Origin of the sequence: Streptomyces sp. ST2-7A, from assembly GCF_021390475.1 — a bacterium.
Taxonomy (GTDB): Bacteria; Actinomycetota; Actinomycetes; order Streptomycetales; family Streptomycetaceae; genus Streptomyces.
Genome location: NZ_JAJUWS010000027.1, coordinates 1 through 57,260 on the forward strand (window position 1 = coordinate 1; position 57,260 = coordinate 57,260).

The 57,260-nt window shown below is 72.3% G+C and carries 51 protein-coding genes, 1 tRNA gene and 3 pseudogenes (1 of these 55 running past the window's edge); 19 read left to right on the top strand and 36 right to left on the bottom strand.

What is annotated here, in order from left to right:
- Positions 1-206: 206 nt before the first annotated feature.
- Both LZF96_RS16865 and LZF96_RS16870 read left to right on the top strand, forming a co-directional pair.
- Positions 207-662 carry a hypothetical protein gene (locus tag LZF96_RS16865; protein WP_233872747.1) on the top strand — a complete coding sequence of 152 codons (456 nt, stop codon included), beginning with the start codon at positions 207-209 and terminating at the stop codon, positions 660-662.
- A gap of 236 nt (positions 663-898) precedes the next feature.
- Entirely contained in the window at positions 899-2,746 is a 1,848-nt protein-coding gene (locus LZF96_RS16870; RefSeq protein WP_233872750.1) for a glycoside hydrolase family 18 chitinase, read from the top strand.
- A 261-nt stretch (positions 2,747-3,007) separates the two neighbouring features.
- Here the strand turns inward: LZF96_RS16870 and LZF96_RS16875 are convergent, their stop codons facing one another.
- Positions 3,008-3,655, bottom strand: coding sequence for a GNAT family N-acetyltransferase (locus LZF96_RS16875; protein WP_233872753.1), 648 nt, complete (start codon positions 3,653-3,655; stop codon positions 3,008-3,010).
- 221 nt (positions 3,656-3,876) lie between these two features.
- On the opposite strand from LZF96_RS16875, the pseudogene LZF96_RS16880 reads away from it, so the two are divergent.
- A pseudogene (locus LZF96_RS16880) lies at positions 3,877-4,119 on the top strand (helix-turn-helix domain-containing protein); the annotation flags it as partial.
- Positions 4,120-4,378: 259 nt separating this feature from the next.
- Here LZF96_RS16880 and LZF96_RS16885 read toward each other — a convergent pair.
- Positions 4,379-5,125: a methyltransferase domain-containing protein gene (locus tag LZF96_RS16885; protein ID WP_233872756.1), complete on the bottom strand. Its 747-nt coding sequence runs from the start codon at positions 5,123-5,125 to the stop codon at positions 4,379-4,381.
- Positions 5,126-5,403: 278 nt separating this feature from the next.
- On the opposite strand from LZF96_RS16885, the gene LZF96_RS16890 reads away from it, so the two are divergent.
- Positions 5,404-5,733, top strand: a complete 330-nt coding sequence (locus LZF96_RS16890) for a hypothetical protein (RefSeq protein WP_233872759.1) — start codon at positions 5,404-5,406, stop codon at positions 5,731-5,733.
- Between the two features lie 38 nt (positions 5,734-5,771).
- Here LZF96_RS16890 and LZF96_RS26625 read toward each other — a convergent pair whose 3' ends face one another.
- The gene (locus tag LZF96_RS26625) at positions 5,772-6,734 is read right to left on the bottom strand and encodes a helix-turn-helix transcriptional regulator (protein WP_267941013.1); all 963 of its coding nucleotides are present in this window, start codon (positions 6,732-6,734) and stop codon (positions 5,772-5,774) included.
- Positions 6,735-6,880: 146 nt separating this feature from the next.
- On the opposite strand from LZF96_RS26625, the gene LZF96_RS16900 reads away from it, so the two are divergent.
- From LZF96_RS16900 to tgmC, 4 genes are all read left to right on the top strand, one after another.
- The gene (locus LZF96_RS16900; protein ID WP_233872762.1) at positions 6,881-7,129 is read left to right on the top strand and encodes a hypothetical protein; all 249 of its coding nucleotides are present in this window, start codon (positions 6,881-6,883) and stop codon (positions 7,127-7,129) included.
- Between the two features lie 360 nt (positions 7,130-7,489).
- A complete protein-coding gene (gene tgmA / locus LZF96_RS16905) occupies positions 7,490-7,714 on the top strand; it encodes a putative ATP-grasp-modified RiPP (RefSeq protein WP_233872938.1) in 225 nt (74 codons plus the stop codon).
- Positions 7,711-8,682 (top strand): ATP-grasp ribosomal peptide maturase, encoded by a 972-nt coding sequence (gene tgmB, locus LZF96_RS16910; protein ID WP_233872765.1) that lies wholly within the window; start codon positions 7,711-7,713, stop codon positions 8,680-8,682. The genes tgmA and tgmB overlap by 4 nt, the downstream gene beginning before the upstream one ends.
- Positions 8,679-9,938 carry an ATP-grasp peptide maturase system methyltransferase gene (tgmC, locus tag LZF96_RS16915; protein ID WP_233872768.1) on the top strand — a complete coding sequence of 420 codons (1,260 nt, stop codon included), beginning with the start codon at positions 8,679-8,681 and terminating at the stop codon, positions 9,936-9,938. The genes tgmB and tgmC overlap by 4 nt, the downstream gene beginning before the upstream one ends.
- Before the next feature lie 107 nt (positions 9,939-10,045).
- Here tgmC and LZF96_RS16920 read toward each other — a convergent pair whose 3' ends face one another.
- The 24 genes and pseudogenes from LZF96_RS16920 to LZF96_RS17035 all read right to left on the bottom strand — a co-directional run bounded on the left by LZF96_RS16920 (position 10,046) and on the right by LZF96_RS17035 (position 37,343).
- Positions 10,046-10,492 (bottom strand): DUF2550 domain-containing protein, encoded by a 447-nt coding sequence (locus LZF96_RS16920; RefSeq protein WP_233872771.1) that lies wholly within the window; start codon positions 10,490-10,492, stop codon positions 10,046-10,048.
- Positions 10,493-10,611: 119 nt separating this feature from the next.
- Positions 10,612-10,998: a F0F1 ATP synthase subunit epsilon gene (locus LZF96_RS16925; protein ID WP_233872774.1), complete on the bottom strand. Its 387-nt coding sequence runs from the start codon at positions 10,996-10,998 to the stop codon at positions 10,612-10,614.
- Between the two features lie 116 nt (positions 10,999-11,114).
- A complete protein-coding gene (atpD, locus tag LZF96_RS16930) occupies positions 11,115-12,554 on the bottom strand; it encodes a F0F1 ATP synthase subunit beta (RefSeq protein WP_233872777.1) in 1,440 nt (479 codons plus the stop codon).
- A 3-nt stretch (positions 12,555-12,557) separates the two neighbouring features.
- On the bottom strand, positions 12,558-13,487 hold the full coding sequence (locus LZF96_RS16935; protein WP_233872780.1) for a F0F1 ATP synthase subunit gamma: 930 nt from the start codon (positions 13,485-13,487) through the stop codon (positions 12,558-12,560).
- A 2-nt stretch (positions 13,488-13,489) separates the two neighbouring features.
- Positions 13,490-15,061, bottom strand: a complete 1,572-nt coding sequence (gene atpA, locus LZF96_RS16940) for a F0F1 ATP synthase subunit alpha (RefSeq protein WP_233872783.1) — start codon at positions 15,059-15,061, stop codon at positions 13,490-13,492.
- 128 nt (positions 15,062-15,189) lie between these two features.
- A complete protein-coding gene (locus tag LZF96_RS16945; RefSeq protein WP_233872786.1) occupies positions 15,190-16,023 on the bottom strand; it encodes a F0F1 ATP synthase subunit delta in 834 nt (277 codons plus the stop codon).
- Entirely contained in the window at positions 16,020-16,565 is a 546-nt protein-coding gene (locus tag LZF96_RS16950) for a F0F1 ATP synthase subunit B (RefSeq protein ID WP_233872941.1), read from the bottom strand. The genes LZF96_RS16945 and LZF96_RS16950 overlap by 4 nt, the downstream gene beginning before the upstream one ends.
- 41 nt (positions 16,566-16,606) lie before the next feature.
- On the bottom strand, positions 16,607-16,840 hold the full coding sequence (atpE, locus tag LZF96_RS16955; RefSeq protein ID WP_143620415.1) for an ATP synthase F0 subunit C: 234 nt from the start codon (positions 16,838-16,840) through the stop codon (positions 16,607-16,609).
- A gap of 153 nt (positions 16,841-16,993) precedes the next feature.
- A complete protein-coding gene (gene atpB, locus LZF96_RS16960) occupies positions 16,994-17,833 on the bottom strand; it encodes a F0F1 ATP synthase subunit A (RefSeq protein WP_233872788.1) in 840 nt (279 codons plus the stop codon).
- Positions 17,834-18,085: 252 nt separating this feature from the next.
- On the bottom strand, positions 18,086-18,541 hold the full coding sequence (locus tag LZF96_RS16965; protein WP_233872791.1) for a hypothetical protein: 456 nt from the start codon (positions 18,539-18,541) through the stop codon (positions 18,086-18,088).
- Positions 18,542-19,454: 913 nt separating this feature from the next.
- A pseudogene (locus LZF96_RS16970) lies at positions 19,455-20,618 on the bottom strand (MraY family glycosyltransferase); the annotation flags it as partial.
- 363 nt (positions 20,619-20,981) lie between these two features.
- Positions 20,982-21,641, bottom strand: a complete 660-nt coding sequence (locus LZF96_RS16975) for a protein-tyrosine-phosphatase (RefSeq protein ID WP_233872944.1) — start codon at positions 21,639-21,641, stop codon at positions 20,982-20,984.
- 122 nt (positions 21,642-21,763) lie between these two features.
- Positions 21,764-22,411 carry an L-threonylcarbamoyladenylate synthase gene (locus LZF96_RS16980; RefSeq protein WP_233872794.1) on the bottom strand — a complete coding sequence of 216 codons (648 nt, stop codon included), beginning with the start codon at positions 22,409-22,411 and terminating at the stop codon, positions 21,764-21,766.
- A gap of 178 nt (positions 22,412-22,589) precedes the next feature.
- Positions 22,590-23,435: a peptide chain release factor N(5)-glutamine methyltransferase gene (gene prmC, locus LZF96_RS16985; RefSeq protein WP_233872947.1), complete on the bottom strand. Its 846-nt coding sequence runs from the start codon at positions 23,433-23,435 to the stop codon at positions 22,590-22,592.
- A gap of 152 nt (positions 23,436-23,587) precedes the next feature.
- A complete protein-coding gene (gene prfA, locus LZF96_RS16990) occupies positions 23,588-24,658 on the bottom strand; it encodes a peptide chain release factor 1 (RefSeq protein WP_233872798.1) in 1,071 nt (356 codons plus the stop codon).
- A 203-nt stretch (positions 24,659-24,861) separates the two neighbouring features.
- Positions 24,862-25,092 (bottom strand): 50S ribosomal protein L31, encoded by a 231-nt coding sequence (rpmE, locus tag LZF96_RS16995; protein ID WP_233872801.1) that lies wholly within the window; start codon positions 25,090-25,092, stop codon positions 24,862-24,864.
- A gap of 167 nt (positions 25,093-25,259) precedes the next feature.
- Positions 25,260-26,624, bottom strand: coding sequence for an LCP family protein (locus LZF96_RS17000; RefSeq protein ID WP_267941015.1), 1,365 nt, complete (start codon positions 26,622-26,624; stop codon positions 25,260-25,262).
- Positions 26,625-26,920: 296 nt separating this feature from the next.
- Positions 26,921-28,984, bottom strand: coding sequence for a transcription termination factor Rho (gene rho / locus LZF96_RS17005; protein WP_233872805.1), 2,064 nt, complete (start codon positions 28,982-28,984; stop codon positions 26,921-26,923).
- Between the two features lie 611 nt (positions 28,985-29,595).
- Positions 29,596-30,522 carry a homoserine kinase gene (gene thrB, locus LZF96_RS17010; protein ID WP_233872953.1) on the bottom strand — a complete coding sequence of 309 codons (927 nt, stop codon included), beginning with the start codon at positions 30,520-30,522 and terminating at the stop codon, positions 29,596-29,598.
- A gap of 846 nt (positions 30,523-31,368) precedes the next feature.
- The gene (thrC, locus tag LZF96_RS17015; protein WP_233872956.1) at positions 31,369-32,472 is read right to left on the bottom strand and encodes a threonine synthase; all 1,104 of its coding nucleotides are present in this window, start codon (positions 32,470-32,472) and stop codon (positions 31,369-31,371) included.
- 17 nt (positions 32,473-32,489) lie between these two features.
- Positions 32,490-33,782, bottom strand: coding sequence for a homoserine dehydrogenase (locus tag LZF96_RS17020; protein WP_233872808.1), 1,293 nt, complete (start codon positions 33,780-33,782; stop codon positions 32,490-32,492).
- Positions 33,783-34,358: 576 nt separating this feature from the next.
- Entirely contained in the window at positions 34,359-35,753 is a 1,395-nt protein-coding gene (lysA, locus tag LZF96_RS17025) for a diaminopimelate decarboxylase (protein ID WP_233872811.1), read from the bottom strand.
- A 301-nt stretch (positions 35,754-36,054) separates the two neighbouring features.
- Positions 36,055-36,912, bottom strand: coding sequence for an arginine--tRNA ligase (locus LZF96_RS17030; protein ID WP_233872814.1), 858 nt, complete (start codon positions 36,910-36,912; stop codon positions 36,055-36,057).
- A 26-nt stretch (positions 36,913-36,938) separates the two neighbouring features.
- Positions 36,939-37,343: a PleD family two-component system response regulator gene (locus LZF96_RS17035; protein ID WP_233872817.1), complete on the bottom strand. Its 405-nt coding sequence runs from the start codon at positions 37,341-37,343 to the stop codon at positions 36,939-36,941.
- 236 nt (positions 37,344-37,579) lie between these two features.
- Here LZF96_RS17035 and LZF96_RS17040 point away from each other — a divergent pair.
- From LZF96_RS17040 to LZF96_RS27080, 6 genes and pseudogenes are all read left to right on the top strand, one after another.
- Positions 37,580-37,651, top strand: a tRNA-Arg gene (locus LZF96_RS17040).
- 283 nt (positions 37,652-37,934) lie between these two features.
- Positions 37,935-39,040, top strand: a pseudogene (locus LZF96_RS17050) (IS3 family transposase); the annotation flags it as partial.
- Positions 39,041-39,173: 133 nt separating this feature from the next.
- Positions 39,174-39,377 carry a hypothetical protein gene (locus LZF96_RS17055; protein ID WP_233872820.1) on the top strand — a complete coding sequence of 68 codons (204 nt, stop codon included), beginning with the start codon at positions 39,174-39,176 and terminating at the stop codon, positions 39,375-39,377.
- Positions 39,378-39,392: 15 nt separating this feature from the next.
- Positions 39,393-39,725, top strand: coding sequence for a transposase family protein (locus LZF96_RS17060; RefSeq protein ID WP_308294224.1), 333 nt, complete (start codon positions 39,393-39,395; stop codon positions 39,723-39,725).
- A gap of 698 nt (positions 39,726-40,423) precedes the next feature.
- The gene (locus LZF96_RS17065; protein WP_233872823.1) at positions 40,424-41,203 is read left to right on the top strand and encodes a hypothetical protein; all 780 of its coding nucleotides are present in this window, start codon (positions 40,424-40,426) and stop codon (positions 41,201-41,203) included.
- 63 nt (positions 41,204-41,266) lie between these two features.
- Positions 41,267-41,872 (top strand): class F sortase, encoded by a 606-nt coding sequence (locus LZF96_RS27080; protein WP_233872826.1) that lies wholly within the window; start codon positions 41,267-41,269, stop codon positions 41,870-41,872.
- Between the two features lie 816 nt (positions 41,873-42,688).
- Here the strand turns inward: LZF96_RS27080 and LZF96_RS17075 are convergent.
- The 3 genes from LZF96_RS17075 to LZF96_RS17085 form a co-directional block, all read right to left on the bottom strand.
- Positions 42,689-42,874 carry a DUF397 domain-containing protein gene (locus LZF96_RS17075; RefSeq protein ID WP_233872828.1) on the bottom strand — a complete coding sequence of 62 codons (186 nt, stop codon included), beginning with the start codon at positions 42,872-42,874 and terminating at the stop codon, positions 42,689-42,691.
- Entirely contained in the window at positions 42,871-43,734 is an 864-nt protein-coding gene (locus LZF96_RS17080; protein WP_233872831.1) for a helix-turn-helix transcriptional regulator, read from the bottom strand. The genes LZF96_RS17075 and LZF96_RS17080 overlap by 4 nt, the downstream gene beginning before the upstream one ends.
- Before the next feature lie 288 nt (positions 43,735-44,022).
- Entirely contained in the window at positions 44,023-45,222 is a 1,200-nt protein-coding gene (locus LZF96_RS17085) for an MFS transporter (protein ID WP_233872834.1), read from the bottom strand.
- Between the two features lie 79 nt (positions 45,223-45,301).
- Between LZF96_RS17085 and LZF96_RS17090 the strand changes: the two genes are divergently transcribed.
- The 3 genes from LZF96_RS17090 (at position 45,302) to LZF96_RS17100 (ending at position 48,885) form a co-directional block, all read left to right on the top strand.
- Positions 45,302-45,931: a TetR/AcrR family transcriptional regulator gene (locus tag LZF96_RS17090; protein WP_233872837.1), complete on the top strand. Its 630-nt coding sequence runs from the start codon at positions 45,302-45,304 to the stop codon at positions 45,929-45,931.
- Positions 45,932-46,136: 205 nt separating this feature from the next.
- Entirely contained in the window at positions 46,137-48,377 is a 2,241-nt protein-coding gene (locus tag LZF96_RS17095; protein ID WP_233872840.1) for an MMPL family transporter, read from the top strand.
- A 118-nt stretch (positions 48,378-48,495) separates the two neighbouring features.
- Positions 48,496-48,885 carry a thiol-disulfide oxidoreductase DCC family protein gene (locus LZF96_RS17100; protein WP_233872843.1) on the top strand — a complete coding sequence of 130 codons (390 nt, stop codon included), beginning with the start codon at positions 48,496-48,498 and terminating at the stop codon, positions 48,883-48,885.
- Between the two features lie 133 nt (positions 48,886-49,018).
- Here the strand turns inward: LZF96_RS17100 and LZF96_RS17105 are convergent, their stop codons facing one another.
- Complete coding sequence (locus tag LZF96_RS17105; RefSeq protein ID WP_233872846.1) at positions 49,019-50,044, bottom strand: GlxA family transcriptional regulator; 1,026 nt, start codon at positions 50,042-50,044, stop codon at positions 49,019-49,021.
- A 71-nt stretch (positions 50,045-50,115) separates the two neighbouring features.
- Between LZF96_RS17105 and LZF96_RS17110 the strand changes: the two genes are divergently transcribed.
- Positions 50,116-51,453, top strand: coding sequence for an APC family permease (locus LZF96_RS17110; RefSeq protein ID WP_233872849.1), 1,338 nt, complete (start codon positions 50,116-50,118; stop codon positions 51,451-51,453).
- A 650-nt stretch (positions 51,454-52,103) separates the two neighbouring features.
- On the opposite strand, the gene LZF96_RS17115 is transcribed toward LZF96_RS17110, so the two are convergent.
- From LZF96_RS17115 to LZF96_RS17130, 5 genes are all read right to left on the bottom strand, one after another.
- On the bottom strand, positions 52,104-52,508 hold the full coding sequence (locus LZF96_RS17115) for a hypothetical protein (protein WP_233872852.1): 405 nt from the start codon (positions 52,506-52,508) through the stop codon (positions 52,104-52,106).
- Between the two features lie 240 nt (positions 52,509-52,748).
- The gene (locus tag LZF96_RS26640) at positions 52,749-52,877 is read right to left on the bottom strand and encodes a hypothetical protein (protein WP_267941017.1); all 129 of its coding nucleotides are present in this window, start codon (positions 52,875-52,877) and stop codon (positions 52,749-52,751) included.
- Between the two features lie 124 nt (positions 52,878-53,001).
- Positions 53,002-53,883 (bottom strand): sulfite exporter TauE/SafE family protein, encoded by an 882-nt coding sequence (locus LZF96_RS17120; RefSeq protein ID WP_233872857.1) that lies wholly within the window; start codon positions 53,881-53,883, stop codon positions 53,002-53,004.
- A 5-nt stretch (positions 53,884-53,888) separates the two neighbouring features.
- A complete protein-coding gene (locus LZF96_RS17125) occupies positions 53,889-54,515 on the bottom strand; it encodes a rhodanese-like domain-containing protein (RefSeq protein ID WP_374203262.1) in 627 nt (208 codons plus the stop codon).
- Positions 54,512-55,945, bottom strand: coding sequence for a rhodanese-like domain-containing protein (locus LZF96_RS17130; RefSeq protein ID WP_233872861.1), 1,434 nt, complete (start codon positions 55,943-55,945; stop codon positions 54,512-54,514). The genes LZF96_RS17125 and LZF96_RS17130 overlap by 4 nt, the downstream gene beginning before the upstream one ends.
- Positions 55,946-56,456: 511 nt before the next feature.
- On the opposite strand from LZF96_RS17130, the gene LZF96_RS17135 reads away from it, so the two are divergent.
- Positions 56,457-57,260, top strand: partial view of an ATP-binding SpoIIE family protein phosphatase gene (locus LZF96_RS17135; RefSeq protein ID WP_233872863.1) — the start only. 1,515 nt of this gene lie beyond the right edge of the window; the window shows 804 of its 2,319 coding nt (coding positions 1-804); the start codon lies at positions 56,457-56,459; its stop codon lies beyond the right edge, outside the window.

Consider the following 57,260-nt stretch of genomic DNA (forward strand, 5'->3'; position numbering starts at 1 on the left):
CCAAGGAGCAGGGCCTGGGCGGCGCCTTCTTCTGGGAGCTGACCGGCGACACCTCCGACGGTGAGTTGATCACCGCCATCCACGAGGGCCTGCGGTAACCGCGTCCCCTCTCCGCACCCCGTGCCCGGGGGCGCCGTCCGGTCCGACCGGAGGCGCCCCCGGGCCCGCGTGTGCCCGTCCCCCGGAGGCGGGGGATGCTGGCGTGCATGGACGACTCGCACCACGAGCACGACGGGCCCGACGAGCAGCACGGCGGACACCGCGCCGGGGACGGCACCGACCCCGACCCGGCGGAGCGGGCCCTGTGGGCGGCGCGCGCCCTGGTCCTGGCCGACCTGGCCTCGGACGCGCTGGACCGCCCCGACGTGGTCTCCCGGCTGGACGAGGCGATGCGGCACCGGCGGTGGTGGGTGGAGCAGTGGCCGCAGGGCGCGCCGTTCGTGGCCGGGTTGCTGGCGCAGGACGTGCAGGACGCGGTGCTGGACTCGGACGGCCGGTGGCCGGCGTGCCCGCTGTGCGTGTCCGGGGAGCCGGGGGAACACGCCCCGCATCCGCTGGAGGTGCGGCCGGAACTGGGCCCGGACCCGCACTGGGTCTGCCCGGAGAAGGGAGTGCCGGTGGCCCCGGTGGGACATCTCGGGCGCCCGTCGGGGCGGGGCTGAACAGGGCAACTCCCGTACCGACACCTTTCCTTCGCTCTTTGGTACAGACCTATTGACCTGTGGTCCAGACCTCTCTACTCTCGGGTCATCTGCGGTGAGCGCACCATGACAATCCACGATCCGTCACAACCCCGTCCAGAACAGTTGTGAACGGTCATGGACCGTGATGGATCGGCGTGCTCGCGGGCGGCGCGGATTCCCCCAGATCTGTCCGACCCCCATCCCCGGGAGTTCCCTTGCGAACAAGGACTTCGGCACGGAACGGCACCACTCGAAGAAACCCCCTCACCCGTCGGCTCGTCGCCCTGCTCACCGCTCTCGCGGTGCCGCTCGGCCTCATGGTGGCGATGGCCGCCCCCGCACAGGCCGCCGGCGCCTCGGCCGCCTTCACCAAGACCTCCGAGTGGGACACCGGGTTCGGCGGCCAGTGGACCGTCACCAACACCGGGACCTCCACCGTCAACGGCTGGACGCTGTCCTGGGACTTCCCCTCCGGGACCGGCGTCGGAGCGCTGTGGAACGGCGTCCTGACCCGGAGCGGCAACACCTACACCGTCACCAACGACAGTTGGAACGGCACCCTGACCCCCGGACAGTCCACCACCGTCGGCTTCTCCGGCAGCGGTAACGGCACCCCCACCAACTGTCGGATCAACGGCGCCTCCTGCGACGGCGGCAACGGCGGACAGCCGGGCGCCCCCGGAGCTCCCGGAGCCCTCGTGCCGGGCGCCGTCACCAACACCTCCATCGCCATCAGCTGGGCCCCGGCCTCCGGTGACGTCACCGAGTACGAGGTGTCGCGCAACGGCTCCGTCGTCGCCACCACCACGGCCCGTAACCACGTCAGCAGCGGCCTGAGCGCCAACACCTCCTACACCTTCACGGTGCGGGCCAAGGGCCCCGGCGGCACCGGCCCGGCGAGCCAGCCGCTGACCGTGCGCACCACCGGCGGGCAGCAGCCCGGCCCCGGCGGGGACCTGGTGAACGTCGGTTACTTCACCGAGTGGGGCATCTACGGCCGCAACTACCACGTGAAGAACATCGTCTCCTCCGGTTCGGCGTCCAAGCTGACCCACATCAACTACGCCTTCGGCAACGTCCAGAACGGCCGCTGCACCATCGGTGACTCCTTCGCCGCCTACGACAAGGCGTACACCGCGGCCGAGAGCGTGGACGGCGTCGCCGACACCTGGGACCAGCCCCTGCGCGGCAACTTCAACCAGCTGAAGAAGCTCAAGGAGATGCACCCGCACATCAAGGTCGTCTGGTCCTTCGGCGGCTGGACCTGGTCCGGCGGCTTCGGTCAGGCCATGCAGAACCCGCAGGCGTTCGCCAAGTCCTGCTACGACCTGGTCAACGACCCGCGCTGGGAAGGCGTCTTCGACGGCATCGACCTGGACTGGGAGTACCCCAACGCCTGTGGTCTGACCTGTGACACCAGCGGCCGGGACTCCTTCCGCCGGATGATGCAGGCCTTCCGCGCCGAGTTCGGCGACCAGCTGGTCACCGCCGCCATCACCGCCGACGCCTCCAGTGGCGGCAAGATCGACGCGGCCGACTACGCGGGCGGCTCGCAGTACGCCGACTACCTGCACGTCATGACGTACGACTTCTTCGGCGCCTGGGCGGCGCAGGGCCCGACCGCCCCGCACTCCCCGCTCAACGCCTACCAGGGCATCCCGCAGGCCGGCTTCAACTCGCACGAGGCGATCCAGAAGCTCAAGGCCCAGGGCGTCCCGGCCCGGAAGCTGACGCTGGGGATCGGCTTCTACGGTCGCGGCTGGACCGGCGTCACGCGGGCCGCCCCCGGCGGTACGGCCACCGGCCCGGCGCCCGGCACCTACGAGCAGGGCATCGAGGACTACAAGGTCCTCAAGCAGACCTGCCCCGCCACCGGCACCATCGCGGGCACCGCCTACGCCCACTGCGGCACCAACTGGTGGAGCTACGACACCCCGCAGACCATCGCCGGGAAGATGAACTACGCCAAGGAGCAGGGCCTGGGCGGCGCGATGTTCTGGGAGCTGAGCGGCGACACCTCCAACGGTGAGCTGATCACCGCCATCGGCAACGGGCTCCGCTGAGAACCCCGGGCTGCCGGGTTCGGCGACTCCGCCCGGCCCCGGCAGCCCGGTTCCAACCCCGCCCCGGTCGGCGCGACCCGGGGCGGGGCCGGTTCCCCGGCCCGGTCCGTCGACCGGGGCGGGACACCCCGACCGCGGTCGGGAGACGGTCCGCCCGCCGTCCCCCGACCGCACCGGCCCCACGGGCCCCGGCGCCGGCCTCCTCGCGTCCCCGAGGGGGCCGGCGTCGTGTCGTCCTCCTCCCGCGCCGGCGAGTCGCGTTCAGGGCGCCATCGAGAACCGCCGGCAGACGTGCACCCGGCGGAACCCCCGCCGCAGCTCCGCCTCCCGCTCGAGGTCCGCGTGGGCGAACACCGTCACCGGTCGCAGACCGGGGGCGGGAGTGCCCACGGCCCGGTCCGGCTCACCGGGATCGACGCGGTGATCCGCGTACACGTGCAGGTAGTGGTCGCTCTCCACGAACCCCTGCGCCCGGTACCAGGCCAGGGTGTCGGGGTCGTCACGGGCCCGGGCGTCGAGCACCGGGATCCCGGCGGTCCGCAGCCGGGCCCGCGCCTCCGCGAGCAACCGCCGCCCGATCCCGCGTCGGCGGTGGTCCGGGTGCACGGCGACGGTGTCGATGGTCGCCAGGGCACCGGCCACGGAGACGTCGAGGATCCCGACGACCTCCTCCCGCTCCTCCCGTTCCTCGCGGCCGGTGCGGGCGGCCGGTGCCACGGCCACCAGCCCGAAGCCGGGCGCCGGCGTCACGGGACGCGCTTGGAGCACGTCGTCGTGGTAGGCGGTGGTCGGAAAGGCGAGCACCCGGCAGCGCAGCCAGGACGGCTCATCGGCCGGTTCGTACCCGCGCGGGACGAGCTCCGGCCGATCGACGCGGATGTGGTGGTCGTACTCGATGTGCGGACTCACGGAGTGAACTCCCCTGAATCGAAACGGTCTTCGGGATCGAGGTCATGCGTTCGCGAGTCGTCACACCCCGGATCCTCCTTCCCCGGCCACCCGTCGCGCACCGGGTTTTCCCCACGCCCGGCGGTGGGTTGACCCTCCCCTCGGGGCAAACCCCAGCATCGGTGGAGCCGGGCGAGGGGCCCGGTACGAGGAGGAGGTGTCGGGTGTCCGGGACGGGTGGGCTGATCATCAGGGCGTTCGCGCGGCTGAGCCGCCTCTCCCCCAAGGCCCTGCGCCTGTACGACGACCTCGGCCTGCTGCCGCCCGCCCGCGTGGACCCGACCAACGGCTACCGGTACTACTCCCCCGACCAGTTGGAACGGGCCCGCCTGATCGCCTGGCTCCGTCGGTTGGGGATGCCGCTCGCCGACATCCGGCGCGTCTGCGCACTGGCCGGGCCGGCGGCGGCCGGGGAGGTCCGGGCACGCGCGGCGTGAGAGCCCCCGGTCGGTGGGGCACCGGGCCGCCCCACCGACCGGACCCGGGGACCACCGAGAACCGTCGCTAACCCTCCGCCCGCTCGGGCGTTCCCTACCCATCGCCGGAGAAGGGTCCGAACGAGGAACTCCGCGCCTCGCCCCCCGCTGTTGCCCACCACCGGATGACCGGGCGACAACCTCGCCCGGTCACCCGGTCGCCCGGTCACCCGGTCCGATCCCGGGGCGGGGACGGACGAGGCGGCCGTCAGCGGCGCATCAGGGCGAAGACGCCCCAGCCGAGGTGTTCCCGCGCGTACCGGGTGTAGCGGATCGGCTCCGAGGACAGCTCGGCCCGCAGTTCGGGGGCGAGTTCGTCGTCCGGGTTCCGGTCCAACCACCGGCGGATGGTGAGCCACTGGGCGGCCTTGTACCGATCCCGGCTGTCGGGGTCGGCGAGCATCATCTCGACGAGGTCCCACCCGAGTTCGGCGAAGTGCCCGATCAGGTCCGGCAGGAGCCGGAAGTCGCTCTCCTCACGGGCCCAACACGCCTCGACGCGGGCACGGTTCGGCGGCCGGCGCAGCCAGTACGGCTCACCGATCAGCAGCACGCCGCCGGGACGCGGGCTGCGGTCCAACAACTCGATCGTGCCGGCGGCCCCGTCGCCGATCCAGGTCGCCCCGAGACAGGCGGCGATGTCCACCGGCTCGTCGGACACGTGGCCGGCGGCGTCGCCGTGGACGAACTCCACCCGGTCGGCGACGCCGAGTTCGGCCGCCCGGGCCCGGGCGGAGGTGGTGAACTCCGTGCTGATGTCCACGCCGGTGCCGGTGACGCCGTGGTCGCGGGCCCGGGTGCAGAGCATCTCGCCCGACCCGCTCGCCAGGTCGAGCACGCGGCTGCCGGGTTCGGGGTTCAGCGCGCGCCCGAGAGCCGCGAGCTTGTCATCGGTGAGCGGGTTGTGGATGCGATGTCCGCTCTCGCGGATGGTGAAGACGCGTGGAAGATCCACTATCGGGTTCCCTTGTGATCCGTGGGGTGGTCGATGGGGCGAGCACACCGCTCGCGCGGGACGACCGGATGGCACCGGTCGTCGTGGGGCGGACCGTCATCGAACTCACCTCATCGGGCGGGGGAACCTCGAACCCGCGCGAAGGTAACCGGCCCCGGTCCCGTCGTCCACCGGGTTTCGGACGGGACGGTGGCGCGGGCGGTCGTCGCCGGGGCCGGTCACGGGAGAGGCACGGTCGGGGGTTGCTTCGGGCACGGCGCGTTGGGCGGGGGCGTCGGATGAGCACCCATCGGAACATGTACCTCGGCCCGATCCACATCGCCTTCACCGTGGTCGGCTGGAGCTTCCCGGTGGTCGCGCTGCTCGTGGCGTGCCTGCTGTACATGATCGGGCTGTTCCTCGGTGTCTTCACCCTCGGCGGCCATCTGGCCGGCCGCAGGCGCGACAAGGACACCGGCACGCCGGACGACGCCGAAAGACCCCTCGGCCTGTCGGCCTTCACCTGGAAGGACGCCACGACGGACGAGCCGGCCGAACCGGATCGGGAACCGGGACAGCTCCCTCTCCCGGAGAAACCCCGCCCGACACCACCCGGCGGCCCTCCGTGAGCCTTCCCCGACCCGCCGACCGTCGGACGGGTCGCTCCTCATCGGGCGCGCTCGGCGCGGGCGAGGGCGGCGCGGTACTCCGTGGTCCATTCCGCACCTCGCTGTTCGACGGGTAGTCCCCGCAGTCCCTCGGACAGCAGATCGGCCGCTGCGGCATGGTCGTCGAGCGAGAGGCTGACCATGCCGATGTTCATCTGAAAGAACTGTGGGCTGTACCAATAGACGATGGGCGGGGGATCCGATACCCGGGTGGACGCCTCCGCCGCCTCCCCCAAAAGCCTCCGCGCCTCCCCCCTCTCCCCCAACCCCGCGTATCCCCCGGCCGCCTGGAGCGTGTCGAAAACCCGCTGGGTCGGGTGGGCGCCGGGGGCGTGGAGAGCGGCATGGGAGGCACGGAGAACACCACGGTGGTTGCCTCGTTGGCGGGCCACGTACCCCCGGAAGCTGACCGCCACGGCGGCGACGGCGCACTCCCCCGCCTCGTCCGACAACTCCTCCGCCACCGACAACAACTCCAGCGCCCGGGCGTCGCGCCACACCGCGGCGTGCAGCCAGCCCGCGTACTGGTGCCACTCGGCCACCACGGTCAGCAGGGCCTTCCGGTGCGGACCCCGCGACTCCTTCGCCAACTCCCCCACCTGCTCCAACTGCGCACACACCGCGGGGATCAGGGGGCGTGGGCCGATCGCGTCCTCCAGCCGTCGCTGCGCCGTCAGCACGCCGGCCAGCGTCTCGACCGTTCGACCGTCCACCCTTCCCGGGCGGGCCAGGACCCCGTCCACCCGGGCCTCGTCGTCCTCCTCCATCCCCACGGCCCGGAGCGCTCCGTCCGCGCCCACGAGACCGTCCAGGGCGTCGAGCAATCGCGGGGAGGGCCGCTGTTTTCCGTTGAGCACCCGGGAGAGGTACGCCGGGTCGTAGTTCAACTCCCTGGCCGCCGCGCGCAGGGAATATCCGCTGTCCCGCAGGGCCCGGCGGGCGATGGGAGCGAAGTCGCTCATGGTGAACCCCTGTGGATTGACCGGAAATTCCATCGTAGTCAACACCGGTCATCTCCCGCGTGATCACGGCGGAAAACCACCATGACGGGGTGGGGTCGCCGCAGAGCGATCCCGTTCGAACCATCGGATCATCACAAGGGGAGATCGTGGAGAACCACCCATCCGACCCGACCGTATTCGTTCCCGGAAAGGGTGAGCTCGTGGTGGACACCCGGCAGCGCATTCCGGGTCGGGTGGTGGACATGTGGAACGGCGGGGCGTGGTTGCGGCCGGTCGCCGGGGGCCGTGAGTGGGAAGCCCGGGTCGAGCACCTCCGGCGCCCGGACACGACCGAGGCCATCCGCGCACGCATGGCCGAACTCGACCACCACAGCCGCGCCGGGAGGCTTCGGTGACCGAGCCCCGGGGGCGCCACCGGCCCACGGGGCGCACGGACAGAACCCATCACGAACGGCCCGGACCGGCGCACCGAAAAACTTTCACCCGCTTCGCGTGAACCCGTTTCGCCACGTGAATCACCCACCGGACCCCAACATATGCCATACGAATATCAGAGTTTCCCCGGACGGGTGAAGTTCGCCGCCCCGCCGGGAAGGATGCGATCGGAAAGCATCCATCACCGAGGCGGAGATCACCGGGGGACAGCCCGGCATCGAACCATATTCGACGCCGGGAACCTCCACCGGAGACCGCCTCGAAACATGAAGGGGTTTTCGATGAGGGAGGGGACCGTGTTTCCCTGGGGGCTGACCCGTATGGAATCATATCCGGCTGTCATCCGGGTCACCGGAAGAGCCGTGATGCTCGACCCCGAGTCCCAGACAACCGTGTACCACGACGCCACCGGAAAGATCATCGACATGGGAACCCACGGAACCGGTACGGGCCAGGAAACGAAAACGCGTACCAGTGGGGACGGCCAGGGGCCCAACAACCTGGATCAGGGCAGTGACCAGGAAAACGATCAGGACCAGCCTTGATCGACTCCCGTCCCGTGCTGGTGAACACCCGGTTGGACGACCCCACGGCCGACCACGTCATCGGGGAGCTGCACCGGCGGGGGGTTCCCGTCGTCCGCCTCGACACGGGTCGTCCCGACGGGGTGACCATGACGGTCGGGGCGGGAGCCGGAACCGGATGGCGGGGAACTCTTCGGACCCCCACCCGCCGGGTGGATCCGCGCGAGGTCAGGGCGGTGTACCACCGCCGCCCTTCCCCCACCGTTCCCGCTTCCCCCACCGATGACCCGATCGGGCATCAACGGGAGTTCGCCGCCGCCCAGGTCAGGCACGGCCTGGGCGGTCTCCTGATGGCGCTTCCCGGCTGCCTGCACGTGAACCATCCCCACCTCAACGCGGCGGCGGAGTACAAACCCCTCCAACTGTCCACCGCCGTCGCCTCCGGGTTCACCGTGCCCCCCACCCTGATCACCAACGAACCGGAAGCCGCCAGGGACTTCATCCGGGCACATCATCCGGTGGTGTACAAACCCCTCCGTCACACCGACTATCGGAAAAACGGAGAGCTACGCACCATCTGGGTTCGCCCCGTGGTGGTCGAGGAGATCGACCCCTCCCTTCGCGCCTGCCCCCACCTGTTCCAGAAGCAGGTCCCCAAGGTCGCCGACGCGAGGGTGGCGGTGGTGGGCGGTGACTTCTTCGCGACCCGGATCACCCTCGACGGCGAGCACCCCGACTGGCGCATGGACTATTCACTCGTCTCCTTCTCCCCCATCGAGGCGCCCGCCGCCGTGCGGAGGAGCGCGGAGCTCTACCTGAAGACCTTCGGCCTCGTTTTCGGAGCCTTCGACTTCGCCATCGACAGGGACGGAACCTGGCACTTCCTCGAGTGCAATCCGAACGGCCAGTGGGCCTTCGTCGATCCCACCACCACGAGGGAGATCGCCGTCGCCCTCGCCGACACACTGGAAAAGGGCGTTTCCCCATGACCGAGCGGCATTCCCCGACCGTCGCCCCACCGCTCACCCCCGACACCGACCCCGGCGGCGACCTCGCCGCACGGCTGCGGGCGGAGTTGGCGGACGAGTTGCACCGGCGGGGGGATCTGCGCTCACCGGAGTGGCGGGAGGCCGTTCTGCGGGTCCCCCGTCACCTCTTCGTCCCCACCTTCTTCCAACGGACGGACGGCCCCGGCCCCACCACCTGGACCCCCCGGACCGGGGAGCTCGGGGAGAAGGAGCCGACCTCCCGGTTGGAGACCGTCTACTCCAACACCACCCTGGTGACCCGCCTCGACGGCGACCGCCGCCCGCAGGACGTGGAGGGGCCGGTGACGGGTACCCCCGCCTCGTCCTCCACCCTGCCCGGCCTGGTGGTTCGGATGTTGGAGGAGTCCGGCGCCCGGACCGGGGACCGGGTGCTGGAGATCGGCACCGGCACCGGCTATTCCACCGCCCTGCTGTGCGAGCGGTGCGGGGACGGCTCGATCACCTCGGTGGAGTACGACGCCGGGGCCGCCCGCTCGGCACGGGACTCGCTGACGACCCTCGGTCGGCACCCGACCCTGGTGGTCGGTGACGGCCTGCTGGGCCATCCGGGCACCGCTCCCCACGACCGTCTCATCGCCACCTGTTCGGTGCGGCACATCCCCCCGCCCTGGCTCGATCAGGTGCGCCCCGGCGGCACCCTGCTGGTCCCGCTCTCCGGCCGGCTGCCCGCCTACGGCCTGGTCCGCCTGACCCGGGGAGAACGAGCGGGCGAGGCGAGAGGCGAGTTCCTGCCCGGCTGTGTCTCCTTCATGGGCGCGGCGGGCCACGGGGCCCCCGCTGTCGGCGGCCTCCCGAACCCGCCCACCCGCGAGGACGCCACCGAGCGGGCCACCGACCACGGTCCGGCCGTGCTGGAGGACTGGACCACGGCCTTCCTGGTCCAACTGGCCGTTCCGACCGCCCGTCTCCTCGGCATCCGGGCGGAGGGCGGAGCGTTCGTGGAACACCTGGTGGATCACACGACCGGTTCGTCCGCGACCCTCCTGCCCGACACGGGAAGCGGGTACCGGGTGCGGCAGACGGGCCCGGTGCGGCTGTGGGACGCCGTCGAGGAGACGCTGGAGCGGTGGGAGCGGGCGGGGAGCCCGGATCAGTCGCGGTTCGGGATGACGGTCACCGATCACCGGCAGTGGGTGTGGGCGGGGAGCCCGGACGGTCCCCGGTGGGAGCTGCCGACGGACGCGCCGACCCGCTGAGCCGACCGGGAAGCCCACGCCCATCCGCCCCCGGGGAACCACCCCGGGAAACACCTCGGGAAACACCTCGGCCGGGGACGCGAACGGCCCCGGCCGGGAGGTGATGATCAGGCGACATTCACCCGACGACCCGGCGGGGCCGCTTCGAGCCAGGCGAGGAAGCCGGTGAGGGCGTCCTCGCTCATGCCCAGTTCGAGGTCGGAGCCATTGTGCCGACAGGTCAGCACCATGGCCCCGGGCAACAGGGCCAACTCCTCGTCGCCCTGTGGGTGCCGCCGCTCGCGTACCTCGATGAGGTCGCGCTCCAGCGACAGACGTGGTTTCGGCAGATAGGAGAAGACGCGGAACCACTCGATGCGGTCGCCGTTGTAGCGGGCGACGCCGTACACCCAGTTCTTGCCGGACGACTGGCCCGCCACCGGCGGTGTCCACCGGCCGGAACAGTCGAAGGTGCCCCCGGCGCGCTGGATGACCCGGCGCCGGACACCGAAGCCCACCAGTCCGAGCGCCACCGCCGCCAGGACGGCACCGCACACGATCAGAGCGAGGACCATCCCGATCGACCTCCCCGCATCGTCGTTTCGCCTCGTGCCGGACCCGCGCCGGCGGTGTCACGCCCACCCTCCCGGGCGGGTCGCCGTGGACGACGCGCCGGGCGGGGAGGCGTGGTGTCTCAGCGCGTGCCCGCCGCGACGGCCGCCAATCGGATGTGCGCCCGACGCTCGGCCGAGGCGTCGGCATCCGCCTTGGCCTGGTCCAGGGCACGCTCCGCTCGTTCGACATCGATCTCGTCGGCGAGCTCCGCGATCTCCGCCAGCAGCGACAGCCTACCGTCCGCGTAGGAGAGGAAGCCTCCGTGCACCGCCGCGACGACCGTGCCCTCACCGGTCTCGCCGGTGGTGCGGATGGTGACGGGCCCGGTCTCCAGGACCGACAGCACCGGCTGGTGGTTGGGCATGATGCCGATGTCGCCGGTGACGGTGCGGGCGACGACCAGGGAGGCCTCGCCGGACCAGACCCTGCGGTCAGCGGCGACCAGCTCCACCTGCAACTTGGCCACGATGGCCCCTTCCGAGTGTTCTGGTGAGGAGTCCGGGGACCGGACGGGGTGGGGGGCGGGGCGGAACGGGGGCGGACCGTCCGGTCCGCCCCCGCCCGCTCGCCCGGGGGCCGGCGTCAGGAGACGCCGAGCTCCTTGGCCTTGGCCTTGAGGTCGTCCAGGCCACCGCACATGAAGAACGCCTGCTCGGGGAAGTGGTCGTACTCACCGTCGGCGATCGAGTTGAACGCCGTGATCGACTCGTCCAGCGAGACGTCCGAGCCGTCCATGCCGGTGAACTGCTTCGCCGCGTGGGTGTTCTGCGACAGGAAGCGCTCGATGCGACGGGCGCGGTGAACGGTGAGCTTGTCCTCCTCACCGAGCTCGTCGATACCGAGGATGGCGATGATGTCCTGGAGGTCCTTGTACTTCTGCAGGATCCCCTTGACGCGGGTGGCGCACTCGTAGTGCTCCTGCGTGATGAAGCGCGGGTCCAGGATGCGGGAGGTGGAGTCCAGCGGGTCCACCGCCGGGTAGATGCCCTTCTCCGAGATCGGCCGCGAGAGCACCGTGGTGGCGTCCAGGTGGGCGAAGGTGGTCGCCGGCGCCGGGTCGGTCAGGTCGTCCGCGGGAACGTAGATCGCCTGCATGGAGGTGATCGAGTGACCGCGGGTCGAGGTGATCCGCTCCTGGAGCTGACCCATCTCGTCCGCCAGGTTCGGCTGGTAGCCCACCGCGGAGGGCATGCGGCCCAGCAGGGTGGAGACCTCGGAGCCGGCCTGGGTGAAGCGGAAGATGTTGTCGATGAAGAACAGCACGTCCTGCTTCTGCACATCGCGGAAGTACTCCGCCATGGTCAGACCGGCCAGGGCGACGCGCAGCCGGGTCCCCGGCGGCTCGTCCATCTGGCCGAAGACGAGGGCGGTCTGCGGGAGCACGCCCGAGTCCGCCATCTCCTCGATCAGGTCGTTGCCCTCACGGGTGCGCTCGCCCACGCCCGCGAAGACCGACACACCCTCGTGCAGCTTCGCCACACGCATGATCATTTCCTGGATGAGGACCGTCTTGCCCACACCCGCGCCGCCGAAGAGGCCGATCTTGCCGCCCTTGACGTAGGGGGTCAGCAGGTCGACGACCTTCAGGCCGGTCTCGAACATCTCGGTCTTGGACTCGAGCTGGTCGAAGTCGGGGGCCTTGCGGTGGATCGGCCAGCGCTCGGTGACCTCCGACTCGGCCTCGGGCTCGTTGAGGATGCGCCCCAGGGTGTTGAACACCCGGCCCTTGGTGACGTCGCCGACCGGCACGGTGATGCCCTCACCGGTGTTGGTCACCGGGGCCTGGCGGACCAGACCGTCGGTGGGCTCCATCGCGATGGAACGGACCAGGCCCTCGCCGAGGTGCTGGGCCACCTCGAGGGTCAGGATCTTGGTGGCGCCCGGCTCGGCCGGGTCCATCACATCGACCTTGAGCGCGTTGTAGATCTCGGGCATCGCGTCGACGGGGAACTCCACGTCGACGACCGGGCCGATGACCCGCGCGACGCGGCCCGTCGCCGTCGTCTCAGCAGTAGTGGTCATGAGTTACCTGTCACTCCCCGCGGTCGCGTCGGCCAGAGCGCTGGCACCGCCGACGATCTCGCTGATTTCCTGGGTGATGTCGGCCTGGCGGGCCGCGTTGGCAAGCCGCGTGAGCGACTTGATGAGGTCTTCCGCGTTGTCGGTGGCCGACTTCATGGCCCGCCGTCGGGCGGCGTGCTCGGAGGCCGCCGCCTGGAGGAGCGCGTTGTAGACGCGGCTCTCCACGTAGCGCGGCAGGAGCGCGTCCAGGACCCGCTCGGCACTCGGCTCGAAGTCGTACAACGGGCGCGCCTCGTTGCCCTTGACGAACACCTCGGCGGAAGCCTCCGCCGTGTGCTCGAAGGACAGCGGCAGCATCCGCCGGTCCACCGGGGTCTGCGTCATCATCGAGACGAACTCGGTGAAGACGATGTGCAGTTCATCCACCCCGCCGTCCGCCGTCGACTTCTCGATCGAGGCGATCAGCGGTTCGGCCACGGCCTTGGCGTCGGCGTAGGTCGGGCTGTCGGTGAAGCCGGTCCACGACCGCTGCACCGTGCGCTCGCGGAAGGCGTAGTAGGCCACGCCCTTGCGACCGACGATGTAGCTGTCGACCTGCTTGCCCTCGGAGACGAGCCGGGCCGTGAGGCTGTCGGCCGCCTTGATGGCGTTGCTGGAGTAGCCGCCGGCCAGGCCGCGGTCGCTGGTGATCAGCAGGACCGCGACACGCACCGGACGCTCCACCTCGGTGGTGAGCGCGTGCTTCACCTCGGAGGTCTGCGCCACCGCCGTGACGGCGGCGGTCAGCTCGTCGGCGTAGGGGGTGGAGGCCTCCACCTTGCGCTGGGCCTTGATGATGCGCGAGGCGGCGATCATCTCCATCGCCTTGGTGATCTTCTTGGTCGCAGTGACGGATTTGATCCGCCGCTTGTAGACCCGGATCTGGGCTCCCATGCTCAGCCCTCGCCCAGAAGCTTGCCGTCCGCGGTCTCGAACTGCTGCTTGAAGTCGTTCACCGCGACACCGATGGCGGAGACGGTGTCCTTGGACATCTTCCCGCCCTCGCGGATGGAGGTCATCAGGTCCTTCTTCTCGCGGCCGAGCCAGTCCAGCAGCTCGCGCTCGAAGCGGCGGATCTCGTTGACCGGGATGTCGTCCATCAGGCCGTTGGTGCCGGACCAGACGGAGACGACCTGGTTCTCGGTGGAGAAGGGGTTGTACTGCTCCTGCTTGAGCAGCTCCACCATCCGCTTGCCGCGCTCCAGCGCCGCCTTGGAGGCCGCGTCCAGGTCGGAACCGAAGGCGGCGAACGCCTCCAGCTCGCGGTACTGGGCGAGGTCCACCCGCAGCGAACCGGTGATCTGCTTCATCGCCGGGTGCTGGGCGGAGCCACCCACCCGGGAGACGGAGATACCGACGTTCAGCGCCGGGCGGACGCCCGAGTTGAACAGGTCCGACTCCAGGAAGCACTGACCGTCGGTGATCGAGATCACGTTGGTCGGGATGAACGCGGAGACGTCGTTGGCCTTGGTCTCGACGATCGGCAGACCGGTCATGGACCCGGCGCCCATCTCGTCGGAGAGCTTGGCGCAGCGCTCCAGCAGGCGGGAGTGCAGGTAGAAGACGTCGCCCGGGTAGGCCTCGCGGCCCGGCGGACGGCGCAGCAGCAGGGACACGGCGCGGTAGGCGTCGGCCTGCTTGGACAGGTCGTCGAAGATGATCAGGACGTGCTTGCCCTGGTACATCCAGTGCTGACCGATGGCCGAGCCGGTGTAGGGGGCCAGGTACTTGAAGCCGGCCGGGTCGGAGGCGGGAGCGGCGACGATCGTCGTGTACTCCAGCGCGCCGTTCTCCTCCAGGGCGGCCCGCACCGAGGCGATGGTGGAGCCCTTCTGGCCGATGGCGACGTAGATGCAGCGCACCTGCTTGTTCACGTCACCGGAGCGCCAGTTGTCGCGCTGGTTGATGATCGTGTCGACCGCGAGGGCGGTCTTGCCGGTCTGCCGGTCGCCGATGATCAGCTGACGCTGACCGCGGCCGATCGGGGTCATGGTGTCGACGGCCTTGTAGCCGGTCTCCATCGGCTCGTGGACCGACTTGCGGGCCATGACGCCGGGGGCCTGCAGTTCGAGGGCGCGGCGGCCCTCGGTCGCGATCTCGCCGAGGCCGTCGACCGGGTTGCCCAGCGGGTCCACGACGCGACCGAGGTAGCCGTCGCCGACCGACACCGAGAGGACCTCACCGGTGCGGCGCACCGGCTGACCCTCCTCGATGCCGTTGAACTCGCCGAGGACGATCGCGCCGATCTCGCGCTCCTCAAGGTTGAGGGCGAGACCGAGCGTGCCGTCCTCGAAGGTCAGCAGCTCGTTCGCCATCGCCGAGGGCAGCCCCTCGACCTTCGCGATGCCGTCACCGGCAACGCTGACCGTTCCGACCTCTTCCCGCGAGGCCGCGTCCGGCGTGTACGACTGGACGAACGACTCCAGTGCGTCCCGGATCTCATCCGGCCGGATCGTGAGCTCCGCCATCTGGGTTCCCTGCTCTCCTTGTTGGGACCGTAAGTTCTTCGTACGGCCCAACTCGGGCCGCTGAATATGCTTTTTGAGTTGGTGTGCGTCGCCGCCGGAGCGGGACGGGTGGGTGCTTCGCCGCCGGCTCAGTCGCCCAGTCGCCGGGAGACCTCGTCCAGTCGCTGCGCGATGGTGCCCTGGATGACCTCGTCGCCGATCCGGACCGAGATCCCGCCGAGGACCCGCGGGTCCACGTCGAGGTTCAGCTGGACCGGGCGGCCGTAGAGCCTGCCCAGGGCCTCGCCCAGACGTCGCCGCTGGGTCTCGTCGAGCGGCACCGCGCTGGTGACGACCGCCACCGAGCGGTTGCGCCGCTCGGCCGCGATCCGGGACAGGGACTCCAGGCCCCCCTCCAGGCTACGGCCCCGCGGGTGCTGCACCAGGCGCAGCACCAGTCGCTCGGTCACCGGCCGCGTCCGGCCGCCCAGCAGGCGGCGGATGAGCAGTGCCCGTGCCTCGCGGTTCTCCTCCGAACCCTTGCCGCCGGCCAGGGTGGCGCGCAGCTCCGGGGAGGAGGCGACGATCCGGGAGAACCGGAACAGCTCATCCTCCACCGTGTCCAGGGTGCCGTCGCGCTCGGCGGAGGTCAGCTCGGCGGTGTCCGCCAGCTCCTCCAGCGCGTCGACCAGGTCACGGGGGGCGGACCAGCGGGAACGGACCATCCCGGAGATCAGGTCGACGGTCTCCCCGCCGACCTGCCCGGTGAGGAGTCGGCCGACCAGGCCGGCCTTGGCCTCACCGGGCTGGGACGGGTCGGTGAGCGTGCGGCGCAGCCCGACCTCGCGGTCCAGCAGCGCCGTGACCGAGGCCAGCTCGTCGGAGAGCACCGTGGTGTCCACCGACGTGCTGCCGGCCAGCACGCTCAGTCGTTCCCGGGCCGACGCCAGCGCTTCGCGGCTGGCCGATCCGACCGCCCTCATCGGGCCGCCTCGGCGGTCTCGGCGCGCCCCTCGAGCTCGTCGAGGAAGCGGTCGATGACACGGCTCTGGCGGGCGTGCTCCTCGAGGGACTCACCGACCAGACGACCGGCCAGGTCGGTGGCGAGCCGACCGATGTCCTGGCGCAGGGTCTCGGTGGCCTGCCGGCGGTCGGCCTCGATCTGGGCGTGACCGGCGGCGATGATCTCCTCGCGCTGCCGCTGACCCTCTTCGCGCATCTCGGCGATGAGCACGGCACCCTGCTCCTGCGCCTCCTGGCGCAGACGGGCGGCCTCGTGACGGGCCTCCGCCAGCTGGGTGCGGTACTCCTCGAGGGTCTGTCGGGCCTCGGCCTGCGTGGCCTCCGCCTTCTCGATCCCACCCTCGATCGCCTCCCGCCGCTCGTCCAGCGCGCGGTTGATGATGGGGAGCAGCTTGAAGTGGAAGGCGAGGTAGACGACGCCGATCGCGAACAGACCGATGAAGATCTCGGGCCAGACGGGCAGCAGAGGAGTCTGCGGCTCGTCGGCGGCCAGCTGAATCAGCATGGTGGACCTTTCGTCGATGTCGGCTTCGAAAAAGTCCGTCAGTAGATGAACGGGACGACGAAGCCGATCAGGGCCAGGGCCTCGACGAGCGCGAAGCCGAGCAGCATGTTCTGACGGATGAGACCGGCCGCCTCGGGCTGACGGGCGATGGCCTGGACACCGTTACCGAAGATGTAGCCGATACCGATACCGGCACCGATCACGCCGAGGCCGTAGCCGACGGTGCCGATGTTGCCCTCAATGGCGGCAAGGGTCTCGAAAGCAGCGGACATGTCCGTGGTTCCTTCTCTCGGTGGGCCGGTGGGGGTGTGTCCACCGGACGTCTGCGGTTCGGGGCCCTGGCCGGGCCCGCGAAGGGGTGGTTCACGAGGGTGCGGGCGGACCCGCGATCCCGGGGTGGGAGGAGGTGACCGATCCGGTTCGGATCAGTGCGCCTCCTCCAACGCGCCCGAGATGTAGGTGGCGGTCAGGACGGTGAAGACGTATGCCTGCAGGGCCTGGATGAACATCTCGAAGACCGTGATGATGATGGTCATCAGCAGCGAGGCGCCCGCGTAGACGGTGCCGAGCAGGGTGCCGGCCATGTACCAGGCGCCGATCAGGAAGACCAGGATCAGGATGTGGCCCGCGAACATGTTCGCGAAGAGTCGGACCGCCAGCGTGAAGGGCCGCACGAAGACGTTGGAGAGCAGCTCCAGCGGCGTCAGGATGATGTAGATCGGCTTGGGCAGCCCGCCCGGCACGCACAGGTTGCGGATACCGCCGACGAAGCCGTTGGTCTTGAAGGTCACCGTCATGTAGGTGACCCAGACGACCAGGGCGAGCGCCACCGGGTAGGCGATGATCGAGGTCACCGGCAGTTGGGCCATGGGCACGATCGCCCAGGCGTTCATCACCCAGATGGTGAAGAAGAGCGAGACCAGCAGCGGGACGAACCGCTCGGCCTGCTTGCCGATCACCTCGCGGGCGATGCCCCGGCGCACGAAGTCGTAGAGGACCTCGGCGACGCTCTGCAGCTTGCCCGGGACCACCTTCGCCTTGCCGAAGGCGAACCAGAAGAAGGTGAGGACGACGATGGTGCTGAGCAGTGCCAGCAGCATCGCCTTGTTGAACTCGAAGACGAAGAGTCCGAGATCGACGCTGAAGATCGGCTCGAACTTGAAGGACCACACCGAGGGCGCGGGGTAGCCGCAGTCCTGGAACAGGTGGCAGTCGGTCTCGAAGGCGAGCGTCTGGTCGCTATTCACCGCGAGCTCCTTCGGCATGACGCATGGATACGGCTACCTCGGGTGTCGGCGTGGCGGCGCGCCACGGAACGGCACTGGACTGGGTGGGCGGGAGGGCGGAGCCGTCGGGCACGCGTGCGCACGCCCGCTCCGGATGGTCCGGGAGGGAAGCCGCGGCCGTCCCGCACGGCGTGCTTCCCGGTGTCACCGGGCTTCCGGCGACGGACGATAGCAGCCCCGCGGAACGGGTCCGTATGCCGGCCCTCGGAACCGAACGCCCCCGGCCGCGGTTCACTCGCCGGCCTCCCGCCCCCGGGCTTCGGCGGAGCCGGAACCGTCGGTGGAGGGGTCGGCGGTCGGCACCACGTAGGGCGTCTTGACCTTGAGGTTGGCGCGGATCTGTCCGATGACCCAGGCGAGCATGGCCACCAGGACGCCGGCGCCGAAGGCCCGGCCGTCGAGGAAGGTCGCGTCCCGCAGCAGGATCAGCAGGATCAGCAGCACACCCACCTGGGTGATGTAGATGACCACGGCCGCGCCCATGAGGAGCTCGGGCCAGCGGTGGCCGACCCGGGCGAGACCGAACTGGCCCGAGGCGAAGAAGAGGAAACCGACGAGAACACCGAGGAAGACCCCGAGCGCGCCGGCTCCACCGGCGGCGAGTGCGCCGACGAGAATCGCGAGGGCGCCGGCTGCGGCCGTGAAAAGAGCGGCGCCGCGGATGATCCGGGCGTCGTTGGGCTGCATGGGGAGGCTTCTCCGGCTGGCGTCGGGGAACGTCTGTCGTCTTCGACGGGGGCGAGCGAAGGTGCCCGGCGGTGGGGCCGAGTGGCCCTGTCGGCCGCGACTCGTGAACGCTATCACAAACTTTTTGATGAGGTCTTTACCCTCATCGTGTGCATGTTCTCACACCGGAGAGGTATGAGTTGGGGCTGTTCGGGTGAGGGCTGTTCGAATGAGCGCCTCGCACGGGGCGTCCTCGCGGGAGCCCGCGCGCAGCCCGTGGCGAAAGTGTTCAGCGGCGGCTTCCGGACCGTCGGCGGAACGGCGCGGAACCCTGCCGATCGCCGAGGGCCGTCGCCCCGCTCGCCGAGCGTACCGGGCGCTCCGGACCCCCCTCGGTACCGGGGTCCTCGGCGGCCCTCCCGGCCTCCGGGCCGGTCTCCCCACCGGTGTCACCCCGGGTCTCCCCGGCCGCCGGCCCGGGCCGGTCGGTGCTCGTTCCGCCCGCCGGGACGGCCTTCCCGGCCGCGTCCCCGGCGCCCTCCCCCGGCCGTGCAGGGTCGGGCCCGGTGCCCCGCGTCCCGTCTTCCTCCACGGCCCCGGTACCGCCCCGCGTGCCCTCCCCGGCACGAGCGGTCGCGGCGCCCGGAACGATCTCGCCCTCCGGGGCGGATGCGGCGACCGCGTTGGTCTTCGGGCCCGCGCCGGTCGCGGCGCCCGGAACGGTCCCGACCTTCGCGGCGGTCCCATCCCGCTGAGCGGACCCGGTGCCCGCGCCGGTCCCGGCGCCCGGGGCGTCCGGCGCGATCCCGGCGTCCGCGCCGGATGCGGGGGTGTCGTCGCCGGTGTCCCCGGCCGCCGGCGTCGCCGCACGCCCCCCGTCCACGTCCCGCGCCCCGGCCGGCCCGTCCGCGCCGTCGGCCCCGACCGACGGAACCCGGCGGTAGCGCGGCGGCACCAGCCGTTCCGCCCACTCCGGCACCCGGGGCGAGAACCGGGGCAGCAGCAGCACCAGCAGGCCCAGCGCGCTGAGCACCACGATCGTCGGCACCACCAGCACCGTGTCCTGCTGCACCGACCACCAGATCGCGCCGAAGGCGATCAGCGCCGCCCAGAAGTACATGATCAGCACGGCCCGGCTGTGCGAGTGGCCGATCTCCAGCAGCCGGTGGTGCAGGTGTCCCCGGTCGGCGGCGAACGGCGAGTGCCCGCGCCAGGTGCGCCGCACGATCGCCAACAGCAGGTCCGCCACCGGCACCGCGATGATGGTCAGCGGCAGCAGCACCGGGATGTAGACCGGCACCATCTCGATGACCGTGGCGCGCACCGAACCGGTGAACAGCTGCATCCGGTCCGGGTCCACCTGGCCGGTGATGGAGACCGCGCCGGCGGCCAGTACCAGGCCCAGCAGCATCGACCCCGAGTCGCCCATGAAGATCCGCGCCGGATGCATGTTGTGCGGCAGGAAACCCAGGCACATGCCCATCAGCACCGCCGCGAACAGCGTCGCGGGCGCCGCCGCCTCGATGCCGTGGCCGTACCAGAGGCGGTAGGCGTACAGGAAGAACGCCGCCGCGGCGATGCACACCATGCCCGCCGCCAGGCCGTCCAGGCCGTCCACGAAGTTCACCGCGTTGATGGTGACGACCACCAACGTCACCGTGAGCAGGGTGCCTTGCAAGGGGGTCAGCGCGACCACGCCCACGCCGGGCACCGGCAGCCACAGGATGGTCAGGCCCTGGAAGACCATCACCCCGGCCGCGATCATCTGGCAGCCCAGCTTGACCAGGGCGTCGACGCCCCACTTGTCGTCGAGGACGCCCAGCAGCCAGATCAGCCCCGCCCCCGCCAGGAGGGCCCGGGGTTCGTCGGAGAGCCGGAAGACCTCGCCGATGTTGCTCAGCTGCGAGGCGACCAGCAGGCCCGCGCACAGGCCGCCGAACATCGCGATCCCGCCCAGCCGGGGCGTCGGCTCGCGGTGCACGTCCCGGGCCCGGATCGGCGGCACGGCGCCCGCGGCGATGGCGAACTTGCGCACCGGGCCGGTCAACAGATACGTGACGGCCGCGGCCACGCAGAGCGTCAACAGGTACTCGCGCACGGACTCTCCCGGGTGTGCTCCAACCTCAGGCCCCACACCCTAGTGCCCCGCCGGGGGGCGTTCGCGCGCCGAGGAGCGGCGCCCGGCGTCCGTTGCCCGGCCTCCCGGGGGAACTCCCCCGGGGGGGGGTGCGACCCCGCGTCCGACGGGTGCGGCGGGGGTGCCCGCCGGGTGGTTCGAGGGGTGAGCCGACGGCCGGCGCCGCGGATGCCCCGGGGGCCGTCGTGTATCCGTCGACCGGCCCGGTGCGGTCCCCGTCCACCGGGACGCCGGGATTCCGGCGGAACCGTCCGCCGCGCGCGGTCACCGACCGGCTCGGGGGGCGGACCCCCGCCGGCCGGGGCACCCCGGCGGTGTACCGGGTCACGGAAGGGCGTCCGGCGGGGTTCGGGGGGCGGGCGGACCGGTGACCGGCGAGGCGGTCAGGCCGGTGAGGGCCGTCACCACCGGGTCCAGCGCCGAACGGATCTCCTCACCGATGCTGCGGAAGTAGGGGAACGGCGCCCCGTACGGGTCCTGCACCTCGTCCGCCTCCGGGGTGGGCGCCAGCAGCCAGCCGCGCAACGCCGCCGCCGCCCGGCCCAGCGCGCGCGCCCGCGCCACCGCCCCGCCCGGCACGTGGGCGTCCGGCAGGGTGGTCGGGTCGATGGCCCGCACCAGGCGGGTGAACTCCTTCAGGGTGAAGGTGCGCAGTCCCGCCGAGTGCCCCATCGAGATGACGTGCGCCCGGTGGTCCAGGGTGGCGGTCAGCACCAGGTCGGCGGCGATCACGTGCTCGTCCAGCAGTTCCCGGCCGGTGAAGTCGTCCGCGTCGGCGCCGAACTCGGTCAGCACCCGGGCCGCGTGCGCCTCCATCGGCGCCCCCACGTGGCCCCAGGTTCCCGCGCTCTCCACGATCAGCCCACCACCGGCCGCGCCCAGCCGGTCGCACAGCGCCTGGCGGGTGAGCCGCTCGGTGATCGGCGACCGGCAGACGTTGCCGGTGCTGACGTACAGGATGCGGAAGGTCGCGGGGGCGGGTATGCCGCTCTCCTCGGCGTCCCCTCCGGCCGCGTCCGCCTCGGGGCGCGTCGAACGAGCCCCTGGCGACGGCGGGGGAAGGGGGGAGGCCGCGCCGGGCGGGGGCCCGGGCAGGGTGGGGGCGGTCAATGTGCCGTCTCCAGATCGGGCACGACCTTCCGCAGCTCCTCCGCGCTCACCGCCCCGGCGCGCAGCAGCACCGGCACCGGGCCGGTGATGTCCACGATCGAGGAGGGCACGTTGTCGGCGGTGGGGCCGCCGTCGAGGTAGACGGCGACCGAGTCCCCGAGCATGTCCATCGCGGCGTCGCAGGTCTGCGGGGAGGGATGGCCGGTGAGGTTGGCGCTGGAGACGGCCATCGGGCCGAACTCCTTGAGCAGCTCCAGCGCGATGGGGTGCAGCGGCATTCGCACCGCGACCGTGCCCCGGGTCTCCCCCAGGTCCCAGGTCAGCGACGGCTGGTGGCGGGCGACCAGGGTCAGCGCCCCCGGCCAGAAGGCATCCACCAGTTCCCAGGCCCGTTCGTTCAGGCCGGTGACCAGACCGTGCAGGGTGTTCGGGGAGCCGACCAGCACCGGGGAGGGCATGTTGCGGCCCCGGCCCTTGGCCTCCAGCAGGTCGCCGACGGCCTTGCGGTTGAAGGCGTCCGCGCCCACTCCGTAGACGGTGTCGGTGGGCAGGACCACCAGGTCACCGCGGCGCACGGCTGCGGTGGCCTCGCGCAGGCCGTGGGCGCGGTCGGTGAGATCGGTGCAGTCGTAGCGCCGGGGCATCTCTCGTGCTCCTCGGTGGTGATCGGTGCTCGGGGTTCCGGTGCCGCGGCTCCGGGAACCGGCTGCGGTACCGGGAGCGGCGGAAGGGACTGTCGGGAAACGGTGGGGCGGTCGGGGCGGCTGATCGGCTGGGGTGGATCGGTGGGGCTGCTCGGCGGGAGGTGGGGGCCGGTCCGGCTCAGTGACCGACCCGCCGGGCGGTGGCGAACCGGGGCCGGTTGTTCAGGTCCGGGTGGTCGGCGGCGTCCGCCCAGCCCCGGTCCTCGGGGAACAGCCACGGCACCTGGCCGCCCTGGCTGTCGGCGTGCTCGACGACCACCACCCCGCCGGGCCGCAGCAGGCGGTGCGCGGCGCGTTCCAGCCCCCGGATGGTGTCCAGGCCGTCCTCCCCGGAGAACAGCGCCAGTTGCGGATCGTGGTCCCGGGCCTCGGGCGCCACGTACTCCCACTCGCCGAGCGGGATGTACGGGGGGTTGGAGATCACCAGGTCCACCCGGCCGTCGAACTCCGGCAGGGCCGCCAGGGCGTCCCCCTGATGGAGGGTCACCCGGGTTCCCTCGGGGATGGAGTCGATGTTGCGACGGGCCCATTCCACCGCCCGCCCGTCCAGCTCCACCGCGTGCACCCGGGCCCGGGGCACCTCCTGGGCCAGGGCCAGGGCGATCGCCCCGGAGCCGGTGCACAGATCGACCACCAGCGGCTCGGCGACGTCCATCGCGCGCACGGCGTCTATGGCCCATCCCACCACCGACTCGGTCTCCGGGCGGGGCACGAAGACACCGGGCCCCACCCGCAGTTCCAGGTAGCGGAACCAGGCACGGCCGGTGATGTGCTGCAACGGCTCGCGGGCCTCGCGGCGGGCGATCGCCTCCCAGTAGCGGGCGTCGAAGTCCGGGTCGGCCACCAGGTGCAGCCGGGCCCGGTCGGTCTCGTGGACGAAGGCGGCCAGTTCCTCGGCGTCGTGCCGGGGCGAGGGCACGCCGGCGTCGGCCAGCCGCTGGGTGGCCCTGGCCACCTCGGCCATCAGTACCGAGCGGGGCGCGCCGGCGGACGACCCGGTGGAGGGTCCCGCGGAACCGGTCGAAGGCGTCACGGGGCCCACCCTACGTCCACCCCCGTCCGGGGTTCCCCCTGCCCGCGCCTCCCCGCGCGCGGCCGGATCACGGCCGTCGACCGTCATCGGGCGGCGGCGAGCCGGACGGCGGAGTCGGCGTCGACGCATGCCTGGATGACCGGGTCCAGCTCGCCGTCCAGGACCTGGTCCAGGTTGTACGCCTTGAAGCCGACGCGGTGGTCGGAGATCCGGTTCTCCGGGAAGTTGTAGGTACGCACCCGCTCGGAGCGGTCCACCGTGCGGACCTGGCTGCGGCGGGCGTCGGAGGCCTCCCGATCGGCCTCCTCGCGGGCGACGGCCAGCAGCCGGGCGCGCAGGATGCGCATCGCCTGTTCCTTGTTCTGCAACTGGCTCTTCTCGTTCTGGCAGGAGGCGACGATGCCGGAGGGCTGGTGGGTGATGCGCACCGCCGAGTCGGTGGTGTTGACCGACTGGCCGCCCGGGCCGGAGGAGCGGTAGACGTCGATCCGCAGGTCGCCCGGGTTGATCTCGACGTCCACCTCCTCGGCCTCGGGGAGGACGAGCACGCCGGCGGCGGAGGTGTGGATGCGGCCCTGGGACTCGGTGGCGGGGACCCGCTGCACGCGGTGGACGCCGCCCTCGTACTTCAGGCGGGCCCACACGCCCTGCCCCGGCCCGGTCGCGCCGCGCGCCTTGACCGCCACCTGCACGTCCTTGTACCCGCCCAGGTCGGAGGCGGTGGACTCGATGATCTCGGTGCGCCAGCCGTGCCGCTCGGCGTAGCGCAGGTACATGCGCAGCAGGTCTGCGGCGAACAGCGCGGACTCGTCGCCGCCCTCGCCGGCCTTGATCTCCAGGATGACGTCCTTGTCGTCGACCGGGTCGCGGGGCACCAGGAGCAGCCGCAGCCGGTCGGTCAGTTCCTCGCGGTGGGCCTCCAGGCTCTTCACCTCGGAGAGGAACTCGGGGTCCTCGGCGGCCAGCTCGCGGGCGGCTCCGATGTCCTCCCCGCAGGCGCGCCACTCGCGGTAGGCGGCCAGCACGGGGGTCAGCTCCGCGTAGCGCCGGTGCAGGGCGCGGGCGCGGGCCTGGTCGGCGTGGACGGAGGGGTCGGCGAGCTGCCGTTCGAGGTCGGCGTGTTCGCCGATGAGTTCCTCGACCGCCTCGAACATCGGTGGTCTCCCGGAGGGACGCCGGGCGGGGGCCCGGGGTGGGGGCGGATTGGTGGGGACCGGGCGGCGGCGGGGCCCGGCCGGGGCGGCACGGGCGGTCCGACGCGGTCGGTGTCGGACCGGGGTCCGGAGGGCCGGGCCGGGTACGGAAAAACGCCGGTCCGGCCGCTCTCGCGAAGCGGTCGGACCGGCGCCCCGGGGTGCTACTTCTTGGCGGCCTTGGCCGCGGCCTGCTTGCCGAAGCGGGCCTCGAAGCGGGCCACGCGACCACCGGTGTCGAGGATCTTCTGCTTGCCGGTGTAGAAGGGGTGGCAGGCGGAGCAGACATCGGCACGGATGCTGCCGCCGTCCACGGTGCTGCGGGTGGTGAAGGAGTTGCCGCAGGTGCAGCTGACCTGCGTCTCGACGTACTCCGGGTGGATGTCGCGCTTCATGGTGTCTCCTGTGGTCGGGAGGGTGCCGGGTCGCGTCGCCGTTTGCGCCGCGTGAACCGGGACCGACGCACCAGTGTGCCGGCACTGGTCGTGACAGCCAAAACGTGACGGGAGGGTCCGGTATTCCCTCTTCCGTCCGGGGCCGGGTGCGCGGGCGGGCGCGGGGGTCAGCCGGCGGGCGGCGCGGCGTTGTCGCTCCCGCCGTCGCCGTTCCCGTCACCCGTGTCGCCGGAGCCGCCGATGTCGCCGTTCCCGCCGGGATCCGGGGCATCGCCGCGCGGGCCCTCGGGGGCATCGGGGGCATCGGGGTCCTCGACGATCGCGGCGGCCTCCCGCTCGGCCGGGCTGCGCTCGATGATGTCCTCCGGGATCGGTCGATCCGCGCGCAGCGCCGCCCACAGTCGCTCCGCCTCCGGGTCCAGCGGCCGCACCCGGTTGGGGTCCTGCTCGTCGTAGTCCACCGGGAGGGTCACCATCTCCAGCCCTTCGGGACCGATGTCCTGAAGGGTGCGGCCCAGGGAGGCCAGTCGACCGACGGAGGACAGGCCGGTGTCGGTGGTGATCGCCGCGGTGGCGGTGTCGGCGAGCCGGTAGACCCGGCGCGGGCTGTCGAACAGGTCGAGTTCGGCGACGCGGACCATCAGGGCCCCCAGGAAGGCGTGCTGGAGCTGGATGCGGCCCAGGTCGCTGCCGTCACCGACGGTCTTGCGGGTGCGCACCAGCGCCAGCGCGTCGCCACCGTCCAGCAGGTGGGTGCCCTCGGCCAGGTCCAGGCCGCTGTGCCGGTCGCGGACGGCGCGGGTGACGGTGACCTCGACCCCGCCCAGTTCGTCGATGATCCGCTCGAAGCCCTCGAAGTCGACCTCGATGTAGTGGTCCATGCGGATGCCGGTCATCTCCTCGACGGTGCGCACCGCGCAGACCGGGCCGCCGACGGCGTGCGAGTCGTTGAACATCGCGCGTTCCTCGGCGGGGGCGGTGGAGCCGTCGGGGCGGACGCACTCGGGGCGGTCGACCAGGGTGTCGCGCGGTATCGAGACGACGGAGGCGGTGGTGCGGTCGGCGGAGATGTGGACGACCATCGCGGCGTCGGCGCGGGCGGCATCGCCCTCGTCGTCGGCCGCGGTGCCGGCGGTGCCGGCGGTGGTGGTGTCGGCGGTGTCATCGGTGGTGGTGTCGGCGGCGTTCACCGCACCGCGGTCGCCGTCCTGCTCACCGCCGCCCGCCGTGCCGTCGTCGTCCCCGTCGTCGGTGTCGGTGTCGGGGCGGGCGTCGGAGCCCAGGAGCAGGATGGTGAGGGAGCCGTTGGGCAGGTCGCGGGGGCGGTCGGCCTCGGGGGCGGACTCGATGTCCACCTCGCCGATGTTGCGGTCCAGCCGCATCCACAGGGTGCCCGCGGTGACGCCCGCGACCAGCAGTACCGCCAGCGGGACGGTCACCGCCAGGATCCACCGGCGGCGCGGGATCCGGAACCGTCGTGGGCGGTCGGACGGCCCCCGCTCGTCGGCCGTCTCCGCAGCACGCTCCGCCATCCTCGCCTCGGCTCTCCGCCGCGCCCCCGGCAACGCGGTCCCGTTCGGGGTCTCACCACATTCTCCGACGATCGGGCTGCCCCCGCCCATCGGCACGGCCGGCGACAACCACGTTTTCGCAGGTCGGAGCAGCGGGAAGCGAAACACGCCGTGCCGTCGGACGCTCCGCCCTCCCGCGTCCCGCCTACCCCGAACACCCCGGAAAACGCCCCGGCCGGCCCGCCCCGCGAGGGGACGGGCCGGCCGGGGTCGCGCGCCGGGGGTTCCGGCGGGGGGTTCCGCGGGCGGATCCGGGATCAGTCCCCGCCGTTGCCCGGCGACGGGGTCGTCTTCTGGATCTGCATGAGGAACTCGCCGTTGGACTTGGTCTGCTTCATCTTGTCCAGCAGCAGCTCGATCGCCTGCTGCTGGTCCAGGGCGTGCAGGACCCGGCGGAGCTTCCAGACGACGGCCAGCTCCTCGCTGCCCATCAGGATCTCCTCCTTCCGGGTGCCGGAGGCGTCCACGTCCACGGCCGGGAAGATCCGCTTGTCGGAGAGCTTCCGGTCGAGCTTGAGCTCCATGTTGCCGGTGCCCTTGAACTCCTCGAAGATCACCTCGTCGGCGCGGGAGCCGGTCTCCACCAGCGCGGTCGCGAGGATGGTCAGCGAACCGCCGTCCTCGATGTTGCGCGCCGCGCCGAAGAACCTCTTCGGCGGGTACAGGGCGGTGGAGTCCACACCACCGGACATGATCCGGCCCGAGGCCGGGGCCGCCAGGTTGTAGGCGCGGCCCAGCCGGGTGATGGAGTCCAGCAGCACGATCACGTCGTGGCCCAGCTCGACCAGACGCTTGGCCCGCTCGATCGCCAGCTCGGCGACGACCGTGTGGTCCTCGGCGGGACGGTCGAAGGTCGAGGAGATGACCTCGCCCTTCACCGACCGCTGCATGTCGGTGACCTCCTCCGGACGCTCGTCCACCAGCACCACCATCAGGTGGCACTCGGGGTTGTTCCGGGTGATGGAGTTCGCGATGGCCTGCATGATCATGGTCTTGCCGGTCTTCGGCGGGGCCACGATCAGACCGCGCTGGCCCTTGCCGATCGGCGAGACCATGTCGATGATCCGGGTGGTCAGCGCCGCCGGGTCGCTCTCCAGCCGCAGCCGCTCCTGCGGGTACAGCGGGGTGAGCTTGTTGAACTCCGGACGGCCCCGACCCGAGTCCGGCGCCATGCCGTTGGCCGAGTCCAGGCGCACCAGCGCGTTGAACTTCTCGCGACGCTCGCCCTCGCGGGGCTGGCGGACCGCGCCGGTGACGTGGTCGCCCTTGCGCAGGCCGTTCTTGCGGACCTGGGCGAGGGAGACGTACACGTCGTTGGGGCCCGGCAGGTAACCGGAGGTGCGCACGAAGGCGTAGTTGTCGAGGATGTCGAGGATGCCCGCGACCGGGATCAGGACGTCGTCGTCGGCGACCTGCGGCTCGTTGCCGACACCCTCGTCACGGCCGCGACGCCCGCGCCGGTCGCGGTAGCGCCCGCGCCGGCCGCGCCGGCCGCCGTCGAAGTCGTCGTCGTCCCGGTTGTCGGCACGGTTGTCGGCACGGTTGTCGCGGTTGCCCTGGCCGCCCCGGTTGTCCCGGTCGGCGCGGTTGCCCTTGTCCCGGTTGTCCCGGTTGTCGCCCTGGCCGCCCCGGTCGTCCCGGTTGCCCTTGCCCTGACCGTCACGGCCGGCACCCCGGTCGTCCCGGTTGTCGGCGCGGCTGTCGCGGTTGCCCTGGCGACCCGCGGCGTCCTGGCCGGCGTTCTTGCCACGGCGTTCGCGCTTGCCGCTCTGGCGGCCCTCCTGGCCGCCGCCCTGCTCCTCGGTCCGGGAGTCCCGGCGCCCCTCGGGGCGACCGCTCTCGGCGGCGGTGTCCTGCCCGCCCTCCCGGAAGGTGTCCCCGGAGGTGTCCCTCACGGGCTCCCGGGCGGGCGCGGCCTCGGCCGGTGCCTCGGGCTGGCCGGGGATGTCGATCTGCTGCTGGTCGGAGGTGTCCCCCGTGCGGGAACGCGAGGTGGCGCGGCGACGCGGCTTCTCGTCCTGCTCGGCCGGGGCCGCGGCGGGAGCCTGCTCGGCGGGTGCGGGCGAACCGGACTCGCCCTGCTTCTCCCTGATCACCTCGATCAGCTGGCTCTTGCGCATCCGGGCGGTGCCTCGGATGCCGAGCTTCGAGGCCAACTGCTGGAGTTCGGCCAACACCATGCCCTCGAGGCCGGTGCCGGAGCGTCGGCGCCGGGGCGCACGGGTGGCGGCGGAGGCTTCCGTCGCGGACGCGCCGGTGTCCCCGGCGGTCCTGTCGGCGCTGTCGGCACTCACGCCCATCAGATCGGTGGTGTCGCTCACGAAGGGTCCTTCCCTGGAGCGGACGTCGGCCTGTGTGGCTCGGCGACCGGTCGTGCTGTCCGGCGGCGGTCCCGTCGCGACGGGCCGTGCCGGGGCGGTGGTCCCGCCTCTTCTGTATGCGGCGGGAAGATCAGTGCGTGTCGGTGCGGCTGGATCGGCCGGGTGTGTCACCCGACGTATGGCGCACCGGTTTCCGGGGCGTACCCGTCGCCGCCCGGCGGGCTGCCGGTGCGGGCGGAGATTTCCGGAAGAAGGGCGGTACCTCGAAAGGGTCCGCCGGGACGTGCCGTCCTGGACGCCCGAGAGGAGCGGGCGGTTCCCGGTGTCGGTCTCGGGGCGACGTCGTCGGGGCCCCGGGAGGCTTCCGGGACGTCCCGCGGAGGCGATCCCCGGGCACACTCCGTGAGAACGGTACGTGCGGTCCTGAGATTAACACTACCGGATTCCGCCGGCATTCCCCCTCTCCCCCCAACGGAGCACCACGCCCGCAGCGGGACGACCGGGGGCCGTCCGCACCCCCGGGCCGGCTCCTCGCCGTCCGTCCCGCACCGGCCCCGCGACCGGGCGCGCGCACCGCGCCCCCGGGGACCGATCCACCCGCGGACCGCGGCTCATTCGCCGCTCCCGGTCAGCGGAAGCACTCTCGCCCCGGCGGTGTCCAGGGCCAGTCGGTTGGCGGTCCATCCCTCGCCCGCCGAGCGGGAGACCTTCTCGGCCTCGCCGTCGGCGGCCAGTGCCAGCACCGTCGGGCCGGCGCCGGAGATCACCGCCGGCACCCCGTCGGCCCGCAGGCGGGCCACCAGGTCGGCGCTGCCGGGCATGGCCGGCGCCCGGTACTCCTGGTGCAGACGGTCCTCCGTGGCGGGCAGCAGCAGTTCGGGGCGGCGGGTGATCGCCTCGACCAACAGCGCGGCCCGTCCGGCGTTGAGGGCCGCGTCGGCGTGCGGGACGGTGCGCGGCAGCAGGCCGCGGGCGGTCTCGGTGAGCAGCGGTTCGGCCGGGACGAACACCACCGGGACCAACGAGGGGTCCGGGTCCATCCGGATCGCCCGGGTCGCGCCGCCCTCGCCCCAGGCCAGCGTGAAGCCGCCCAGCAGGCAGGCGGCCACGTTGTCGGGGTGACCCTCGATCTCGGTGGCCAGCTCCAACAGGGCCGTGTCGTCCAGACGGGCCTCGCCGCCGGGGGTCACGGCGCGGGCGGCGATCAGACCGGCGCAGATCGCGGCGGAGGAGGAGCCCAGGCCCCGACCGTGCGGGATGCGGTTGGCGCAGACCACGTCCAGGCCGTGCGGTCGGCCGCCGAGCGCCTCGAAGGCGGTGTACATCGAGCGGACCAGCAGGTGCGTCCCGTCGCGGGGCAGGGTTTCGGCGCCCTCGCCGGCGATGTCGACGCGCAGCCCGGAGTCCGCGACACGGACCACGACGTCGTCGTACAGGCCCAGCGCCAGGCCGAGGGCGTCGAACCCCGGCCCCAGATTCGCGCTGGTCGCGGGTACCCGAACCCGCACGGGGGCGGCACGGAAGGCGGGGTGGGCCATCGGTCGATGACGCTCCTTGCTCAATGGGTTCGGCTTCAATCGCATGTGGTGATCGACATGTGCGGGGGTGCCCGGCCCTCCGGGAGGCGGGGGCGGGCGGCACCGGCGCGTACGGTCGGGGACCGCGAACGGCCCATCCGGCCGCCCTGCGGGGACGCCACCGGACCGGGCACGGCGGAGGGCCCCGCGCCGGAACGAATACCAGCCTATCGAAGGAAGGTTCAGGGGCGATACAGGGCGTACCCGTCGACCGCCGACGTGTCGCCGACATCGGGCGTACCCCGACCACCGGCCCCGGAGGGGACCGGTCTCCCCGAACCACCGCGAACGGCATCGGGCCGGCCCGCACCCTCCCCGGACCGACTCGCCCGGAGCTTCCCCCGGCGGGACCCGGAACAAACGTCCGGTTGACGCGCGTTGCCCGGCGCGCCTCCCTCCGGCGGGCGGGGCGGGTGCGGCGGGTGCGCTCGCGTGATCGCCGCACCCGGCGCGCCTTCGGGGCATCGACGCGCCGGGACCGCCCGACCCGCCGTCGGGGCGTGGCGCCCGGACACGAACCCGCCGCCGAGCGGGTCGGCCGAACGGGTGACATCGCGCCGACTTCGGTGCGTCCGGAGCCCGTCGGGACGGTTCCGGGCACGCCGAACGCGCACCCCCGGCGCGCCCGGTGACGACGAGCCGGGTCGGGCGTGTCGACCGGGTCGCGCCGCACGGCTACGGCTCACGGACCCGACGGTCCGCACGGCGCCGCATGGGGCGGTGCGCCCCTCACCCCCGCCGGACCCGGACCGGGACCGTCGACCGGCTCCGCCCCGGCCGGCGCGGGAGTCCCCGGCCGCTCCGCTCTCAGGCCAGCTCGAGCCGGTGCGCGGCGGCCTCGGCGTCCACCGGCACCCGCACCGGCTGCGGCGCGCCCGCCACCGCCCAGTCCGGGTCCTTCAGTCCGTTGCCGGTCACCGTGCAGACGATCCGCTGGCCCGGTTCCACCCGGCCCTCCTCGGCCGCCTTGAGCAGTCCCGCCACCGAGGCCGCCGACGCCGGCTCCACGAACACGCCCTCACGGGCCGCCAACAGCCGGTAGGACGCCAGGATCTGACGATCCGTCACAGCCTCGATCAGCCCACCCGACTCGTCACGGGCCCGCTCGGCCTGCGCCCAGGACGCCGGGTTGCCGATCCGGATGGCGGTGGCGATCGTCGAGGGCTCCTTCACCGGCTCGCCGCGCACGATCGGCGCCGCGCCGGCGGCCTGGAAGCCCCACATTCGCGGGGTGCGGGTCGCCGGCCCGTCGGCGGCGTACTCCCGGTAGCCCTTCCAGTAGGCGGTGATGTTGCCGGCGTTGCCGACCGGCAGCACGTGGATGTCGGGGGCGTCGCCGAGCATGTCCACGATCTCGAAGGCGGCGGTCTTCTGCCCCTCGATGCGCACCGGGTTCACCGAGTTGACCAGCGCCACCGGGTATCGATCGGACAGGTCGCGGGCCAGGGTGAGGCAGTCGTCGAAGTTGCCCTCGACCTCCAGGATGCGGGCGCCGTGCACCAGCGCCTGGCCCATCTTGCCCAGCGCGATCTTGCCGGTGGGCACCAGCACCGCGCACACCATGCCCGCGCGCACCGCGTAGGCGGCGGCCGAGGCGGAGGTGTTGCCGGTGGAGGCGCAGATCACCGCCTTGGCGCCGGCCTCCTTGGCCGCCGTGATCGCCATCGTCATACCCCGGTCCTTGAAGGACCCGGTGGGGTTGGCGCCCTCCACCTTGAGGTGGACCTCGCAGCCGGTGCGCTCGGAGAGCACCTGCGCGGGCACCAGCGGCGTGCCGCCCTCGCGCAGCGTCACCACGGGCGTGTCCGGGCCGACCGGCAGCCGGTCGCGGTACTCCTCGATCACACCGCGCCACTGCCGGCCGGTGGTGCGGGGGGCGGGGGCCGCCCCGGTCTCGCGCGTCACGTCCATGGTGTCCATTGCTTTCGTCATTCCCCTTCGACCCGCATGATGCTCGCCACCCCGCGCACGGTGTCCAGCCCGCGCAGGGTGTCGACGGTGGCGGACAGCGCCGCGTCCGGGGCGCGGTGGGTGACCACCACGAGGGACGCCTCGCCGTCCTTGCCCTGCTGGCGGACGGTGTCGATCGACACGTCGTGGTCCGCGAAGACCGCCGCCACCTGCGAGAGCACACCCGGCTTGTCCGCCACGTCCAGACTGATGTGGTAGCGGGTGACCACCTCGCCCATCGGGGCGACCGGGAGTTGGGTGTACGCCGATTCTCCCGGGCCGCGCGCGCCGGTGACCTTGTTGCGGCAGGCGGCGACCAGGTCGCCGAGCACCGCCGAGGCCGTGGGGGCGCCGCCGGCGCCGGGTCCGTAGAACATCAGTCGCCCGGCGGAATCGGCCTCCACGAAGACCGCGTTGTACGCCTCCCGGACGGAGGCCAGCGGGTGGGTCAGCGGGATCATCGCCGGATGCACGCGGGCGGTGACCGAGCGGCCGTCGGCGGCCCGCTCACAGATCGCCAGCAGCTTCACCGTGCAGCCCATGCGGCGGGCGGAGGCGATGTCGGCGGCGGTGACCTCGGTGATGCCCTCGCGGTGCACGTCGTCCAGCCGGACCCGGGTGTGGAAGGCGATGCCGGCGAGGATCGCGGCCTTGGCGGCGGCGTCGAAGCCCTCGACATCGGCGGTCGGGTCGGCCTCCGCGTACCCCAGGGCGGTCGCCTCGGCGAGCGCCTCGCCGTAGCCGGCGCCGGAGGTCTCCATCCGGTCGAGGATGAAGTTGGTGGTGCCGTTGACGATGCCCAGCACCCGGTTGACGGTGTCGCCGGCCAGCGACTCGCGCAGCGGGCGCAGCAGCGGGATGGCGCCGGCGACGGCGGCCTCGTAGTAGAGGTCCGCGCCGTGTTTCTCGGCCATCGCGTAGAGCGCCGGGCCGTCCTCGGCGAGCAGCGCCTTGTTGGCGGTCACCACGCTGGCGCCGGCCTCGAAGGCGGCGGCGATCAGCGAGCGGGCCGGCTCGACACCGCCGATGACCTCGACCACCACGTCGATGTCCTCGCGGGCGGCCAGCGCGGCGGCGTCGGTGGTGACCAGTTCCGGGCGCACGTCATCGCGCACCCGGTCGGGACGACGGACCGCCACGCCGGCCAGCTCCACGGGGGCGCCGATCCGGGCGGCGAGATCGTGCGCGTGCGTCGTCATCAGGCGGGCCACCTGCGAGCCGACGACTCCGCAGCCCAACAGCGCCACCTTCAGCGGACGCGCACTCACCATGTGATCTCGCCTTTCGCAGTGTCCCGGCCTCCGCCCCGGGGAGGGGCGTCGATCCGGGGTCTCCGTCGGATCTCCAGTCTCACGCACCGGGCGGGGTGTCCGGGGCGGGGTTCACCATGCGAGACCGAATGATTCGGTCCCCGGGCGGTGGATCGGGACTCCGGGGGCCGACCCGGGAGGGCGCGAACGGGGCTTCGGCCGGGCCGGACGGCGAAAGCGATCGGATTCCACCACGAGAGGGCGCAAAACCGACCACACCCCATCGGAAAACGAGTAGCCGACATCACCCCATCGGCTGCGGGCCCGGGGCCCGGGGACGGACCCGCTCCGGGATGCCGGCGCGCCCGTCCCCGTCGTCGGCACGTCGGGCGGGTCGGTTCCCCGGGGATCGGCCCGGCCTCCGGGGCACCGGACGGCGCCGGTCCCCCGCCCCCGGACGGCGCCGTCCGCGCCCGGCCTCACCCGGCGGAAACGGGGCCGTGCCGGCCCGCCCACTCCCCCGCGACGGCGGGGTCGGGGTGGACACGGGACCGCGCCCACCCCGGCCCCGCCGTCGTCGGTCGACACCGGTCCCCGTCAGCCGACGTCCAGCCGCAGCAGGTCCTCCTCCGTCTCCCGGCGCACGATGACCCGCGCCCCCGACTCGTCCACCGACACCACCGGCGGACGCGGCACGTGGTTGTAGTTGCTCGCCATCGACCGGCAGTACGCGCCGGTCGCCGGCACCGCCAGCAGGTCACCGGGGGCGGTGTCCGCCGGCAGCCAGGCGTCGCGCACCACGATGTCGCCGCTCTCGCAGTGCTTGCCCACCACCCGGCACAGCGTCGGCGGACCCTCGGGCGCGCGCGAGGCCACCGTCACCGAGTACTCCGCGTCGTACAGCGCGGTGCGGATGTTGTCCGACATGCCGCCGTCCACGCTCACGTACGTGCGCAGCCCCGGCAGCTCCTTGACCGTCCCCACCTCGTAGAGCGTGAACGTCGTCGGACCGGCGATCGCCCGCCCCGGCTCCACCGACAGGCGCGGCACCGCCAGCGAGGACGCCTCGCACTCCCGGGTCACGATCTCCGACAGGCCCTTGGCGATCTGGTGCGGCTCGCGTGGGTCGTCGGCGGAGGTGTAGGCGATGCCCAGGCCGCCGCCCAGGTCGATCTCCGGCAGTTCCAGGCCGTGCTCGTCGCGGATCGCCGCCATCAGGCCGACCACCCGGTGCGCGGCGACCTCGAACCCGGAGGTGTCGAAGATCTGCGAGCCGATGTGCGAGTGCAGGCCGATCAGCTCCAGCGAGTCCGGGTGCGCCAGGACCCGGCGCACCGCCTCCGCCGCCCGGCCGTCCGCCAGCGCCAGACCGAACTTCTGGTCCTCGTGCGCGGTGGCGATGAACTCGTGGGTGTGCGCCTCCACGCCCACCGTCACCCGGATCTGCACCCGCTGGCGCACCCCGTGCCGGCGGGCCGCCTCGGCGACCCGCTCGATCTCGGCCAGGGAGTCCAGCACGATCCGGCCCACGCCCACCGACACGGCGCGGTCGATCTCGGCGAGGGACTTGTTGTTGCCGTGCAGGGCGAGGCGCTCCGGCGGCATCCCCCCGGACAGCGCGGTGGCCAGCTCACCCCCGGTGCACACGTCGAGGTTCAGGCCCTCCTCGTGCAGACGGCGGACCACCGCCCGGCACAGGAACGCCTTGCCGGCGTAGAAGACGTCGGCGTCGTCGCCGAACGCCTCCCGCCAGGCGCGGCAACGCGCCCGGAAATCGGCGTCGTCCAGGATGTAGGCGGGGGTGCCGAACTCGCGGGCCAGGTCGCGGACGTCCACGCCCGCGACGGTCAGGGCGCCGTCGGCGCCACGGGCCACCGAACGGGCCCAGACGCGGGGGTCGAGGGCGGCCGGATCGGCCGGCGGGGCGAGACGGTGGGACTCGGTCAGCACATCGGCGTACCGGGGACCGGCCGGGTGGGCGGAACGACTCATGAGAGGTGACGACTCTTTCTTCTCGGGTTCTCTCCGGACTTCTCCGGCACGGGCGCGGGCGACGGGCACGGTGACGCCGGCGGAGCGTCCGGGGCCGCGGCGAACGACTCGCCGGCTTCGGACACCCCACCGCCACCACGATGCCCGACACCCGGGCCCCGGACGGAATCCGTGGGATCGGGAGTGACCGGCGCGACACATCGCCGGCCACCGCCGCCCCGGCTCCCGCCCCCCGAAGGGAAACGGGCGGCGGGGACGCGTCGGCGGGCCTGCGGTGGACTGTCGGTGGGCCGGCTGCGGACTACAGGTGATCGGGGGCGTTGACGCCCAGGCGGTGGAGGCCGTCGGCGAGCACCGTTCCGGTCGCCAGGGCGACGGCGAGCCGGACACGGTGGACGGCCCCGGGTTTCTCCTCCCCGACCGGGAGGGCGGGGGTGGTGGTCTCGGCGGCGAGGAAGGTGTCGGCGAGGGAGAACAGGAACCGCGCCACCGCCGCCCCGGCCTCCCCGGGCGTGCCCTCCCCATCGAGGGCGGCCGTCAGGGCGTCGCGCAGCCGGGGGTACTCCGCGATCAGCCGCACCACCTCCGACCTCCCGGCCTCCGCCGGCGTGGCCGTCTCCGGGGCGCCTGCCGCATCCGTCGCCCCGTCCCCGAGCGCGGGCGTCAGACCCATCGCCGCGCCGCCGCGCGACAGGGCGCGGCAGCGGGCGTGCGCCCAGCGCACCGTGAACAGGGGGTTCGGCTCGCGCTGCGTCAGCAGCTCCGCCGGGTCCCCGCCGGCGACCGCCGCCCACCGGGCGACGTCGCGCGCCGGGTCCTCCGGCCACGGGTCGATCGGCGGGGCGTCCAGCCAGGGGGCGAGCACGGCTACGTCGGCGGCGTCCGCCAGGTGGATGTCGAGGAAACCGGGGCCGGCGACCTCCACCCGGGCCACACCGGGTGTGGCCGACAGGTGGGCGCGCAGCGTCTCGGCGACCTCCCGGCCGGGACGCCCGGCGGGTCCCGCCAGGGCGAGCGCTATGCCGGTGGACCAGTCGGCGTCCCCGTGCGGGGGGCGGCGCACACCGGCGCGGCCGGGCACGGCCACGCACAGCTCACCGCTCCGCACGGCGTGCCGGACGGAGCGCAGCACGGCGTCGGAGAGCTGGGCCGGGGTCACGGGCACAGGGTACGAGAGGGAGGGGACTACCCCGCCAACGAGTTCGCCGATCGGACCCCGTCCGGACGACCGGTGCGGGCCAGACGGCGGACGTGACCCGCCAGCTCGGCCGGTTCGAAGGGCTTGGCCACCACGGCGTCCACGTCCACCGGTATGTGCGTCTCCACGGCCGCGCTGACCTGGATCAGCGGAAGGTGGACGGTGCTCGGGTTCTCCCGCAGCGCCCGCACCGTGCGGGGGCCGTTCATCCCGGGCATGGCCATGTCCAGGGTGATCACATCGGGGCGGAACCACGGAACCGTGTCGATGCACTCGGCACCGTCGGCCACCGTCACGACCTCGAACCCGTCCAGTTCGAGGATGACTCTGATCAGCTGCCGGATCACCGGATAGTCGTCGACCACCAGGACCCGGCCCAACGTGGTTGGCACTCCCCCACAGTAGGACGACCGAGCATCCTGTGTACGCGCTTTCCCGGAACTTGCTACCGACGCGTAGCCCCACCTGCGGCGCCGCCCCGACACGCCGGTAACCGGGCGCACTCCGGGGCGACTCCGGGGCCGTCGCCCGGTCGCCCCGGGGGCACGCCGCACCCGCGCACAACCCGGTACGGGACACCCCGTCGAAGCTGGTAGTGTTCTTCCCGTCGCCGCGAGACGGCGACAGCGCCCCCGTAGCTCAGGGGATAGAGCAACGGCCTCCGGAGCCGTGTGCGCAGGTTCGAATCCTGCCGGGGGCACTCCAGCTCGGACAGTGCGATCAAGGCGCTGACCAGCAAGAGTGCCAAGTATGCAGACCCGGACTCAGTCCCACTGAGTCCGGGTCTTTGTCGTTGTGTGTCACTGATCGCGAGTGAGTGGCGAGTGACTTTACCTGGCACTCGCCCTCGGCAAGCCGTCGGCAAGCCGTCGGCACCCCACCCAAAAATTCGCATCCTGGGCAGCAGCAAGGCCCCCTCCACGTCGCATGTGGAGGGGGCCTTGCTGCCCAATGGATCAGATGGCGGCAGGTGAACCGTTCCGGGGATCGACCCCGAGACGCTGCGGAACTGGGTGCGGGCAGCCGGCGTGAGTCGGCCCCGGGGACGCCGGACGCAGGAACCGGCCCAGCCGCCGGCCCCGCTGGAGGCGGAGAACGCGGCCCTGCGGAAGAAGGTCCGCGAGCTGGAGGAGGAGCGCGAGATCCTGCGGAAAGCGGCGAAGTATTTCGCCGGGGAGACACGCTGGTGAACCGCTTCCAGTGTGTCGCCGACCTCCAGCGCCGTTACGGCGTGAAGCGGCTGTGCAGCATCCTCGGCGTGGCCCGCTCGAGCTTCTACTACTGGCGCCGGACAGCTGTGAACCGGGCCGTCCGGCAGGCGGCCGACGCGAGGCCGGCCGCCCGGATACGGGCGGTGCACCAGGATTCGGACGGCACCTACGGAGCCCCGAGGATCACCGCCGAGCTCCGCGAGACCAGCGGAGAGGCGGTCAACCACAAGCGGGTCGCCAGGATCATGCGGACGTTCGGGATCGAAGGGGTCCGGTTGCGCCGCCGGCACCGCACCACCGTCCCCGACCCGGACGCGGCCAAGGCGCCGGACCCGATCGGCCGCGACTTCACCGCGGGCGAGCCGAACACCAAGTACGTCGGCGACATCACCCACCTGCCCATCGACGGCGGAAGGTTCTGCTACTCGGCGACCGTCATCGACCTCGCCTCGCGACGTCCGGCCGGATGGGCGATCGCCGACCACATCCGCGCGGACCTCGTGACCGACGCCCCGGCCGCGGCGATCCGCACTCGCGGCAGCCTCGCCGGATCGATCATGCACACCGACCACGGAGCCCGGTACACGAGCCGGGCCTTCGCCCAAGCCTGCCGGTCAGCAGGGGTCCAACAGAGCATGAGCGCGGTCGGATCCAGCGCGGACAACGCACTCGCCGAGTCCTTCGACGCGACCTTCGAACGCGAGACCCTGCAAGGACGAAAGAGCCGGCCAGGCGAGCGTGAGGCCCGACTCGACGCCTTCCGATGGCTCCACCGCTACAACACCCGACGCCGACACTCCCGTCTCGGACAACGATCACCGATCGCTTTCGAGAACGCCCTCCAACACACACCAACTACGCTGGCACCAGCCGCATAACCCGTGTTCAGGATTCGGGGTCAAGGCCCCACCGGCCACCCACAACCGCCGTCTGCGGCCGGTACCACCACACAAAGCACGTGTCCCGCAGGTGCAGCCGTCGGCCCTGACAGCCGAAGAGCGTGCGGCGGTAATGGAGTTGATGAACAGCGAGGAGTACGCCGAGCCGGCTCCCGCGCGGATCCGGGCCCGTGAGCCGGATGTCGGGCGCTATCACTGCTCTGTCTCGACGATGTACCGGATCCTGCGCGAGCAGAGGCAGTCCGGCGAGCGGCGACGGCAGGCCACCCACCCGGCGAAGACAGTGCCCGAGTTGGTCGCCACCGCGCCGTCGTAGACGTTCACCCGGGACATCACCAAGGCGGCCGGACCGGTCAAGGGCGTCTGGTATCACGCCTACCCGATCATCGACATCTTCAGCCGGTACATCGTCGGCCATACCGTCGAGCGGGCCGAATCGGCGTTGCGTGCCGAGGAGTTGATCCGCGAGACCATCACCCGCAACGGCATCGTGCCCGAGACCGTGCACGCGGACCACGGCATCTCGATGAGGAGCAAGAAGGTCTTCCGGCTGCTGATCGACCCTGGTGTGACGCGATCGCACTCGAGGCCGAAGACCTCCAAGGACAACCCTTACGGCGAGGCCCGGTTCAAGACCACGAAGTACCTGTCGGACCATCCCTAACGATTCGGCTCGCCGGCCCACGCCCGCGAGTGGTTCGACGTGTTCATCGCGTACTACAACCATGAGCACCGGCACTCGGGGATCGGCCGGCGCACACCTGCCTCCGTCCACTTCGGGACCGCCGAGGAGGTCCGCGATCAGCGCGCGGTCACCCTCGCCGAGGCATCCGCCCGCCACCCCGAACGCTTCGACCGCCGCACCCCCGACCACCCGGGATACCCAAGACTTCCTGGATCAAGGACCCGACCAAGCGCAGGCGACCCGCACCATAGATCTCATAGCGTCACCCCCCGTCTCACCGGACTTGGAATCTTCCGGGCGACCACCCGGCCCGGGGTGGGAGCAACCGGCAACGCCGACACCTGTCTTCACGCTGCCGACAGACCCGACCGGGCCGCACCCGCTGTGGCTGCTCGCCGACGGACTCGCCGGCGGACTCGCCGGCGGAGGGGCGGCGGTCTCGGAGCCCACCGCCGCGTTCCCCCGATGGAAGGACATCACCGGACCCGTCCGTCGTTCTGCCGCGACCCCGACGGGCACCCCGGGCAGCACGGCCCGCGGAGAACAGCCTGTGGCGGGCCGCGCCGTCGCGCCGGTCACCTGAACGCGTCACTCAACGCGCACGGTCGCCGGGTGGTGCGCACGATCGTCACAAGGCCCGCAGCGAGCGGCGCCCTGAGTCCAATGTGGAGCGTGACATGAATGTACTCGGCAGGAATCTGACGACTGCTCTGGCTGCGCTGATCGCCACCGCACCCGTCATTGTCCTCGCACCCTCCGCCAGCGCCGCGGACGCCAAGAAGGAAAAGACCGAGGAATTCAGCCTTCGGGCCGTACTCGACCCCGTCCCGACCAACCGCGTCACCGGTTCCGGTACGGCTCACGTGAAGCTCAACGGCAGGTACGCGGAGGTGACCATCAAGGCCCGCGGGCTGGTCGATGCCCCGCACGCCATGCACTTCCACATCGCGGCCAAGGGTCTGTGCCCACCGAAGTCCGCCGCCAAGGAGCGGAACGGCAACGTCTTCATGAACGTCATGGACGGGGCACCGTTCTACGGGGGCATCGGCACCTCCCTTACCACCAGCGGTGACACGAGCCCCGACTCCGGGCTGGCCATCGACCGGTTCCCCTCGGGCTCGAAGATCAACTACCACCGGACCATCGAGCTCAGCGAGGAAGCCGAGAAGAGTCTGCGCGCCGGTACCGGTGTCGTCGTGGTCCACGGCATCGACTACAACGGCAACGGCGAGTACGACGACGTGCTGGGAGCGAGCGAGCTCGACGCCTCCCTCCCCGCGGAAGCGACCAACCCTGCCCTGTGCGGCTCGCTCAAGGCGGCTCCGCGGGGCTCGGTGGCCGGTGGCCTCGGCGGCACGCAGACCGATGGTGTGGCGGCGGCCGGTATCGGCACCGGCCTGCTCGCCACACTGGCCGGTGCCTTCTACTTGCGCCGGCGCAGCAGCGTCCAGCGGTGACAGGCTGAGGTTCTCGTGCCGTTCAACCGGCCCGGTGGCCACCGCGGAGGGTTCCGTGCCGCGGTGGCCACCGCATGTCTGTTCGCCGGGGGCGCGGTTCTCGCGTCCGGCCTCGTCACGGCGGATGCTCCACGCGTACTGCCGCCACCGGTACGACACACGACCGCGACGACCGCACCGCCATTCGTCCCCGGAACGCCGCGGCTGCCCGCCGCACCACCCGACCGCCTCATCATCGGGGCTATCGGGCTGGACACCCGGATCGAGGCCGTCGGTCTCGCCCCGAACGGGTCGGTCGCGATGCCCGGGGACGCCGACCGGGCCGCGTGGTACGCCGATTCCCCCACACCCGGGGCCAACGGGAACGCCATTCTGGCCGGACATGTGGATTCCGCTGTCGGTCCGGCCGCCTTTTACAACCTTCACACGCTCGAGCCCGGCGACCTCATCGAGATCACCCGGCGTGACGGCAGATCCGTCCACTTCACGGTGCGCACGATGCGGGTGTGGCCGGCCGAGAGCTTTCCCTCCGAGGAGGTATACGCGCTCACGACATATCCGCGACTGACCATCCTGACTTGTGCGGAATGGGATAAATCCACCCGCTCCTACCGGTCCAATCTGGTGATCACCGCCTCCCCGCACACGGACCGACAGACATCCCATTGAGCTTCCCCGGTGTGCGGGAGACGCGTTTCAGCCGGCTGAAGTGGGTTCGGGAATGGTTGATTTCAGTTGTTCGGTGGCTGCCCGGCTGAAGTGGTACGCCTTCTCGTATTCGACGGGGCCGAGCCGGTCGAGCCGCTTTGGGATGCGTGTGGGGTTGTGGAAGCCGTCGGTGCGCTCGAAAGGGACGGTGGTGGCCCCGGCCCCGGGTGGCGAAGGTACGGCGGCGAGCGCGTTCGGTCTTCGGGTTACCGTGGAAGGTCTCGGTCAACGCGTTGACGCAGGAGTCACCGACGCCGCCCTGCCCATGGACGGGGTGATGCCAGCCTTCAGCATACGAGTGGTGAGCTTGATCGAACCGCTCCGGCATCGGTGGAGGCTCCAGCCGCCGGGTGGGGTCGGCGCTGAACGCAGTGGTTGGTCTCGCACCGCTCGCGGACCCGCTCGGCCAGGCGGCCGGACCATCGCGGTTCACCCGGGGAACGTGACCGCAGGGCTGTGATCCGCTCGGCCGCGACCGGGCGGACCCCGAGCGCGTGCGCCGGGCGGGCACCGGCTCGACCGCCAGTCACTCAGGCACTGATTGCAGTCCGCTTCACCGGTGCGCGGATCCGTACGATCGCCAAGTCGTCCTCGGATACGACGCCTTCGACCCGAAGGAACCACGGGTTCGGGAGGGGTACATCACCCATGACCGTTCATGATCGCGGTTGTGGTGCCCCTCCGTGGTCCTGGCACGAAAAGTGATCCGGAACCCGGATTCAAAAACCGCCGACACGCCCCTGAGCGCGGGGCGGGGTGGGCCCGGGCGGGGAGGGTTCAGGCTTCGGTGGCGAAGGTCAGGAAGTGGGTCCACTGAGCGGGGGTGACGGCGAAGTGGGGGCGGGTGGTGTCCTTGGAGTCGCGAACGCACACGGCGCGTCCGGCCCGGGCGACCTCCACGCAGTCGTCGCCGGAGCTACCGCTGTAGCTGGACTTGAACCAGGCCAGTTCCGTCGTGTTCACAGCTCTCCTCGCAGTCGCTCCAGCAGCGTCCTGGACTCCTTGGGAGTCAGGGCTTGCGACCGCAGTGTGTCATAGCGTTGCTGAAGGAGACTCACCTCTTTCGCGTCGGAGATGAGACGCCCGTTCTCCTGGCCCTCGGAGTAGGCGACGCGCCGCCGCTCCGGTGTCTCCAGCAAGCGGAGGGGGCCGTCGGTGCAGGAGTGGAGGCCGACGTTGAGCGGCACGATCTGGAGCGTCACGTTGCGCCGGGCGGTGTGGCCGAGGATGCAGTCGAGCAGGCCCCGCGTCATCTCCGGGTCGTCGAGCGTCCGCCGGAAGACGTACTCCTCCACGATGAAGCCGAACGGCACGTCGGGGCGGTCCCGGAGCATCTTCTGTCGCTCCAACCGAGCCGTGATCTGCGCTTCGATCTGCTCGTCGGTGAGCAGCGGCAGGCGGTTCTCGAAGAGCGCCCGGGCATAACCCTCGGATTGAAGAAGGCCGGGGACGAGCCTGCACTCGTAGGTGGAGAGGCTGACCGCGACGCGTTCCAGGCGGGCCCAGCGGCGGAACCAGACGGCGAGGCCCGCCTCGCCCCGGCTGAGGAAAGCCGCCGCGCGGCGCAGGGCGCCGGTGTTGCCCAGTGCCTCGTCCGCGCGTTCGACGAAGGAGATGTCGGGCATCCGGCGTCCCAGCTCCACGGAGGCGACGGTGTGTTTGGAGAAGCGGACCATCTCGCCGAACTCGGCGCGGCTGAAACCGGCGTGTTCGCGCAGCGCCTGGACCATGGCGCCGAAGGTGCGCAGGCTGTCCGAGGGGGTGGGTTCGCGTTCCGTGCCCTCCTCGGCAGGGGGTGGGGCGGTGTCGGTGCTGTCCGTCATGCGGGGCGCCTCCGGGTGGTTTTGTTCCGTCGTACGCGCCGCGTCCCCTCCCCCCGCGGCCCTCCCCCAAGCCTGGCAGCCGATCACCCACACCGTCTACGGAATGTCCTCGTACGCACACGCTGCGTACGAGAGGTGGGGGCGTCCGCCGACGCGCGGGAGGCCCGGATCGGCGGTGGGCGGCCGGCGGCGGGCGGCCCCGATCCCGTCCGGCCGGGCCAGGCCGGCCGGGTCGCCGAGACGCGGCGGGGAGGTGTCCACCCGTGCCCCGTCCGGTGTCGGACTCCCTCAGGCCGCCAACACCCGGTGCACGCGCCAGGCGCCGACCATCGAGACGAGGAAGGCCAGGGCCGTCAGCGTCCAGGCCGCCGGGTAGCCGGCCGGGGAGTCGGCCAGGAGTCCGAAGCCGAGCGGCCCGACGACGAAGCCGCCGAAGAAGCCCGCCGATACCAGCGCGGAGGCGTGGCCGGTGGGGCCGAAGGTCGGGTCGCGGACGACGGCGACCATGGAGACGGCGTTGGCCGCGACGGCGGAGCCGCCCAGGCCGAGGGCCGCGACCCAGATCAGCGGGGGCAGGTGGTCGGCGGCGGGGATCAGCGGCACGAAACACAGGGCCAGGGCGGCGAGGACGAGCAGGGGCACGGAGATGTCCGACATCCGGCCGCTCAGCCGGGTCCACACCACCCGGGCGACGATCCCGGCGCCGCCGAGCGCGGCGACGAGGGCTCCGGAGGCACGCGTCCCCATGCCGAGTTCCTCGTGCGCGTACAGCGGCAGGTGGGTGGTGATCGCGGCCAGGGCGGTGCCGATGCCCAGGGAGTGGAGGATCAGCCACCGGGCGGGCCGGTTGGGGGGCGCGGGCGGTGTCGGGCGTGGTGTTCCGGCGGCCCGTGGCCCGTCGCGCGGCAGCAGGAGGGCTGCGGTCGCCGCCGCGAGTGCCACCGGGACGACCAGTGCGAGGGTGACGCGCCAGGAGGTCGCGGCGGCCAGGGCGGGCACCGCCAGGCCGGCGGTGAAGGCGCCGAGCTGCACGCCGGACTGTTTCACGCCCACCGCGCCGGCCCGTCGGTCGGCCGGGAGCCGGCGGGCGATGAGGTGGTTGGTGGCGGGGTTGGCCAGGGCCTGGGCGCCTCCGGCCAGGACGAGTGCCACGAGCAGCAGGGCGTGGCCGTGGGCGGCGGGCAAGAGGGCGAAGACCACCGCCACGGTGAGGAGCAGGGCCACCAGGGCGCGTCGGCCGCCGATCACGTCGGTGAGGTGTCCGGCGACGAGGGAGAGCGCCGAGGCCGTGCCGAACGCCACGGCGGTCAGGGAGCCCCATTGCGCGCGGGTCAGGTCGAGGTCGGTCAGGAGCATGGGTCCGAGGGCACCCAACGCGAAGAGCACGAACATCGACAGCGCCATGGTCAGGGTGAGCAGGGGGAGCAGGCCGCGGGGCGTGTACCGCTCGCTTTCTCTCCGGGTGTCGTCTCGTTTCGGGGTTTCCACGGGTGCCTCCATCGCCGGGGAGCGATGACTATAGTCTCACTCTAGATACTCACTCCAGTGATTGATCGGGGATCGGAACATGACGGGAAAACCGGACGCGCGACGGCGACGCTCCCGGGAGACGAGGGTCCGGCTGCTGGAGGCGGCGCTGGGGCTCTTCGTGGAGCACGGCTACGACGGCACGACGATCGAGGCGATCGCCCGGGAGGGCGAGGTCGCGGTGCAGACCGTGTACTTCAAGTTCGGCACCAAGGTCGCCATCCTCAAGGAGGTGCTGGATGTCCGGGTCGCGGGGGACGACCGGCCGGTGCCGACCGTGGAGCGGGAGTGGTTCCGCGCCGCGATCGCGGCGCGTGACCCCCGCGAGCAGCTCCGCCACCAGGTGGCCGGGGCGCGGGAGATCCATGAACGGCTCGGCGGAGTGCTGGAGGTCCTGCGCAACGCGGCCGCGTCCAACGAGGAGGTCGCCCCGCTGTGGGAGCGGAACAAGGAGCAGCGCCTGGAGGTGCAGACCCTCCTGATGGGGGCACTGGCGGACAAGCACCCGCTCCCGACCGGCCTGGGCGTCGAGCGCGCCGCGGACATCGGCTACACGCTGCTCGGCCCCGAGGTGCACCACCTGTTGGTCACCGAACGGGGGTGGTCCGCCGGGGAGTGGGCCGACTGGGTGTACGCGGACCTCTGCCGGCACCTGCTCGGGGAGTCCTGATGGGCGTCACCCCGGATTCCGGCGGCACGGCGTGGACGGGGGCGTCGGAGGGCGTCCCGGTCGTCCCCCGACCGAACCGCCGGTTCCGCCGTGGCGTCCCGCCTCCCACCGTCCCGCGTCGCACCGCCCCGGGCCACGCCGTCCCGGGTCGTGCCGCGCTCCCCGGGGGCGTCCGGTGAACCCCCGTTTGAAGGAGCCCGGGTGGGTGACGGATGCCGGGCTGTCACCGCGGACCGCCGCGACAGCCCCCGACCGGGGGCTCGCCCGTCTCGCCCGGACGCTGGTGCGTCGTCGGGTCCCCGTCCTCCTGGTGGCCGTCCTGCTCTTCCCCCTCGCCGCGCTGTTCGGCGCGGGGGTGACGGGTGATCTGTCGAGCGGCGGCTACACGGCGGCCGACTCCGAGGCCGCCGAGGTGGAGGACCTGCTGGAGGAGCGTTTCGGCACCGGCTCCCCCCACATGGTGTTCCTGGTCGCCGGGGAGCGGTCGGCGGAGGAGCCCGGGCAGGCACGGGCCGGCACGGAACTGACCGAGCGGATCCGGGACCTGGACGGGGTGGCCCGCGCCGAGTCGTTCTGGACCGCGGGCGCCCCCTCCCTGCTCTCGGGGGACGGCAGATCCGCTCTGCTCCTGGTGCGCCTGTCCGGCGACGAGAACGAGACCACCCGGCGCGCCGGGGAACTGACGGAGGAACTCTCGGGCGAGCAGGGCCCCTTCACGGTGACCGCCACCGGACGCGCGACGATCAACGCCGAGTTGGAGAAGAGGAGCGAGGAGGACCTGATCAGGGCCGAACTCATCGGCGCCCCGCTCACCCTGGTCATCCTCCTGATCGCCTTCGGTTCCCTGGTCGCCGGTGTGCTGCCGCTGGTGGTGGGGGCCGTCTCGGTGGTCTGCACGCTGGCAGTGCTGCGGCTGCTGGCCACGGTCACCGAGGTCTCGCTCTTCACGATGAACATCACCACCGCGCTCGGCTTCGGCCTCGCCGTCGACTACAGCCTGTTCATCGTGACCCGCTACCGCGAGGAGTTGGCGCGGGGGCACGATGTCGGCGGCGCCATCTCCCGAAGCCTGCGCACGGCGGGCCGCACCGTGCTGTTCTCCGCGCTCACGGTGGCGCTCTCCCTGTCCGCGCTGTTGGTCTTCCCGATGATGTTCCTGCGGTCACTCGCGTATGCCGGTATCGCGGTGGTGACGTTGGCCGCCCTCGCGTCGCTCGTGCTGCTGCCGCCCCTGCTCGCCGTCATCGGACCCCGGATCGACCGTTTGGACGTCTTCGCCCGGCTGCGTCGTGGTCGGGTGGACCCGGTCGGCCGGGAGGGGGGAGCCTGGTACCGGTTGGCGAACGGGGTGATGCGGCGTCCGGTGGCGGCCGGGGGCGCCGTGGCCCTCCTGTTGATCACCCTCGCGCTGCCCTTCACACACGCCCGGTTCGGGCTCACCGATGACCGGATCCTCCCGTCCGGGTCGCCCGCCCGGGTCGCGGCGGAGACCATCCGCACCGACTTCGAGGGCACCGGCACCACCCCGGTGACGGTGGTGCTGCCGGACCTCCCCCATTCGGGGAGCGAGGCGGAACTGGCTTCCTACACGGAGGAGCTGTCGCTGATCGAGGGCACCGTGCGGGTGGACGGTCCGCTGGGCGGCTGGGTCGGGGGACGGCAGGTCTCCGGGCCCGGTCCCGGGGCCGGGGGGTTCGTCGACGCCCGGGGTGTCCGGCTGGAGGTGGTCTCCGACACCGACCCCAACTCCGCGGACGGGGAACGGCACCTGCGGGACGTTCGCGCGGTCCCGGCGCCCGCCGAGGCACTGGTCGGAGGTGAGGCCGCGTCCCTGGTCGACACCCGGCAGGCGTTGGTGGAACGCCTGCCGCACGCGGCCGTGATCATCGTCCTGAGCATGTTCGTCCTGCTCTTCCTGTTCACCGGGAGCGTGGTGGTGCCGGTGCAGGCCCTGGTGCTCAACACGCTCAGTCTCACCGCCTCCTTCGGGGCGATGGTGTTCGTCTTCCAGGACGGCCATCTCAAGTGGCTGGTGGGCGACTTCGTCCACACCGGCCAACTGGAGGTGACGGTGCCGGTGTTGATGTTCTGCGTGGCCTTCGGTCTCTCCATGGACTACACCGTCTTCCTGCTCTCCCGGATCAGGGAGGAGTACCTGGAGAGCGGGGACACCACCCGGGCCGTCGTCTTCGGCATCGAGCGCACGGGCCGACTGATCACGGCCGCCGCCCTGATCGTGGCCACGGTCCTGGGCGCCCTGGCGACATCGGGGGTGAGCCTGCTCAAACTACTGGGCGTCGGGTTGGCCCTGGCCGTGCTGGTGGACGCGACGCTGGTGCGCGGAATCCTCGTACCGGCGGTCATGAAGGTGTGCGGCCGGGCGAACTGGTGGGCCCCCGCGCCGTTGCGCCGGCTGCACGACAGGGTCGGCCTGCGGGACGGCTGATCGACCCCTCCGCCGCCCGGGTGGCACCCACCCGGGCGGCGCGAACCGTTCCCGACGGCCCCGGGGGACGTGGGCTCGGACCTCTCCGGATCCGCCGGAAAACCGGCACACTGGGAGGATGCGGACTTCACCTGTGCTCGTCTTCGATGGGGATTGCGGCTTCTGCGGCACCTCGGCGGCGTTCGCCGAGCGTCGCGTGCGGCCCCGCTGCGAGATCGTGCCGCGTCGGTTCGCGGACCTGCGGGCGCTGGGGGTGACGCCGGAGCGTGCCGAGTACGAGGTGCTGTGGGTGACGCCGTCCGGGGCCGTGCACGGGGGTGCCGACGCGGTGGCGAGGGCGCTGCTGAGCGCGGGCCGGGGGTGGGCGGTGCCGGGCGCGGTGCTCACCCTGCCGCCCGTCCGGTGGGTGGCCCATCGGGTCTACCGGCTGATCGCGAACAACCGTCACCGCATGCCGGGCGGGACGGCGGCCTGCGCGCTGCCCCGCGCCGAGTCGCCGGGGCGGTGATCCCCGACCGTCGCCCGGGCGGTTCGGGATCGGATCGACGGTGTGTTCGTCGACGGGGGGTATCGGAGTGGGTTGGCGGGGGACGGTGACATCCTTCGGGCCGTGACCGGGGCGCGCGGCCCGGGTCGGCCCCTCAGGGGGTGACGGCTCCGGAGCCCACCGGCTCGGCGCCGGGGTCGGCCCCGCCGCCGGCGGTGAGGGCACGGTGGCGGAAGACCTGACGGTAGGTCTGCGGGGAGACCCCCGCGACGCGCCCGAAGTGGTGGCGGAGGTTGGCGGCCGTCCCGAAGCCGGTGCGGTGGGCGACGCCCTCCACCGGCTCGTCGGTGGTCTCCAGCAACTCCTGTGCCAGCCGAACGCGTTGTTGCAGCACCCACTGCAACGGGGTGGTGCCGAGCCGGTCGCGGAAGCGGCGGGCGAAGGTGCGCTCCCCCAGGTGGGCCCGGCGGGCGAGCAGGGCGACGGTCAGCGGTTCGTGGAGCCGGTCGAGCGCCCAGTGCAGCACCGGCGCCAGGTCGTCGCCGCGCGGCAGCGGCCGGGCCGGCGGGCGAACGTACTGGGCCTGGCCGCCCTCGCGGTGCGGCGGGACGACCATCCGGCGGGCCACCTCGTTGGCGACGGCCGCGCCGTGGTCCTTCCGCACCAGGTGCAGGCACAGGTCGATGGCGGAGGCGGTGCCGGCGGAGGTGAGGATGTCCCCGTCGTCGGTGTAGAGGACATCCGGGTCGACGTGGATGTCCGGGTAACGGTGGGCGAGGTCGGCGGCGTTCATCCAGTGCGTGGTGACCCGGCGCCCGGCCAGCAGTCCGGCCTCGGCCAGAACGTAGACACCGCTGCACACCGAGACGACGCGCGCGCCCCGGGCATGGGCGCGGCGCACGGCGTCGACCAGTCCGGGAGGGGGCGCGAGCTGCGAGGGGCGGGCGCAGGCGGCGACCAGGACGGTGTCGGCTGCGACGAGGTCCTCGAGCCCGTGGGGGGTCTCCAGGCGCATTCGGGCGGAGTTGCGTAGTTCGCCGGGTTCGGCGGCGCACAGGCGCAGGTCGTACCAGGGGTCGACGATGTCGCGGCGGTCGACACCGAAGACCTCACAGGGGATGGCGAGTTCGAAGGTGGGGGCGCCCCGGGTGACGGCGACCGCCACGACGTGTCCGGTCATGGCGGGAATTTAGCGCACGATGGCATTTCCGACGATGGGCGGGGCGCGGGAAAGCGGCGAGGCTGAGCCGCATGACTCCACGCACTTCCGAAGGGCGCTCCGGCGGCCTGACCGCCGCGCAGGGCACCGCCATGTACGTCGGGGCGGTCCTGGGCACGGGCGTGATCGCCCTCCCGGCGCTGGCCGCCGAGGTGGCGGGGCCGGCCTCGCTGGTGGCCTGGCTCGCGCTCATCGTGATCTCGGTCCCGCTCGCCGCGACCTTCGCCGCGCTCGGCGCCCGGTACCCGGACGCGGGCGGGGTGTCCACGTACGCGCGGCTGGCGTTCGGGAAGCGCGCGGCGACGGTGGTGGGGTGGTGCTTCTTCCTGGCCGTGCCGCCGGGGGCGGCAGCGGCGGCGCTGTTCGGCGGGGCGTACGTCGCCTCGGCGTTCGGCGGCGGGCGGACGACGGTGGCGGTGACGGCGGTGGGTCTGATGGTGGCGGTGACGCTCGCCAACACCGCCGGGGTCCGGGTCTCGGGGCGGTTGCAGTTCGTGCTGGCGGGCCTGCTGGCGGTGCTGCTGCTGGTCTCCGTGGCGCTGGCGCTGCCGCACGCCCGGGCGGGGAACCTGGAGCCGTTCGCCCCGCACGGCTGGGCGGCGATCGGCCCGGCGGCGGCGCTGCTGGTGTGGTGCATCGCGGGGTGGGAGGCGATCACGCACCTGGCCGGGGAGTTCCGACGGCCGGAGCGGGACCTGCCCCGGTCGGCGGGGGCGGCCGTGGTGGTGGTCGGGGTGCTGTACCTGTCGGTGGCGTTCGCGGTGGTCGCGGTGCTGGGCGCGGCGGCGGGCGGTTCGGAGGCGCCGCTGGCCGACCTGATGGCGCTGGGCATGGGGGACGGTGCCCGGTGGTTCGCCGCGGCGGCGGCGCTGATGCTGACGGCGGGCGCCATGAACGTGTACTACGCGGGGGCGGCGAAGCTGGGCGCGGCGATGGGTCGGGACGGTTCGCTGCCCCGGGTGCTGGCGCGCGGCAGCGTCTCGGGCGAGGTGCCGCGGCGCGGTCTGGTCGCGGTGGCGGTTCCGGCCCTGGCGGCGCTGCTGACGGTGGTGGCGTTGGACGTCGGGGCCCGGCCGCTGGTGCTGCTGGCCACGGGGTCCTTCGTCACGGTGTACGCGATCGGGGTGGCGGCGGCGATCCGGCTGCTGCCGCGCGGGAGCCGGGGGCGGATGGCGGCGCTGGTCTCGCTGGGCGCGGTGCTGCTGCTGTTGGTGATGTCGGGTCCGTACCTGCTGTGGCCGCTGGTGGTGACCGGTGCGGCACTGCTGTACCTGCGGCTTTCGGGCGGGCGGCGGAGGGGCGACGCGGTGGGTGGGGAGGGGCGGCTCGTCGGGGTGCCGGAAGCCACGGAAGTGCGGGGGCCGGGGTGAGGCGGGTCCGGGGGCGGAGGTGATCCGCCGTCCCTGTCCGTCGGGGCCGCCGGAGGAGAGGCGCGACGCCCCACGGTCCGCTCTGCTCCGTCCCCGGGGGTACCACGTCCGTGCCGCTCGGGAAGAGGCTGCCCGAAGACCGAAGACGGGGCCGTCCGTGAAGCCGGGGGCGTACCCGTGGGCCCTTCCCTCTCGGAACGAACGCCCCCGCGCTCCCGGTGGTCCCCGTCGTCGGGTCGATGCCGCGCCGGCGGCGGCGGGCCTGCCCGTGGCGGGGTCACCCGTCGCTTCGCGGAGCGGGGCGCGTGGCGCCCCCGGAAACGGACCCCGACAACCGGTGGAGGCGCTCCCTCTCATCGGTCCGATGGCACTCGGGGGTGCCGGGCGGCGGTGCCCCTCCCCACGTGGGCCGGGGCACCGCTGCGTCGATGTCCGTCGGGTCGTGCCGTGATCCCGAGCCTCTGCGCGGCGTGGTGAATCCATCCGCGGCTCGGTGGGAAATCGGACCCGGGAAATCCTCGGAACTCCCCTCCCCCTTTATCACTCCGAAGGGTCTCCCGGGTCCACTCGGAATCTCTCAACCCGATTCCGGAGGCCGGGGTCGTCGCAGGTCGGACGATGACCCCGGTCCGGGCCCGGAAAAAGCGATCTCACCACCAGGCGGTCGCGTTGCTCGAGTTGCACGTCCCGCTCAAACTCGTCACGTAGCACGCCCGGAAGGCCCGGGCCGAACTCGAGCTGGTCAAATACCCCGAGGTGTAGTTGCGACTGGACGCGCGGCGGGTCTCGGCCAGGTCCCACACCCGGTCGCCGTTCAGGTCGATCTCGAAGCGGATGTAGTCCGAGGACCCGTAGTTCAGGATCCGGCCCCAGCCGTACTGGGAGCCGCCGCACCGTCCGTACCGGACCTGAACGGTGCGGTTGCTGACATCGCGCTGCACCGCGGTGGCAGTGGATGTGCAGCTGTTCGGGTCATCCCACCAGGTCTGCGCGCTCGCGGGCGCGGCGGTGAGCAGGGTGGTGGCCACGGCCGCGGCCACCGTACCCGCGACCATCGTCTTCCTTCCGATTTTTCCACGACGCCTGAACATCGTGCCCTCCCGTTTTTCGTGCTCTCGGATTCCCGCCGACGGCAGGAAATCATGTGACACGAGAGGAACGCCACACGGAATTGATGAGCGAATCCCCCCGGATCACCGACCCGAATTCTTGCACCCGATCGGAGACGAGCGGATACCGCTTTCGGCCTCCTTCGGAGGAGACTTCGCGCGCGCCCTGGAAAACGCAGCGACACCTCACGGAACACGCGACACCGGCACCTCGGGAAAATGCACGAAATGCGCCGCTTTCACGGTGTCTCCATCGTCGATGCCACAGCCGACACATGATTCGTCGACACTTCCGTGACCGAAAGCGTTGGTCATGGCCGGGCGTTGTCGCGAGCTCCCCCGCCGCGCCGTGTCCGTCGCCTCGGCGCGTCGGGCCGGAATGGGCGATTCCCCTCGGAAACAGCCGCCGGGGCGCGGTCCCGGGGCGCCATCTGCGGTGTCAGGTGCCGGGGGCGAGGCGCCGCAGGGGGCAGCGGGGGACGAAGCCGTAGCACAGGCCGGCACCGGTACCGAGTGAGAGGATCGCGACGGCCAGCGGGATCCGGAGGTCGGCCGGGGCCTGCTGCAGCAGGGTGAAGGTGCCCAGTGCCAGGACGAACCAGGCGAAGGCCCGGGAGAGACCGGCGGCCGGGACGCGGCCGGCCAGTCGCGCTCCGGCCAGGCTGCCGACGACGGCGGAGGCCGTGACGGCGCCGGCGAGCGCCCGGTCGATGGGGACGGCGGTCAGGTATCCGGCGAACCCGGCGGCCGACTTCATCGCGATGACCAGCAGTGAGGTGCCCACCGCGACCGGCATCGGCAGTCCGCCCAGCAGGGCCAGGGCGGGCACGACGAGGAAGCCGCCGCCGGCGCCGACCAGGCCGGTGACCAGGCCGACGACCGAGCCGTCCAGCAGCACCCGGCCCGCCGGAAGCCGCTCGGCGCCGTGCGCGCCCTCCCCAACGTCGGAGGCGCCCGGGCGGCGGCCCCGGAGCATGGCCCCGGCGGTGACGATCATCATGATCGCGAAGGCGACCAGCAGGGCGGCCTCGGGGACGTGGCCGCCGAGAAGACCGCCGGCCCAGGCGCCGGCCATCCCCGCCGCTCCGAAGAGGGCTCCGGTGCGCCAGCGGACCCGGCCGCCGCGGGCGTGTCCGATCACGCCCACGGCGGCGGTGACGCCGACGACGAACAGGGAGGTGGCGATCGCCTCCTTGGCGTCCATCCCCGCCACGTACACCAGCAGCGGCACGGTCAGGATGGTGCCGCCTCCCCCGAGCAGGCCGAGGGAGACGCCGATCAGCAGCGCGAGGACGACGACCGTCACGAGTGTCGGCGTCATCCCGGTCACCCGTGGTCGTCGGTGAGCCGCGTGATCGCATCGCGCGGGTCGAAGGACGGCGTACGGTTCCACGGCATCCGGGAGAGCAGCACGCCCATGGCGCAGGTGTTGGTGATCGCGGCCACGGCCAGGCCGGCGCCGACGAACGCCGCCAGCAGTTGGGCGCCGGGGACGAAGAAGCCGACGACGACCCCGATCAGAACCAGGGAGCCGGCGACCAGGCGGACCTGCCGCTCGATGTCCCAGCGCTCACGCCCCCGGTTGACGGGCGCTCCGGTCCTCTCCCACGCGGTCACGCCACCGGAGAGCACCGGCAGGCCGGGAAGACCGGCACCGGCCAGGGCTTCTCCGGCGCGGCCGGCACGCTGTCCGGAGCGACAGACCAGGACCACGTCGGGGTCCAGGTGGGTCGCCAGCTCCGCGCAGTGCTCGCGCAGGATGTCCAGGGGGACGTTGTGGGAGCCGGGTATGTGGGCGGCCTCGAACTCGGCGGGTGAACGGACGTCCAGCAGGCGTGGCGGGTTGGCCGAGTCGAGCCGGGCGCGCAGCTCCCCGGCGTCCAGGGCGTGCGGGCCGGCGATGCCGTCGGCGGGGGTGGTGGTGCGGTCGGCACGGTGGGCGGGGACGGTCACGCGGGGGTCTCCTGTCGGTCGTCGGTGTGCTCGGGAGCGTCGGTGTGCTCGGGAGCGTCGGTATCGGCCGCGAGGGGGCACAGTCCTGCCGCGTGGGCGTTGTCGAAGGCGTCGTCGACGGCGACCACGTCCCGGCCTCTGGCGTGCAGCAGGGCGGCGACGACACCGGCGCGGTAGCCGCCGGCACAGTGCGTCCAGACCCGCCCGGCGGGGATCTCGTCGATCCGCGCGGGGATCTCGTGGATGGGGATGTGGAGGGAGCCCGGGATGTGCGCCTCGCGGCGTTCCTGGTTCCGCCGCACGTCCAGGACGACCACGCCGCCGTCGTCGGTCCCGTCGTCGAGGGCCGCCGCCAGATCGGCGAAGGTGGCCCGGGCGTAGGAGACGAGCGGTTCGCCGCCGGCCCACTCCCCCGGTGTCCCGGTGGCCATGGCGGCCGGCCGTTCGATGCCGATGCGGACCATCTCGCGCTGGGCCTCGGCGACGTCCTCGGCACTCGTGCCGAGCAGGGTGACCGGGGTGCCCCACGGGATGAGCCAGCCCAGGTAGGTGATGAAGGGGCCGTCGAGGCCGAGGTTGAGGCTGCCCGCGAGGTGTCCGGCGGCGAAGGCGGTGCGGTCGCGCAGGTCGACCACCCATTCGCCGGCGTCGACCCGGCGCCGCAGTTCGGCGGGGTCGGCGACGGACGGCGGGGAGAGGTCCGGGGCCCCGGGTCCGGCGGCGTTGGCGGGGCCCATGTGCGCGTAGTAGGCGGGGAAGGCGTCGAGGCCGGCGAGCAGCCGTTCGACGTAGGTCTCCTCGTCGGCGGTCAGCGCGATGTTGTCCTTCTTCTCGCCGCCCATGGTGCCGGTCCCGGCGTCGGCCTGCGTCGCGGAGCAGAAGGACCCGAAGCCGTGCGTGGGGTGGACGGTCGTCTCGTCGGGGAGTTCCTCCGCCAGACGACGGGCCGAGCGCCACTGGGCGCGCACCAGGGTGTCGGTGTGCTCGGGGCCGAGCAGGTCGGGGCGGCCGGTGGTGCCGTACAGCAGTGATCCGCCGGTGAACACCGCGACCCGCTCGCCGTCGGTTTCCAGGACATAGGAGAGGTGGGTGTGGGTGTGACCGGGGGTGTGGATCGCCCGGATGCGCATGGTGCCGACCTCGATGACCTCGCCGTCGCGGACGGGGGTGCGCTCGAAGAAGACCTCGTCGTCGGCGTTGATCAGGTACCGGGCGCCGACCTCGCGGGCGAGGGCGAGACCGCCGGTGACGTAGTCGTTGTGGATGTGGGTCTCGAAGACGTGGGTGATGCGCACCCCGGCGGACGCGGCGAGCGCGGTGACCCGGTCGTAATCGCGCTGCGGGTCCACCACCAGGGCCGTGGTGCCGTCGTGGGCGAGGTGGGTGCGGTCGCCGAGGCCGGGGGTCTCGACGGGAAGAACGGTGATCATTCGGTTCTCCTCGGTGGAGGCGGGGGTATCGGCGGTCCGGGGCGTCCGGGGGCGGGATCGACGCGGTGTCCGCCGCGCGCCGGGTGGGGGGGGTGGGCGGGCCGCCGCCGGCGGGTCCCGGAAGCCATCGCAACCTCCTGTCGTCCACGATGCGGTGATACCCCAGGGGGTATCACCGCCTTCATCGTAACAGCTTTCGCTCTATACCCCGGGGGGTATTCGATGTCGGCATCCGCGCCCCGATCGGCGCGGCCGTCCGCCGTGGCCCGGCAGGACGGTCCGGTCGCCCCGCGCGGGAAGGGCCGGCGCGCGGCGAGGGCCGGCACGGGACGGGCCGGACATCGCGTGTCCATCGGGTCGCCTCCCCCGGCTCCGGCCGCGCACGCCGGCACGGCCGAAACGGTGCGGGGGCTCGCCCACCCGGCGGTTCCGGGGAGGCGGGGGAGGCGGGGGGATCGTCTAATGGGGATGTGGAGCACGCTCGCAGTGGTGTCGTGGCGGTGGATGGCGGATGACCGGCCGCGTCGAACACCGGGAAGCCGGCTCGGCGGACCGCGAGGAACCCGCCGAGCTGATGCTCGATGCCGCCGGGGAGGTTGTGACCTGCACCCGGACCGCCGTGAAGGTGTTGGGTGGGGCGTTCGAGGAGATCCGGGCCCGCCCGGTGGAGGTCTTCTTCGTGCCTCCCTCGGTCTGGACCTGGCTTTCCACGAACGCCTCCACCGGGGGGCGGAACACCATCCGGTCGATACTGCGCCGGGTGGGCGGCGACACGGTGACGGCGGATGTGGAGGTCTCCGAGCTGCCGGAGGGATCACCGATCCGGTTCGTGGTCCGGCTCCTTCCGGTTCCGGGCACCTCGGAGCCCGGCCCGGGGGGATACGGGAGCCGACTCCCGGACATCATGGCGGACTTCTCCCCGCCGACGGCTCCCGCCACCTCCGAGGAGGGGGCCCGCCGGCGACTGGAGCTGCTGCACGCCGCCGCCTCCCGGCTGGGTGAGTCGCTGGACCTGGTGCGCAACGCCGAGCAGTTGTTGGGAATGTTGGTTCCGGCCTTCGCGGACCTGGCGTCGGTGGACCTGACCGAGGCGGTGCTGGCGGGCGAGGAGCCCGAGTGGTTCGTCTCCGGTTCGCCGCTGCGACGGGTGGCCGTGGCGGCGGACGGCGAGTGGCCGGAGGGAATGTACCCGCCGGGGGCCGCCTTCCGGGTCGGTGACTTCGAGAGCGAGCAGTTGCGCACCGGCCGGGCCGAGGTGTTGGTGGGTCTGGACGGTTTGCGCGCGAAACTGTCCGACGACCCGGGGCTGCTGCGC

Coding starts and splice junctions, on each gene's coding strand:
- LZF96_RS16865 (WP_233872747.1), top strand. CDS start 207: ATGGACGACTCGCACCACGAGCACGACGGGCCCGACGAGCAGCACGGC.
- LZF96_RS16890 (WP_233872759.1), top strand. CDS start 5,404: ATGAGCACCCATCGGAACATGTACCTCGGCCCGATCCACATCGCCTTC.
- LZF96_RS26625 (WP_267941013.1), bottom strand. CDS start 6,734: ATGAGCGACTTCGCTCCCATCGCCCGCCGGGCCCTGCGGGACAGCGGA.
- tgmA (WP_233872938.1), top strand. CDS start 7,490: ATGGAATCATATCCGGCTGTCATCCGGGTCACCGGAAGAGCCGTGATG.
- tgmC (WP_233872768.1), top strand. CDS start 8,679: ATGACCGAGCGGCATTCCCCGACCGTCGCCCCACCGCTCACCCCCGAC.
- LZF96_RS16920 (WP_233872771.1), bottom strand. CDS start 10,492: ATGGTCCTCGCTCTGATCGTGTGCGGTGCCGTCCTGGCGGCGGTGGCG.
- atpD (WP_233872777.1), bottom strand. CDS start 12,554: ATGACCACTACTGCTGAGACGACGGCGACGGGCCGCGTCGCGCGGGTC.
- LZF96_RS16935 (WP_233872780.1), bottom strand. CDS start 13,487: ATGGGAGCCCAGATCCGGGTCTACAAGCGGCGGATCAAATCCGTCACT.
- atpA (WP_233872783.1), bottom strand. CDS start 15,061: ATGGCGGAGCTCACGATCCGGCCGGATGAGATCCGGGACGCACTGGAG.
- LZF96_RS16945 (WP_233872786.1), bottom strand. CDS start 16,023: ATGAGGGCGGTCGGATCGGCCAGCCGCGAAGCGCTGGCGTCGGCCCGG.
- atpE (WP_143620415.1), bottom strand. CDS start 16,840: ATGTCCGCTGCTTTCGAGACCCTTGCCGCCATTGAGGGCAACATCGGC.
- atpB (WP_233872788.1), bottom strand. CDS start 17,833: ATGCCGAAGGAGCTCGCGGTGAATAGCGACCAGACGCTCGCCTTCGAG.
- LZF96_RS16965 (WP_233872791.1), bottom strand. CDS start 18,541: ATGCAGCCCAACGACGCCCGGATCATCCGCGGCGCCGCTCTTTTCACG.
- LZF96_RS16980 (WP_233872794.1), bottom strand. CDS start 22,411: ATGCCCCGGCGCTACGACTGCACCGATCTCACCGACCGCGCCCACGGC.
- prmC (WP_233872947.1), bottom strand. CDS start 23,435: ATGGCCGAGGTGGCCAGGGCCACCCAGCGGCTGGCCGACGCCGGCGTG.
- prfA (WP_233872798.1), bottom strand. CDS start 24,658: ATGTTCGAGGCGGTCGAGGAACTCATCGGCGAACACGCCGACCTCGAA.
- rpmE (WP_233872801.1), bottom strand. CDS start 25,092: ATGAAGCGCGACATCCACCCGGAGTACGTCGAGACGCAGGTCAGCTGC.
- LZF96_RS17000 (WP_267941015.1), bottom strand. CDS start 26,624: ATGGCGGAGCGTGCTGCGGAGACGGCCGACGAGCGGGGGCCGTCCGAC.
- thrB (WP_233872953.1), bottom strand. CDS start 30,522: ATGGCCCACCCCGCCTTCCGTGCCGCCCCCGTGCGGGTTCGGGTACCC.
- thrC (WP_233872956.1), bottom strand. CDS start 32,472: ATGGACGTGACGCGCGAGACCGGGGCGGCCCCCGCCCCCCGCACCACC.
- LZF96_RS17020 (WP_233872808.1), bottom strand. CDS start 33,782: ATGGTGAGTGCGCGTCCGCTGAAGGTGGCGCTGTTGGGCTGCGGAGTC.
- lysA (WP_233872811.1), bottom strand. CDS start 35,753: ATGAGTCGTTCCGCCCACCCGGCCGGTCCCCGGTACGCCGATGTGCTG.
- LZF96_RS17055 (WP_233872820.1), top strand. CDS start 39,174: ATGGAGTTGATGAACAGCGAGGAGTACGCCGAGCCGGCTCCCGCGCGG.
- LZF96_RS17065 (WP_233872823.1), top strand. CDS start 40,424: ATGAATGTACTCGGCAGGAATCTGACGACTGCTCTGGCTGCGCTGATC.
- LZF96_RS17080 (WP_233872831.1), bottom strand. CDS start 43,734: ATGACGGACAGCACCGACACCGCCCCACCCCCTGCCGAGGAGGGCACG.
- LZF96_RS17090 (WP_233872837.1), top strand. CDS start 45,302: ATGACGGGAAAACCGGACGCGCGACGGCGACGCTCCCGGGAGACGAGG.
- LZF96_RS17100 (WP_233872843.1), top strand. CDS start 48,496: ATGCGGACTTCACCTGTGCTCGTCTTCGATGGGGATTGCGGCTTCTGC.
- LZF96_RS17105 (WP_233872846.1), bottom strand. CDS start 50,044: ATGACCGGACACGTCGTGGCGGTCGCCGTCACCCGGGGCGCCCCCACC.
- LZF96_RS17110 (WP_233872849.1), top strand. CDS start 50,116: ATGACTCCACGCACTTCCGAAGGGCGCTCCGGCGGCCTGACCGCCGCG.
- LZF96_RS17115 (WP_233872852.1), bottom strand. CDS start 52,508: ATGGTCGCGGGTACGGTGGCCGCGGCCGTGGCCACCACCCTGCTCACC.
- LZF96_RS26640 (WP_267941017.1), bottom strand. CDS start 52,877: ATGACCAACGCTTTCGGTCACGGAAGTGTCGACGAATCATGTGTCGGC.
- LZF96_RS17120 (WP_233872857.1), bottom strand. CDS start 53,883: ATGACGCCGACACTCGTGACGGTCGTCGTCCTCGCGCTGCTGATCGGC.
- LZF96_RS17130 (WP_233872861.1), bottom strand. CDS start 55,945: ATGATCACCGTTCTTCCCGTCGAGACCCCCGGCCTCGGCGACCGCACC.